This is a genomic window from Ornithinibacillus gellani, assembly GCF_003730295.1.
In the GTDB taxonomy this organism is placed as follows: domain Bacteria; phylum Bacillota; class Bacilli; order Bacillales; family Amphibacillaceae; genus Ornithinibacillus_A; species Ornithinibacillus_A gellani.
On sequence record NZ_QTSZ01000009.1, the window covers coordinates 1 to 57671 of the forward strand.

Consider the following 57671-nt stretch of genomic DNA (forward strand, 5'->3'; position numbering starts at 1 on the left):
ATCAAACTCTCCAAAAAAGTAAAGTTTCATACTTAGCAATCAGAAACAAATTCTGACTAATTTTTTTAAAGAAAAACAGGGTTCTGTTTCTCTTGACATACTGGTTGTTTTGTTCAGTTTTCAAAGATCAATTGTGTTTGCCGCAATGAAGCGACGAGATATAATTTATCATGGTTGCGAACAAAAGTCAACACGTTTTTTCATTTTCATTTATCTTGTATAAAAATGTCGGTTGTTTTGCTGACAACAAAAAATAATATACCATATATTTTTGTGTAGTGCAATAAAAAATTGAATAAAAAATGCATATGATCCAAATTCACCATAAATGCGATCATGTTGCAACGCGGATCGCTCATTTGGTGTTTTTTACATAAAAAAAGAAGACAGGCTACCGCACGCACATACGGCTTAGGTGTCTTCGTTCATTTTATTAATTAATTATTTTATATATACATTACCGTATCGCCTATTTATTCGTTTTCCGAACGCTTCGGCATATACTTCATACATTCTCCCTCACATGCCACACGGCGCAGCAATTGAAATAAAGAGCGGTATCGTTCTCTCATTGCACGTTTTACCATATGATCAATTCGATGGTCTTCCAAATCCATCGATAGTTCATCCAATTCACGTTTCACTAGATATTCGATTTCTTTTTGCTCCATTTCATTAATAAGCAACCCTAACATTGCATTCACCTCATACCTTCTATGCTAATCCCTTATTAAATACCCCAAAATACCACAATAAAACGCTAATTTCCTCTTCATTGGTTCTATACTATATAGATTCGAGAAATTTGTTATATTTTGTCGGTTGATAGGAAGATTGTCTAGACAAGTTTTCTTATCAACCGCAATTAATTACGTTCCATTTTGAATGCAACCATTCGGCTCATATTTTCAAAAATTGTTCATATGCTTAAACAAGTGCTTGTCTATACGGAGGGGGAGCGGATACGATGCAACACTTTTATGTTTGGAAATTTAACCGTACTCGACGATTGTTCGTTGTTGTTAGTTTAGCCTTTATCGCTGCTTTATATGTATGGGTTCAAAGTGATGGTGTGATGTCTGTTTTTTCAAAAAAGGGGCCGGCTGCTTTGGCGAGAGGAAATCCAGATGCAAAAGATATCGGTTTAACCTTTAATATTAGCTGGGGCGAAGAAAAGGTTCATGATATTTTAAAACAACTAAAAGATAGTGATGCAACAGCAACATTTTTTGTTAGTGGAGAATGGGCAGAACGTCATCCAGATATTTTAGAAGCAATTATTGCGGACAAACATGAGTTGGGGATGCTTGGCTATCGATATAAAAGTTATCTAGATCAAGAGCTGAGTCAGGTAAGGAAAGACTTAATCTATGCAAAAGAAGTTTTTCGTAAGCTGGGATATAAGGATATACAGCTATTGCGAACACCGAGCGGGCATTTTAGTGAGGAAATTATCGAATTGGCAGAAAGCTTAGATTTCCAGGTCATACACTGGAATGTGAATCCAAATGATTGGAAAAATCCAGGTACACAAGAAATTACCGATTTTGTTTTAAAAGAAACGGATAACGGTGACATTATTCTGCTTCACGCATCTGATGCAGCTAAACAAACGGCTGGTGCATTAAAAACGATATTACCTGGATTAAAAAATAAGGGCTATCAATTCGCTACGATATCTGAAATCATTCATCAAGCGGAAGCAAAAGAGAAAATTGTCGAATAAGAAAAGCTATTGTCGAAAAACGAAGGCTTGGTCACCATCACCGTTTCGCGTTTCACACACAAAAACCTGCAGTCCCGATTTGAACTGCAGGTTTTTTTATGTTTATCGTTTATTGCTTTTCTTTTTCTTACCAGCTGGGCGTGTTGGCTGTGGCGAAGCAGTCACCGGTGCCTTTGCAGTTGGATTTTGTGCTGGCAGACGATGCAATGCCATTAACTGATATATATTACATGCAAGCAATGCAGGTATCATCAGCAGTGCATATTCCGTACCTTCTGCCTGTAGCCCAGGCATCCATTCAATTGTCGTCATCACAACCATTAGAAATAGAGCAGGTGTAAATGCTGATGGATTGGTTGCTTTTGCTTTAATCGATGCAACAAACCAACCAATTCCGACAATCGCTGCCGACATGGCGATAAACCAAAAGACGGAAACCTCTCCATCATAGGCTTTATAAGGGAAATAAATGAGGTCAAACGCCACAAACGCAACCAATAGCATTTGTACAGTTGGCCAGAATGATCGAAATAAACTACGTCCAAAACGGTTAATATATAAATATGCAAAAAAACCAGTTTGACTAATTACACTTGATAATAAACCAAATCCCAAATAAAAGAATACCAAACCAACCAGTTCCATAAATCGGAATGGACTCATATTTTCTGCATACACTCCAGGATTTACAAAAAAACTGGTTACCAAACCAATTAAACCACCAATTGCAAGTGTTCTAACAAATAATTGCACAACGTTACGCGTTTTCAATCTAATATCCTCCTGCCACACATCGCATACATATGATGCAAAGAAGCTATCTTTTTTAATTTTTTCTTGTATCCATACGTATTTTAACACGAACCCTTTGTTTTTTCCTTCATGAAGTGCATATTTTTATATTTACCAACCATATTAAGAATAAGCAAAAGGAGGAGCCGAGCATGGCAAAGATGATAAAGCTTGCTACCGCAGTCTTGCTGTGCGTGACATTGGCAGCATGTAATGGGGAAGCGGCAGAAAAAGAATTGGATTATGATCAAACGAAAAAAATGGTCGTCGACATCTTGCAAACAGAAGATGGTAAAAAAGCACTTCGTGAGCTGCTTGCAGATGAAAAAATGAAGCAAAAACTCGTGATGGAATCTGATGTTGTGAAACAGTCCATACAGGAAGCATTATCTTCTGATAAAGGACAAGAAATGTGGAAAAAACTTTTTGAGGATCCGGAATTCGTAAAAGACTATGCAAAATCCTTGGAAGATGAACAAAAAAATCTCATGAAAAAATTAATGAATGATCCAAACTTCCAAAAACAAATGCTGGATTTATTACAAGATCCGGAAATGACCAGCCATTTACAACAATTAATGAAAAGCCAGGAATTCCGTACTCATTTAAATGAAATGATCCATGAATCATTGGATAGCCCGCTCTTTCAAGAAAAAATTCAAAAAACATTACTCAAGGCCGCTGAAAAACAAGGAAAAGAAAAGCAAAGTGATAAAGGTGGAGAACAAGAAGGTGGACAAAGCCAAGAAAATGAGGGCGGCGGTGAGTCTGGTGGAGGCGGAGATAAAGGCCAAGAATAGCCAATATAAAAAGCCGGACGCATCCATTTACGTCCGGCTTTTTCCATTATTCTTCTACTTTTGCAACAATTTTCGCTGCAATCTTATGATATTCTTTTCCCAACGGATGATCCTCTTGGTAAATAGAAGGTGCAAAAACATCCTCTTCCTCATATGGCTGTTGCAACGGCAGCTGGCCGAGCACCTTTGTATGAAGAACCTCAGCAAGCTTCTGACCACCACCACGGCCAAATACGTATTCTTTCTCACCCGTTTTTTCACTTTCAAAATAGGCCATATTTTCCACAACACCAAGAATTTCATGTTTTGTTTTTAAAGCCATTTGTCCAGCGCGTGCTGCTACAAATGCTGCGGTTGGATGTGGTGTTGTTACAATGACCTCTTTACAGGTTGGCAGTAATTCATGGACGTCCATGGCAATGTCACCCGTACCTGGAGGTAAATCCAGTAATAGATAATCTAAGTCGCCCCACTCTACTTCTTTAAAGAAGCTGGAAAGCATTTTCCCAAGCATTGGACCACGCCAAATAATTGGCGAATTATCTTCTACAAAGAATCCCATGGAAATAACCTTCACACCGAAACGTTCGACAGGGATGATTTTTTCACCGCGAACGGCAGGTCGATGCTCAACCCCCATCATATCCGGCACACTGAATCCGTAAATATCCGCGTCAATGACACCGACCTTTTTACCCAAACGCATCAATGCCATTGCTAAGTTAACCGTGACAGTAGACTTACCTACACCACCCTTACCACTTGCAACTGCAATAAAGTGTGGTTGCTTGCTTCCGCCCATCAATGCCTTTTCCTGTTCGGTTTCTGCTGCCGGCTGATACTTGCGAATCACTTCTTCCGGAAGCTGCTCAAAACGCAATCCTACTGTTGTAGCACCATTCTTTTTTAAGATTTGCACGAGCTGCTGCTGTAGCTGCATCTGTTCCCCAGTATTCGTTTTACTGATGGCAACCTTCACGCTAACATGCTTTTTTTCCTCGCGAATGGTAACTTCAACGATACCGCCTGTTTCCTCAAGCGTTCTATGTAAAAATGGATCTTTGACTGGCTGAAGCAATTTAATTACTTCTTCTTTTGTCAACATGCACAATCACCTTCCCTTTTCATACTTGCAATTGGAACGCACTGCTTTCCACGTTTGTCCAACGCTAGTATAACATAGATTCGATAAAATCTAAGTGATTTGAATCATGAAAGGTGCCTGGTTTGCGCTTCACTCAGGGTTATACTGCTCCTCCGCTTCCTCTGTTACAAAGCGTAAAATACCTTCATAAATACTGCCTGCCATTTTCCGCTGATAATCTTCTTGTTTTAACAGCTCACGTTCTTCCACATTGGATAAAAAACCAATTTCCACCAAAGCACCTGGAACTTCTGCTTTTTTCAGCAAATACATTTGATTGATTGCCAGAGCTTCCCGATTCGTATTTTCCATATTACGAATGATTTCCGCTTGAATCATTTTTGCCAAATGCCGGCTATCATCATTTTGCGGATAATAAAATGTTTGTGCACCGCTCCAGCGTTCCGATGGTATAGCATTTAAATGAATGCTCACGAAGAAATCGGCCTGCTTTTCATGAATGAATTGCAGCCGATTACGAATATCCTCCGATTTCCGCCTCGACAGCCCCTTTGTATCCTCAGCAGCTAAATCCTTATCAGATGAACGGGTTAAATAAACGAGCGCACCTGCCTGCTGCAAATAGTCCTGCAGCCGTTTGGAGACCTCCATGGCAATACCTTTTTCAGAGGTCTTGTCCTTTCCCATCGCTCCCCCATCTGGTCCTCCATGTCCCGGATCAATAACAATGGTTTGTCCAGCTAATGGTAAAGACCAGGCACCCCATGCTGGATCTGCTTTTGGTATTGGATACTGTAATAGTGATAGCAGTACGACTGCCCCAGTAACCCAAGCAATTATTTTAATTATTCTTTTCATATTCATATGGCTCGCTCCTTTTTAACTGCTTGCCCTATCGTATGAAACGAGCCATTTAATTATGTTAAAAAATGCCCCCAAACTATCAAAATAAAGTGAAACCTCCATCTGCGGGCGTTTTTGCACTTCCCCCACTGATTGTTAGTTGAAAGAATCCGGCCTTTATTAGGCTGTTGATCTGTGATAAATATAAAAAACCTCCATATGGTGCTGCTCTCAAAAGCTAGACAAAAGCTAGCATTTTAGAACTACTACCTATTTGGAGGTTTTGTGATACGTATTATTTATTTATCCGCTGATCCACAGTCGTTTTTATTGCCTCTATATCATTGGCGCGCTTTTGGCCATCGAGAAACAACTTTCTTTCCTTTTCCTTCAGTTTCTCCACAATACCAAGCTGACTAAGACGATTCATTCGCCACTTTCCATCTTTACGAAGTTTGCGTTTTTTCATGATCGAAAATCCTTTCATCATAATGAATGATCAAAGCTGTTCCTTATTTTTTCTTGCCGCGCTGTTTTAACCAGTAATATCCTAGTGCAACGGCACCGTAGACACCGCCAAGGTCATTTTTATCCGCAATGTCCTTGCCTTCTTCCGTCTTCTTCTTAACCGAATCTGTCACATCAACCAAAGAGGATGTAAATTTACGAGTGGCATTTCCAACATCACCAACAATATAAAACAATGGGCTTAACTGCTTTAGTTTATCATTAACATCCTGCAATGTATGGTTACTTTCTTCAATCAAGTTTCCTGTTTGTTTGAAAATATCGTCCAGCTGCTCTGGTAATTTTTCAACCGTTTTTTCAATTCCGCCCAAGACACCCGCTAAATTATTTAGCGCATATGCAATGAAAATGGCTCCTAGCAGGCAGGCGATTCCAATTAATAAAATACCAATTTGTGTTAACATGTATAATTCCTCTCCTTACTTTTTAATAGGTGCAATAGCTCTATTGGAATCTTGAATAGCCAATTCCTGCTTCGCATCCTTCTTTTTCCATCGTCTGAATAAAAAGCGGGCTGCTTCCATCCACACAACTTGATCCAAAAATGGCTTGGATTTACGAATCGCATCTGTTGGGGAAATTCCTCCCAGTTTATTCGCGACTGCACCATCAGCATTTTTTACTGCTTGTCCAACATCCTCAAGCGCATCAAACATACTATCCGTCGCACTTACCTTATCGCGAATATCATCGACTGTACTCCCCACTTCTTTTACAGTCTGCCTAATTTGCGGGGTCATGTACTCTAGCTTTCTTTCCACCTCGTGAAGTGTTTTTCCTGTCGTTTTAAAGGAGTCTGCTATCCGCTTCAGTAGAAGGGAAATATAGACAATAACAATTGCAAAAGCGATCGCACATAGTAATATGGTATAGTAGATTATTCCTTGCATCGTACAACCCCCTTCCTTATGAGCATTATACCACTTCTTACATGAAATAAAACGTGCAAGTGCTGGTCCAATGACCTGAATTTTTCGTACCTTGCACTATCAACTAAAGATATGTCCTGTTTATATTCTAAAAGGTTGTCGACCAGATAGCAAATCTAGTTTCCACGATTGGAGTCAACCTAGATGGGGTATAGGAAGACAAGGAATATGATTTGGAGGGACATCAATGTCGAATGTGAAAGATTTTGCCAAGCAATTTATGAATAAATTTAAAGAGGACAATGTCCCGTTACTTGCAGCCGCACAAGCATATTATTATTTACTATCGATTGTGCCGCTTCTGATTGTGTGCTTCGCCATCGTTCCTTATATGAATATCGATCCCGAAGACGCAGTCGCTTTTATGGGAAATATACTACCAAGTGAAATTGCCTCTATTTTTGAAGACACGATAGTGAGTATTGTGCAAACCCCGAAAGGCGGACTATTAACTGTTGGTATTATTGGGTCACTCTGGTCAGCGTCTAATGCCATTAACGCTTTTATTAAATCTGTAAATCAGGCATATGATGCAGAAGAAACAAGACCATTTATTGTCGTTCGTCTCATTGCATTAGGGCTAACGTTAGGTATGATTCTGGCGCTTGTCATTGCCATCTTACTACCGATTTTCGGTAATTTAATTGTGAATATGCTACATTCCATTCTTGGGATGGATCAGGCTATGACGGTATTATTACATGTCATGCGCTGGGGAATTAGTATCGTCGTCTTAACACTGCTTATCATGCTTTTGTATCGATTTGCACCAAGTAAGAAGCTGCCATTTCGTTCCATCATGCCTGGTGCTATTATTGCCAGTGTGCTTTGGCAACTCATTTCCTTTGGCTTTTCTTTTTACGTTGGTAATTTCGGTAATTACTCCGCCACATACGGAAGTCTTGGGGGATTAATTATTCTTATGATTTGGTTCTTCCTTACGGGAATGATTATGCTAATTGGTGCCATTTTCAATGCCATTTTGCATAAACGAAAACAGGAAAGAGCAGCTGCCGAAGAACCGATTTCATCTGTAAATTAAACAAAAGCCGGTGTACAGGTCCACGTTAGGATACCCTGTTGCACCGGCTTTTTATGCACCTATCTGGAAAGTAATCCAATCACAAAGCCTTTTTTCCAATTACCCAGCTTATTATCTACAGTCTGTTTCCAAGAGAAATGCTCCCACTTCAGTGGCGTGATAAATACAGCCCCATCACGGAACTGCTCACTTTCCTTCGTTGCCAAACGCTCCCCTAAAGAAACACCCTTCGTAATTTCGGTCATTTTTTCTTTTTGAATTCCTGTTTCAACACCTGTTAGCATCAGCTTTCCTTGTGCATTCATTTTCCAAATTTCATTCCCGAATAAAGCCGAGCGATCAATGGTCGTTGCCTTTAAAGATTCCCGAAGCACAATGGATAAATCAGCATGTAAGCCTGGTAAAAGCTGATCTAGTTCTTCTCCCTCTTCCTCTTCGTCAAAACTGATTTCCATTGGATACATGCTGCTCACAGATGATTCGCGTGAAGGCATCTCCGCCAGATGTGTCACAGTCCCGTTCAGCTCTTGTTTATTGGCATCTAATACAACCTTTACCGCAAGGCCTTCATCTGTTTCAATTTGTTCAAGTTCTAACCGTTTCTTTTCATCTAGTTCACTTTCGACGTGCAGTTCGGTACCTTGAATTGTTAGTACTGGATCTGCCAATGATTTCGACACTTCCGTAATTAAACCTTCATAAGCACTTTCCACCGTAATTGTATCACCACTACCATTCAATTCGGATAGTTGGGACTCCAAGCTGTTAAGCTCTGCCTGTTTTTGACCGAGTTCCTTCTGTTTTTCGGTAATAAACTGTTCCTTGATAAGCTCCGCTTCGGCCACATTTTGCGGTACCTCTAAGCGTTCCTCCTCCAGCTCGAGTACGATATCACCCGGTTGCTGTATCATATAAGCACTCATCGTTTGGATGGCAGACTCGATTGCCGAAATTTCTTCTTGTACCCGGCCCTTTTCACTATCTAATCTTGCTAAGGTTTCATAGTAATTGGTCGCTTTATAGGAGTATAAAGGATCCCCAGCCTGAACAACATCTCCAGCCTCCACCAAAAATTCATGAAAGCTTCCTACGTTCTTATCAAAGTAAATATTTTCTTCATTACTAAATGTAATGACACCTCTTGTATCCAAATATTCATATAAATCCTGTTCATACACCGCTGTCCAGTCTTTAACATGGGATAGACGTGATATTTTATCATCCTGATCTATGACGATGAGTAAAATATTCAAACCAATAAATAAGATAATTGCAGCAATGATGATACGTCCCCATCTCATCCGAACCACCCGCCAATCATATAGGTATCAAAAAAGCTCAGTGCCGCCGCAATCGCCCAATAAATAATATGTAAACCAAGCACAACGATTACCGTCTGGTTTTTCTTTAAATGTGACAGACTAGCTGTATAGGATGTCTGGAACCATATCACCCAGATTTGGAAAATGGATATCGCACCAAAAAAAGCAATTACCCAATGAAGCTGTGTGATGTAAGAAATGATAATACCAAAGGAAAAAGGTGATACAAACCAATCCAAACCGCCATAAACCGCAATTGGAATCCAAAGTACCCGCTCCACCAATAATACCAACAGCACAACCTGTTGCATGGCTACTAGTTTTTGATACGGTATGTCTGTAAAAAGCAAGAAGACTAGCGGAGGAATAAACAGTACCGCACAAGCAAAAATGATAGAAAACAAGATTCTACCGACGATAAACCAGAATTTCTCGAATTCAAATTGTGATGCCTGTAATACCGCTGCATCACTGGATACGATATTTGTCCCAATTCCTAGATATGCCATCCACCCATAAATGACCATACTGGCAAATACAAGTGCGACACACGTCCCCCATAGGTTGGTAATGCGCTCTGCCTTGCGAATACGAAACATATTATCATACATCGAAAACAATAGTTTAAAAACATTGATATGATAGGTCATTGACAACATCCTTCTGTGCGTAATATCTGTTAATGATTACCTCTCCATGTTACCCCATTTTCCGATTATTTCCCATCTTTTTCTGCATATTTTGTATAATAGGAAATTTTTCCTATTCCTTCATACGGCTCATTCATATTCTCATAGAAACATCCGTTAAGGCGGCAACAATGGATAAGGGGCTTTGTTTTAAATAAAAATGCAGACAAATCCATTGTACGGATGTAGCCTGCATTTCTACGTTATATTCATCTTTTGTATATTCAAAGCTGAACCAATTTTAGCATCAAAATCCTATCATTCTACGACTTGGAATTATGACGTTAGCTTTTGGCCACAGTTGGAGCAGAAATTGGCTCCACCGGTTTTTTCACCGCAATTTGGACAGAAGTTTGGTACCTTGCCATCACCTGATGATGCGCCTTGTGAAGGTGATGCTTGCCCTTGATTATTATTCTGTCCCTGATTACCTTGGTTTCCTTGGGATTGTTGCTGGTTCATATTTTTCATCATTTCGTTTGCAACGTTCATTCCCATCATCATACCAGCCATATCAGATGCTGCACCGCCGCCTTTTACCTTTCCGGAAGCAATGCCATCTGTCATCGATACCTGCTGATATCTGCCAACATCACCAATCATGCCATGGGATGCAGTTTTGGTTATCATATCCTGAATTTCTTTCGGATAATTAAAGCTCATGATTTGGAAGCTGGTGATGGTCATTCCGCTATCGATGATCTGCATATCCAGGTCTTCCTGGATCCCTTGCGCAATTTCAAATGCATTTGCCTGCAGATTAAACATATCCTTCCCTTCTTTGCTGATCCACTTCATTAAAAGCTGATCCAGAATAGAAGTAATCCGGATTTTGACATCTTCTACAAGATAACTATTTTTCACACCAGCAATCTTATCAATAAGAGATACATAGTCATTCACTTTAAAGGTAAACGTTCCATTTGCTCGAATCGGCATACCGCCCGGAAGCTGTTGTGTTGGAATGTTAATCGCATTTTTCGTACCCCATTTGACAACAAATTCCTTCGTATTAACGAATAAAACTTCAACACGCATGCCACTATTAAAACCAAATTTAAAACCTTTTAACGTGGATAAGAATGGAATGATTTGGGAATCAATGCTGTATTCCCCTTCATCCTCAAAAATTCCTTCAATTTTACCATGGTTTAAAAAGATTGCATCCTGTCCCGGACGAATGATAAGCTTACTTCCTTTTTTAATTTCACGATTGCTCCACTTCCAAAAAATCATATCATCGCGAAATTCTTCCCATTCCACAACGTTGGCAAATTGCCCTCTAAATAAAGACATATTCCATCCATCCTCTCCGTACATCATCTATTCTCTGTATCAAAACTTTCCTCTACTACCACTATAGGAGCTACCGCCGCGGGTCACCCCACCGCCGCCTCCACGGCTACCGCCACTACTATTATTTTTAGGCTTTCTCCGCTTGGTTACAGATGTTCGTACATATACATCACGGCGTTGAACGACCCTGGATTTATTTGCGTCACTATAGGTCCGCCCGCTTACTGTAACCTTTCCGCCTGAATTATAAAGCATTTTTCCGACAACAACAACCCCAAGTCCAACAGAGATCGCCAATTGGAACAATGTACTGAAGAATATGTTGTCAGGGTCTACCCCTTCACGATAACCCATATACTTGTAGCTTGATTTAATATATTGCGAAAAAGCATCAAAATAATCGCCACGTGATAGCGCAGGGGTAATCTTTTCCCGCACCAAATCTGCCCGATTATCATCAAGCAGTCGTTCGCCTTCTCCAAAACCTGTCACCATTACATCACGTTCTGACATATCCATCGTCAGCATAACAGCGTTGCCCTTTGGCTTGTCATAGCCAAATTCTTTTTCATCATACGTGTCTCCCATAAAATCTTCTATATCTTTACCATCTGCATCTTTAGAAGTAAGAATGATGAAATCCGTTTCACGCTTTTCACTATATTTTGCAGATAATGCCTCCAGCTCTGTAACTTCTTCCTTCGTTAATAAACCGGCATCATCAAATACACGTTGTTTGGCTTCTGGTGCAGCGTGGGTGGGGGTAGATAAAGCTGTTATTGAAAATAAAAGGATGGTTAAGCAGAAGACAATGCTTTTCCATAATGACGATTGCCTCACCATAGCCCACCTCCCATGATAAGCTGGATAATGCGCATCGCAATAAACGTGGAACCTGCGATACCGCCCACCCAGCCAGCAACCTTACCATAGCTAATCGGCGGCCTTCCGACAACTTTTCCAGTCAGCCCATTCATTGCAAAGGTGTGCTCCTGTTTGTCATAATCATAATAAACCATCCAAACCGGCAATAAGACATACTGGGCCTTCTTTTGTTTCGTATCAATCTGTTTATTCGTATAGCGAACAGATGAATATCCAGTTACCGTTGAGCTAATATAAGTATCCACATATTTCTTTACCCGTGATTTAACCCGAGGAAATAATTCCTTATCATCATAATTGTATTTTTCGGCAATATAGCCTGCTAAGTACGGGGTTTTAAATTCCTTTAATTTACCATAATCATACGGCTCCAGTTTATCCATTAGTTCATCATTCATCTTTTCTGAAGCATCCACAGGTACCTTCACATAATGTAGATCGATATCCCGATACACGTCGTAATATTTGGTCTCGGTATAGATATAGTCGCCTCTTGTATAGGTGCGGACTCGCGTTCCCACGGCCTGAACATCTGCGCGACTATTTAAATCATACAACCAAAATGGGACATATAATCCGGTAATGCCTTTAATGCGATTTGCGGTCATAAAGCCCCTTGGTGTTAATCTTCCTTTATTACACCACTTTACAAACGCTGCTTTTGCCTCATCCTTGCTGATCGTGAAAGGAATAACCTTGGCTGGTGCCAATGCTCCTGACAGCCGATCGCCAAGGACGACGCCTGCCCCACAAAAGCTGCATGTTGTTGCGGTCGTATCTGCTTCCGTTATGATGACCGCACCACAGTTTTTACAATGGTATTCTTTTGCCTCTTCCTCAGTAAAGGTTGATTGAATATAATCATCTGAAAACTCCTCAATGTTGTCCTGTCTGCCACAGCTTTCACAGGATAGCATTCCAGATTCACTATCAAAAGCCATATCGGAACCACAGTTTGGACATTTGTACTGAAGTAGCATATCGCTTCCCCCCTCCATCATCTCTAGTGGAATAAAAAGCTGTAGCCTAAGCTACAGCTTTTTTCATGCAACAACTTATTCGTCAGATAGGTTTAACTGCTTTTTTAACTCTGCCAGTTCATCATCTACGTCACTCGTTGTATCATATTTCGCTGTCAGGTCTTTTATGTCATCCTTTGGTCCGCTGTTCAGCTCAGCCATTGCATTTGCTTCATCCAATGACTTGTTCACTTTTTCTTCCATTCGTGTAAACGCATTAATGGAAGCATTCGAGCCTGCAACAGATTCTCCAACCTTATTCATGCGCTGACGTGTTTTTGCAACGGCAGCCTTTCCTTTAATTACCGCACGGCGTGACTCCAATTCACCAATATCTGCAACTAATTTATCATGCATTTGGCGCATTTGCTGTGCATTTGCAGTTGCCAGCTCGTAGGATTGCTGCAGCTCAGCCTCTTTTGCTGTTAGTGCTGATTTCTTCTCCAAAAACTTTCTTGCATCATCTTCATTACCAGCTTCTAAAGCCTTAACCGCATATTTTTGCATTTTGGCTACTTCAGCCACGGCATCATCCAATGCTCTTCTCGCACGTTGCTCCTCTGCCATGATGGAAGCAGTTTCGGCCTTTACCTTACCAAGGTCATTATTCAAGTTTCTTAAGTATTGATCCACCATTTTTCCTGGATCCTCTGCTTTATCCAGCAGTGCGTTAATATTGCTTGCCATAATATCTTTAAAACGTGTTAAAATACTCATCCTACATCTCTCCTTTAATATATTGATAGCAGTGCAAACTGCTTCGATATCACATTACTTTTTTGCTCGAGCGGTGCAGAACCAGTTTAACTGGCTGCAGTTAATTATACGATTCAAATATATAAAAGGTTTCACAAAATTTTACTTTTTCCACAGATTAACTGGCTGTAAGGCCCCCACTCTTCAAAAATTTTTGTTCATAACAAGAATTGTAAGGGGGGCAACAGCCAGTAAAGGCCTGATTGGTTCAACTAACAATCAGTGGGAAAGTGCGAAAACCCCCACTGATTGAGTTTCACTTTATTTTATTCTATCGAATTGCCAGCTTGCTTTCAATCTATTTTAGAAATAGTCTGACGTATATGTTTGCTGGGCTGGAATCCACGTTTCTAAATGCTGAACAGCTAGTGGATCTCCCTTCATCTTTTCTAAAGATAGTAATTCCAAAGGTCGTGTAAAACCAAGCATAATCGTCGTCAATTGCTGAATCGACACTTCTATCACCGATGCAGGCTTTTCTTGCGTGTCAAGGCGCTGGACATCTACGCCATTTTGTCCTGGTTTCAATTGGTATAATCCACTATTTTCATCTACAAAATCATCTATTACCGATAAAAAGATTGCTTCTGTTCCTGCTGTAAAAGGATATTGCTTTAGGAACGCTAAAACATCGACGATTCGTGCCATAAAATAAGGTCTTATTTCTTGCTGGAAACGCGGATTATCCACAAGCAGTGGGAGTGGATCATTTTCGGGAACAACCATGCTCACCTCTTTCGCCATCGAGTCATGATTAGCAATAAACTGCAGTAATTGCTTTTGACCATCCAAAGAGCAAAATGCCAGCTCGGACACCGTCACTTTATTATCCTTCACCTGATATAAAACATAACCATTCGCTGTTCCATCTGCCGTATAAGCAACGGCAATATAATATTCTTTTCGTAGCACGCGCTGTTTCCACCACTGAACATCACGTGCCATCGCACCAGCAAACCGTTTCGCATAGGAGGTGTACACGTCATCCAACACGGGATCATAATCTTTGATTCGCCTTACATAGCCCGTGGTGTCCCAATTCTTCCGCAGCACCTCGATAGGAATCGTGTAATGCTTTAAATTAAAGGCATGTTCCCAGCCATACTGTCGATAAAACGCATAAGAAAACGGCGCCAAAAATGAAACGACTTGACCGTGGTCCCGCATATAATGAATGGCATGCTTCATGAGATGCTTTGCCATTCCTTGTCGGCGATATTCCGGCCATGTTGCGACAGAAGCAACCCCACCCATGCTAAATTTCCGGCCTTGTATGTACACTGATAACGGCAGCAAATGCAGTTTGGCAGCGATCTTTTCTCCATCCATCCAACCCCATATGGTATGACGTTTTGCATCCTCTATTTTCGCTGCAACCTCTGATTCGGCGAGCTCATATTGAAAAGCGAATTCAGATAGCTGAAATATTGCTTGATAGTCTGTTTCAATGTTTAAACGTTTAATTGCCTCCATATATATCCTCCCAACAATGACTTATTTCTTTTCATCCTATATACTATTCGAAAAATTCGCCAGTCAAAAGAAAAAAACATCCGGCTCCTATAAGCCGAATGTTTCTTCTTTCCAATATTAATCTTCCCAAATTTCTTTTGCAACCTCTACAATATATGCGAGTTTTTTCCACTGTTCTTCTTCTGTTAGCTTGTTGCCATGATGCGTCGAAGCAAAACCGCATTGTGGACTGATACACAACTGATCCAAAGGTACATATTTCGCGGCTTCCGCTACACGCGCTTTGATCGCATCTTTATCCTCCAGCTCCCCAGTTTTTGATGTGAATACACCTAATACAACACGTGGTCCGCCTTTTGGAATATGAGCTAGCGGCTGAAAGTCTCCAGAACGTTCGTCATCATACTCCAGGAAGAATCCATTTACTTTTTCCTTCGCTAAAAGCGTAGGCGCAATCCATTCATAGCTGCCTTCAAACGCCCAAGTAGACTGATAGTTTCCGCGACATAAATGCGTAGTAACAACTAAATCTTCTGGTTTCCCTTCCAATACGCCGTTTATCACTTCTAACGCAAGATCAATCGCTGCCTGACGATCTTCATCACTATCGAATTTAATGGTAGTAGAAGACAATCCCGCAATATACACATCGTCCAACTGTAAATAACGTACCCCCGCATCATAAAATGCTTGAAGTGCATCCCGATAGGCTTGGATAATATCCGCTGCAAATTCCTCTACTGTTGGATATATTTCCACATTACGAATTTCCGGATGAAATAATTGATTTGGACTTGGAATGGTTTGTTTTGCTACGGCACGCCCGCCAACAATTTCGTGAAATTCCTTATAATCCTGAATAAATGGATGGTCCTTGGAGAATGAAATCTTTCCCGAGTTACGGACATTATATCGCTCTGTTTCTACACCACCATGGAAGGAATAACCTGCCTCAGGTACATAGCCTTCAAAACCATTTAAATGCTCCAGGAAATCCAAATGCCACCATGATCTTCTAAATTCACCATCTGTAACAAGCTCCAGCCCAGCCTCAATTTGTTTATCCACAATACGTTTAATTTCTTCTGTTTCTATTGTACGTAATTCCGTTGCAGAAATGCTTCCCGTTTTTAAATTTTTTCTCGCTTCATGCAGACGCTCCGGTCGTAATAAGCTTCCTACGTGATCTGCGCGAAATGGCGCTTTAGTTGCTGTAATTGTGTTTGTCATGTTCGTTTCCTTCTTTCTATTTTTTTATATTTTTTATGGCAATATTGCAAATGACCGTACTGGAAAACCGGATGCTTTCTCGGGCTTCGGTACGATGTTAAAAATAACTGCACCTTTTGCCGGAAGCTGATCCAGATTCTTCAGTAACTCCACCTGATATGTATCCTGCTCCAGCACATAATACTCACCAAGCAACGCCTCGTTTTTCAAAAAATCAATTGCTGAATCGGTATCATACGTTTCATGGCCAACTGCACGAACCCCACGTTCCTCAAATAGAAACTTCAATGCATCCAATCCCCAGCCAGGAATACGATTATTTCCATCGGCATCTTTATTATTGAACGCATCTTTATCCGGCCAGCGCTTACTCCAATCTGTCCGTAACGCTACAAAGGTTCCTGCTTCAATCTCTCCATGCTCCGCTTCAAATTTCTTAATTTCATCCACTGTTAAGGTGAAATCCGCATCTTCTGCTGCTTCTTTTGAACGGTCAATAACGACAAGTGGTAACACAAGCTCCTTCAAACCCAGTTCCTCCAAATATCTTGTATCCCGTACAAAATGAATTGGTGCATCAATGTGGGTCCCATATTGCCCCGGGAATGAAAAACGTTGTGCAAAAAAACCATCATCATGGTCAAACAGCGTATCAATCGATGCAGGCTCAAACGCTGCAAAATGTGGTGATTCAGGTCCAAACGTATGGGTAAGATCCACCCACTCCTTTTGCTTCAATATTTCAATCGCCTCAAATAATTCATTGGTAACCTTTTGTTTTTGTACCGACATTCCGTACCCCTCCCCATTATAATTCGTACTTCACGGACAAAATAAAAAGCCCCTCCTTACTATAAAAATAATAAGAAGAGGCTTTGGCACCATCGCTAAAATTCTCTTCTTATCTTCAAGCATTACGCTACTGGAATTGGCACAGTACTTATAAAAAAGTCTGCTGCCGAGGTATCTAAGGGCCAGTCCCTCCACCTCTCTGGATAAGAAAAATTTGAATTATTTAATTGATTAGATAATAGATTACAATCATTTGTTAGGAAAGTCAAGAACTTTTAAAATTATTTTTAAAACATTGATTCATTTACCGATAATGTTCTTTTTTATCGAAGTGATTTAGCACCTCATTTTTCTTCCTAAACAACCTTTATTTGTAAAAAATTCACTTTCATGTGACGAACTTATGTCTGCCTAATTGAGAATGAAAGACACACTTTTCCAAGGATAAATTTTGTGATGTCCACGAAAAACATTGTCAAAACAGCATTTATATTATTTGTTTTCGCCATCAATTGTCGAAACATTTTCTAAATAGGTTGTTGACAATTGAGAATGATAACGGTTATCATTACGTTGATAGTGAAAATCATTCTCAATTATTCCTATCTACATTTACAATACATATTATTGGGGGAAATCAAATGAAGAAGTATTGGTTTAGAATATTTATGGTGCTGGCCATGGTATTCATGGCAGCATGTTCTTCAGATACAGATGATGCATCTGGAAAGGGTGCAAGTGCAGATAAAGATACTTCAGCTGCAGTGGAATCAGCGGATGAAGCGAATGATGATAGCACAGAACCAACAGATGGGGTAGATGAAAAAAAGCTGGAGGAATTGCTTGCCCAGTTTCCGGAGCAAAAGCCAGAGCGTATCATTACAACCTCTGTCCCTATTGCTGAAATGCTGGATATCCTAGGTGTTGATCCTGTCGGGGTACCAACCTCCACAAATCCACTACCAAAAAACTTTGAAGCAATCGACCAAATTGGCTCACCCATGCAGCCTGACCTGGAAGTCGTTACAAGCTTAGATCCAGATCTCATTCTGGGTGCAGAATCACTCAAAAGCACATTAGATGAAAACTTGGATGGCATCGACCTAGACCCTACCTATTTACCAACGGATTCATTTAATGATCTGAAACTCAGCTTTCAAGCACTTGGAACTTATTTTGAAAAAGAAGAGGAAATGAATGCGAAGCTCAAAAGCATTGCTGAGAAAGAACAAGAACTAGCCGAACGAGGTAAAGACAAAGAATTGCCAAGTGTTATGCTCGTCATTGGTACAGCTGATTCCTTTATGGTCATGAGTGAGAAATCGTATCTTGGCAGTTTAATTGACACACTTGGCGCAGAAAATATTGCAGCTTCAGCCTTGAATGCAACAGAAACGTATTCTCCAATTAACATGGAAGATGTTGTTGTTGCTGACCCTGATATTATTCTCGTACTTGCTTCTGGTGACCACGGCGCATCCGAAGACATGTTTAAAAAAGAGGTAGAGAATAACGATACTTGGACAAAGCTTTCTGCCTATAAGAATGACCAAATTCACATTCTAGATTATGAAGTATTCGGTGTTACATCGATTCAGCATGTAGAAAAAGCATTAACTGGCATTGCAGATTACTTTTTTGAATAAGAGAGAGGTTTACCAGAAATGATTAAATCACGCGGCGGGGTCATAGCCGTCTTAACCTTTGTACTGGCACTTACAGCAGGGCTGATTGCAATAGGACTCGGAAGTGTATCGATCCCTATCCCTGAGATTTTACATACGCTGTTTAACCCAGACGCTGACACAATTAACCATACAATTATCTTAAATATCAGACTTCCACGTGTCCTGCTTGCCTTAATTATCGGCGCCAATATCGCTATTTCCGGGGCAATTTTACAAGCAGTCATGGGGAATCCACTGGCAGATCCTGGCCTCACCGGCGTTACGAGTGGGGCAGCAGTATTTGTCCTGATTATCATGCTCGTCATGCCAGAGTACACACAATTTGTACCACTTGCAGCCTTTGTTGGTGGCATACTAGCGGCAGCGATTGTATACATGTTAGCCTGGCGACGTAATGGCATTTCACCAATCACCATTATTTTAGCGGGGGTTGCTGTAAATGCCATGTGCGGAGGTGGTGTTGGATACTTATCCATCATGTTTAGTGATCGTTTACCCTCCGCCCTGCAATGGTTAAATGGTAGTTTAGCAGCAAAAGGAAACCAAGCGCTGCTCATGGTACTTCCTTATTCCATTATTGGCTGGATTGCTTCCATCTTTGCTATTCGCAAAACGAATGTGATCCGCATGGGGGACCAAGTAGCGATGAACCTGGGTGAGAATGTCAATAGAATCAGAATCCTGCTGTCTATTTTAGCTGTATTTCTGGCAGCTGTATCTGTAGCAGCTGTTGGTATGATTGGATTCGTCGGTCTCATCGTACCGCATATGGCTCGGTTTTTAGTTGGCTCCAATTACAAATATTTAATGCCGATGAGTATGGCATTAGGTGCTTTGGTGTTATTAATAGCCGACACAGGAGGCCGAACCCTATTTTCACCAATGGAAATCCCCGCCGGTATATTAATGGCAGTCATCGGTGGCCCTTACTTTTTATATTTAATGAGAAGGAGTGCATTCTAATGTTTGCAGTCGACTCTATTTCCATTCGTTATGATCAAAAGACAATTATCCATGATTTTTCATTCCAAGTGAAAGAAGGCGAAGTGGTTTCCATCATTGGACCAAATGGCTCCGGAAAATCGACGCTATTAAAGGCCGTATCCAGACAGCTATCCTATTTTAAAGGAAAAGTCGAATTAGATGGTATCAACTTAAAATCAATTACCGCAAAACAAGCGGCTCGAAAAATGTGCATGCTCAGTCAAAAAAACCTAGCACCGGCCGATATGACTGTTTATGAGCTCGTTTCATTTGGTAGATACCCACATAAAAAGTGGTTTGAGAAATTAAATCATGATGATCATGACATTATTCAATGGGCCATTGACAAGACGCATTTATCAGCATATCAAGAGCGCAGGGTTACCTCCCTATCCGGTGGGGAATCCCAACGAGCATGGATTGCAATGGCATTAGCACAACGACCTAAAATATTGCTTTTAGATGAACCGACCACCTACCTTGATATATCACATCAGCATGAAGTGCTTGAATTGGTACGTGAATTAAACAAAGAGATGGGCATGACAGTCATGATGGTGCTGCATGATTTAAACCAAGCAGCACGATATAGCGACCAAATCATTGTTGTAAAGGATGGAAAAAAAGCAATGGAAGGTACACCCGATCAAGTCATGACCACTAAGATGGTTCGACAGGTGTATCGAATGGATTGCGAAATCAATTGCGGCTTACGCGACCGTATTCCGCGCATTCACTTATTACAAACTGCAAGATCCTAAATACTGAAGGAGGAATGTACGATGGCAAAACAAATTGATCTAGAAAAATACAAAGAAAAGTATATTCAATTTGCAGCAAGTCGAAATAACTTAATTTTAAATATGCTGGATGAAGAAGGTAACCCCTTCACCAGCTGCGCACCATTTGTAAGAAAGGATGGTAAGCTATATATCTATATTAGTCAGGTTGCAGACCATTACCGATATATCGAAAACAGTGATAAAATCGATGCTTTTCTAGTAGCAGATGAAGCAACAACCAAAAATCCGTTTGCAACAGAGCGTGTTCGCTGGAGATGTACACCTAAAAACATTGGCAATGATGGCCATGATGATATTTTTCAGCTATTCAATGACAATTTCAAAGCAAGTCTGATGGATGTTTTGCGAGGCTTGGATTTTTCCTTATTTGAGCTAACTCCAGAGCTGGGACGATATGTTGTCGGTTTTGGATTAGCCTTTGATGTAGACATCCATGCAGACGTATTCAAGCATGTCGTTGTAGATAAAAACAATAAAGTAAAATCATCATAAATAGGAGTGTGGAAATAATTGTATGAAACAGCAGTAGCACCTATTTGGAATGCACTTCGTGAGCGATTTACGAAGATGGCAACTGGTTTAAATGAGCAATCGTTAACGTGGAAGCTAGGCGCAATGAGTATTGGAGATTTGCTCAAGCATACAGCAGAGGTGGAGTATATGTTTGCGGAATGGTTTTTCGACAAACAGAAGCCTGCCAATCTGCCAACCACTGAAACATTACCTGAAATATTGGAACTGTTAGCCGCTTCCAATCAACATTTGATAGACGCGATGAAAGCAATGCCCGAAGATCAGTGGAATACCCCAATTGAATCGCCTATGGGCACCTCCACCCCATCTGGGGCAATTGGCAGGCTTATGTATCATGCTGGTATCCACGCAGGTCAAATTGCTTTAATCAAAAAAGAATTTACCGAAGAAGCTAGTAAAGAATAAGCCAAACGTTTTGACATCTAGCATACAATAAATCCTGTGTCGTATATAAAACACAGGATTTTTTCTGTATCAATTTCGATTGATTGTCAAGGATGGCTGGGCATGATTCCAATGCACCTGCACTGGCACTTCATATGCTGCTTGGAGCAGTTCATTTGTTAATACATCATGCTTCTCACCGGCGGCCAGCACCTTTCCTTGCTTTAGCAACAATACATGTGTCATCTGATCCAGCAACTCTTCCATATGATGTGTTACATAAATCACATGACAGCCTGCCTCCATAATTTTCTCTGTTAATGCAAGCACCTCCTCACGAGCACGAATATCCAATCCTGTACAAGGCTCATCTAAAATTAATACCTCCGGAGCACTCATCCATGCCCTGGCTATCAATACCCTGCGCTGTTCCCCTTGCGACAAGGTAGCATAACGCTGACCACGAAGATAGGATAATCGCAGCTGTTCCAACACCTGGTCTGCCCGCTCCCAATCGGCAGCCGATACATCCTTATACAGACCAAAGGAAGCGTACTTACCACTTACTACAACCCGCTCTACTGTCTCCTTATTTAAGGTTTGCGAAAATCTGTCTACAGAGCTGCTAACAAGACCAATTCGAGTACGCAATTGTGGCAAATTCACCCGGCCAAACGTGTTACCAAGCACCTCTACCTGACCTGTTGTAGGATAATGATAACCCATCACCGTATTTAATAATGCCGTTTTTCCTGAACCATTCAACCCAAGAATGACCCATTGTTCTCCTGCGTTGAATTGCCAGTCAATCTGATCCAGTATCCATTTTCCTTCCTTTTTCAAACCCACCTGTTGCATCGAAATAATTTGCTTCAAAACGCTGCCTCCCCACCAAATAAAGTATATTTGACTATCTTCTAACATAAAATGAAAACAATCAAGTGAAACTTCAATCAGTGGAGGTTTTACAGCCAGTTAATCCGTGAAAAAAGCAAAATCCGTTGAATCGGAATTCAACGGATTTCATGCTATACATGTTAATGATGATGGTGATGTCCATCACCGGGCCCCGGTTTCAGCTGGCAAAGAATAGAGTCATCATGCTGATGAGCAGGGCTTTCCAATTGAATCGTCACATGATGAATATGCTGATGTGCCAATGCATGCTCTATCTCCTGAAGCAGCCCTTCACTTTCTAAAATGGTCATCGATCCGTCGACAACTGCATGACAGGAAAATGCATTTAGCCCGCTTGTAATGGACCAAACATGTAGATCATGCACACCAATGATTTCTTTCTTTTTTGTCATGATATCTATCACTGCTTGCATATCTACATTTGCTGGTGTCCCTTCCATCAGTACATGCAAGCCAGACTTCGCCACAAAATATCCGCTTCGTAACACGAGCACGGCAACAATGACACTTGCCATTGGGTCTGCCCATCCCCAGCCAAAGAACATCATTAATAACGCCGCTACGATGGCTCCGATAGATCCAGGCATATCACTCATGACATGCAAATAAGCGCCTTTCATATTTAAGTTTTCTTCTACATCTCCACCACGCATCATGATCCAAGCGACTACTATATTTACAATCAAACCGATGGTGCTCACAATAAGCATCCCCGTTGTAGCAACTTCAGGAGGGTGCATCAATCTTTTCATAGCTTCATAAAAAATGTATAAGGCAATGACAACCAGGGTAACACCGTTTAAGACAGCAGCTAAAATCTCAAATCGTTTATAACCAAATGTTTTCGTTTCGCTAGCAGCTTTCTCTGCCAGTTTGAATGCAATCAATGCAATCCCTAGGGAAATCGAGTCACTTAGCATATGACCCGCATCTGCTAATAAAGCCAAACTATTGGTTAAAAAACCACCAATTGCCTCCACAATCATATAAGCGGTGATGATGATAAATGAAATCAACAATACTTTTTTGTTCGCACCATGCGTGTGATTATGTCCATGCTCCTGTCCCATTGCCAAACCTCCCTAAATGTCTATGCTCGCAGTTTGATAAATTTAATATATGACTATATGTTCATATATTAAACAGAATGAACCTCTTTGTCAATGACCAGGATTGACCCATTAATGAAAATAAATTCACTTCCTGTATACTAGGGATATAATATAATCGCTGCAAAGGAGAGGTAAAAGTGGAGGCACAAACGTATCGAAAAAGCAGGAAGTCTTTATTTATCAAACATGGAATTGCTGCGGCGATTGCAATTAGTATTTACTTTTTTTTCGATTATGGATTGATGAAGCTTGTACTACCTATCCAACTGTTGATAATCATTAAAGATTTACGCATGAAAATAATCATCACAGATCAAGTGCTCATCTATCACACGCTATTTAGCATACATAAAATCCCAGTTAACGCCATTTCACGTATATATTTAGCAGAAAAAAGAACCTATGGCGCTTATGTGCCATCAACGTATTATGAATTTCACCTTTATATAAAAGAAGATGGTGAAAACAAACTGTACGCCAAGATACCTACTACTGTTATTCCCAAAAAGGAGCGGCTTCAATTTGCTGAAACCTTCCGTAAAATAGATCGATCTATTTATGTGGAATTGGTAACTCCACAATTCACAGTGGGATAAAGTGAAACTTCAATCAGTGGGGGTTTGCGCACTTCCCCCACTTACAATTCTTGTTATCAACTAAAGTTCTGGAAGTCGGGGTCTTACAGCCAGTTAATCTGTGATAAATACGAAGAAAAAAGGAGCGTTCTAATTACTGATTCGCTCCTACAAAACTATGGATAGAAGTAATTTTTCTGCTTTTCCAGCCCGATATATATTGAATTCAGCTTCCAAATCGACTATAAATCTTAGATTTTCCAAGGATAGATGTCCGTACAAAGGTTCGTTTTCCACAAAGAATAGGTTAAATTCCCATGTGATTGGGTGCGGATACATTTGCTGAAGCTGCAGCAATTTTTCGTTTGTAATACCATGATGATCAAACAAATTCCTGACACGATTCCATAAGCACTCAAAATAATCATATGGCTCCATGATTTGATTTCCTTCCACTTCATCGCTGGAAAGGCGAAAGGCCTTTAACCATTTAGAGTACATCGATAGGATAGCTGTTTGATTAGGATGAAGATAGCTCATGAACGCATTACTTTCTCCTTTTGCAAACCCAACATCACACGTCACCCCTAAGTATTCGCTAATCTCCTTTGGTTTAAAAAATCCTTCCTGTTCCGTTTTTGGCGTATAGACCTTCATTTCCTTGTGCTTTTGTTCATAATCATGCGTCTGATTAATAGAAAATGTTAATAAAGAACGGTCAAATAGATAACCTCCTGCCATGTATACACCCCTGCTCCTCTCATTTTATCCGCATTATAACATGATTATAGATAAGTTGCGCTTTGATTGGAAAAATTCAATTTTCAGGAGGGTAAATACCATACATGCTTCAGAAATAAAAGAAATCCTGCTGCATCGTTTAAACATTTTAGTATGAACGACATTTGTTTCACTGCAATATGTACGACCTCACTTTTTGTACTGGTCAGCTTCGTATATTTCGCAAAAAAATATGAACACATTTCTATTCCATTGGCAATTTCAATATCATTTACAAAACCTGGATGATTTTATCCATATGAAAAAAATCAACTACCCGAGAATAAGGTAGTTGATTATAAGTATAGTCTTTTTACATAGCGACAGCAGACATTCCGCCATCAACAATGATTTGTGTTCCAGTCATATAACTTGATGCATCAGAAGCGAGGAAAATACACGCACCAACAAGATCATTCGGATTCCCCAATCGATTGAGTGGCGTATTATCCATTACTTTTTGTAAACGTTGATCGCGACTTTTCGATGGTTTCAATAGACCAGTATCAATAAATCCCGGACAAATGGCATTGATATTTAGCTTGTATTGGCTAAGGTCAGCTGCCATTGTTTTTGTTAACTGTAATACGCCACCTTTGCTAGCATTGTATGGTGCAGTATCACTTAAGGCCATGAAACCACCTACTGATGCCATGTTGATTATCTTTCCATAATTATGTTTAACCATTTCCTTTGCTACAGCATGGGACATTAGAAATTGACTATTTAAATTGACACCCACTATTTTTTTCCAGTCATCCTCAGTAACTTCGAGGAAGGGTTTAGGTGCATTAATTCCAGCATTATTAACCAAAATATCAATTTTATGATACTCCGCTATAATTTCCTTAACCATGCTATTGATTTTTGCACTATCTGTCACGTCAATTCCATACGTTTTTGAATCACGACCTGTTTCATCTTTAATTAACTGTGCAGTTTCCTTAAGATTATCTTCCAAAATATCAACTAAAACCAACGTCGCTCCAGCCTTGGCAAGTCCAACCGCATAAGATTGACCAATGCCCCTTGCACTGCCAGTAACAATCGCTAATTTACCTTCTAATGAAAACATATCCAACATAAGTGATTCATCCTTCCCTCAATAACTTTCAATTTATTAAAGCAACCCAATCAGATACCAATATGGAATTGCTATAATTGCAATAAACGCAACGTTTAATACCATTTGAATTGAAAAGTATTTCAAAAACTGCTTATACGACATTGCCATATAACTAAATAAAAGCAATGGTAGTGTAGATTCATATGGTAATAACAATTGGTACAAACCATGTACAAAGGAATAGGCCAATGGCAATGGACTAATTCCCAAAGTATTGGACAGTTCCGCCAATGGTATGGCCATCGTTGCCGAGGCAGCAAATGGTGTTAACACAAAGTTTATCCCTACTGATAGTACCCAGGTAGCAATAACAGTGTAGAATGTACCTCCCATGGACATTAGCGGAAACAATGATTGTGCAATGAATTTACCTGCGCCAACTACAGTTGATACTTGACCAATCGCCATTGTAGCGGTAATAAAGAAAATCATACCAAAATTCGTTTTAGACATTGTTGTATTATCCGCTAAATTAATGCCGGGCAAGAAGCAGACAAATGTAACGCCAATAAAAATCCACCCTAATGCTATCCCATGTATGGAACTTGTTGCCAACAGGGATACTAAAATGAAGAGAATAACAGATACTTTTTTCTCCTGTATTGTTAGCTTTCCTAGATTTTTATATTGCTCTTTAAAATAATCCTTACTTTCGATTTCTTCTTCAACCTTGAACATTTTGGTAATGGCAAAGGCCATAGCGTAAGTCCAAATAATAGTTATTGGTACATTGTGAAGTACGTATTGTAACCAAGATGCCCCATCAATACCGATGCTTTCCAATTGACTATTGAAAACCAACATCGGCTCAACGCCTGTTAAGCTGACAAATGAAGCTGTAACAGCGGCATTATATGCACCAAACAAAAGCCCAACAGAGCCCTTGGAAAATTTCTTTAAGCCCAAAGCTTTAATAATACCAAACGTCATTCCGGCATATAACGCAATTCTTGCCAGTGAACCTGGAACCAAAAAAGCAATGATAAACCCTGAGGTGGATAACGCGTAAATAATACCCTTGTACGTACCGCCACCACGTAAAATAAACCAATATGCAAGCCGTTTCATTAAGCCTGATTCTTCAAAGACCGCTGATAGAATCAATGCACCTAAAACTAAATAAGGTAAATCCTGGCTCCATGGTGCATATACATCACTTGGTGTAGCAATACCACTTAATATAAAAGCCACAGGAAGAACCAATGCCACAATAATGAGATTAATAAGTTCAAGCGCCCACAATAATATGGCAACCAATGTAATAACAAAAAATATCTTCATATCATGCGTATATGATTCTGAAGTTGGAATCAGAAAAACAATCGCCGGTGGAACAAGAACAATTAAATATTTTAAGAATAAATGTTGATTGGTATTTTTAACGGCATTCGATGCTTCGCCCATGCTATTCTCCCCACCCTTTGATAAAATTAAATAAGTCAACTGTACAGTTGCTTTTGACGTGCAACAAAAATTATTATGTCACAAATTGTACAATATTAGTAATACTAATTTCGCTATGATATTGATAACTAGTTGGTTATAATCCATTAATTATTGGGAAAAGAAAGGGTTATTTTTGAATATCAATTCCTAAAAGGAGGGGGAGCCTATTGAAAGACTTGAGCAGAGAATATGTACAAGCAATCATTGATTACGGTAATATTTCACATGCAGCAAAGGCACTATATATATCACAGCCATATTTAAGTAAATTCATTAAAAACCTGGAACAAGAGCTTGGTGTTGAAATCATTAATCGAAAAACCACACCTGTCACATTGACATACGCTGGTGAAAGATATCTTTATTACATGAATAAAGTGGAGAATACTGTTCAAAAGATGCAACATGAAATGCAAGGTATTTCCAATTTAAAAAGGGGACGTCTAAAAATAGGTGTTAGTCCTATCTTAGCGACTTATACGCTATATCAACTTCTACCACACTTTATGCAGCTATATCCCGGCGTTGAAATTGAACTGGTTGAAGAGGCAACCGAAACATTGGAGAACCTATTAATTCAAAACCACATTGACGTTTGTCTGAACTCACTACCGATTACAAATCCAGACATCATGTATGACTATCTATACGAGGAATACAATTTTATTGTCATACCATCTAATCATCCCATGTATAAAAAGGATCAAACAAATCAGGATTTATTTGACCCTTCTCAATTGGATGGTGAGAAATTTATTCTAGCAAAGCCTGGTTTGGGACTACGTCGTTTTACCAACCAAGTTTTTTCAGAATACAATATACACCCAAAAATCGTATTGGAAACAACCAATGCAGAGAATTCACTGCGTCTCGCTAACAACGGGGTGGCCATAACAATCGTGCCTCAATGTGTGATTGAAAGTATGGCTTTATCTATTGAAGCAAACTTATATCCATTAAAAGATCCAAAGTTTAAAAGTCATATTGTTATTAGTTATTGCAAAAATGATACGCTATTACCTGTAGCGGAAGCATTTATTTCAATAGCTAAAAAACAGTTTCAAAGCATTACGTGATCCTTAATGAATAGAATTCATCATATAATATTGCTGCACCCGCGGTATAGGCATGTGTTTTACGTGAAACTGAAACGTATAAGGAAAAAATAATGTCATCTAATCCCTTCTTCATTTGTTTCCTCCTTCGTTTATAAAACGCAAAGCCTCACTAATTACCTCAGGAACGATAGACATATGATTTACTCCCTTTGGCGATTGAATAGCGGCTGAATGTGAGTGATTTGTTCGCATTCTTTCATATAGATCATATGCATGTTGATACTTGGACATCTTCTCCACCTTTTCTACGGTGATAAACAATTTGCTATCATTTCGCAAACAATCCTTTCGTTCATTATGTAGAACCTGGCAATGATTCCACCAAATAGACGGCGTGCAGCTAATGAATTGTGTGAATAAAATACCTGCTGAAATAATGTATATAGAACAAATAATCCTCCTAAGGCATGTCCAAACAATATTTGATTTTGCCCATTTACTGGGGCCTACTGACAAACTTATGGATATGTATAGACTAGATTGAAAGAAAAAAGCTTTCCACACACATCAGTATGTGAAAAGCTTTGGGTCACTTCTTCATTTATTCAGGTTTTTCTTTTCTTCCAAAGGCAAATCGTGTAGCAAACCCTACTACCAATAAACCAATTCCCAATGCAAGCAGATTAAATATATCTGTTGCGGTTTTTGGTAACTTATTCCCGCTATCCAGCGTACCGGGAACTTCCTTACCAGGGTCCTTTTGGCCATCGTTGTGATCAGGTGTCTTTTCGCCTGAAGTCTCCTCATCAACTGGGATAAGGGATTCCAATGTGTTTGTAATGTCATAACCATCCACAGTTGAAATATATCCAGCTACCGGCTGCTCTTTGACGGTGTACATATATGCCTTGCCATTTTCATCAAATTCCGGTAGATCCGTAAATCGATACTTCCAATCATCTGCTGCCGTTACTTCCACTTCATGCAGCTTCTCCCCGTTTTGAAGCAGTTCAACAACAATGCTACCCGGACGTTCATTGGAATTATCATCTACCCATGTCTTCGTCCCTTCTACGGAAATGGTGCCAACACGAAGGTTTGTAATATCATGGCCATCGATTATGGTTTCATAGCCTTCGACTGCCTCTTCCTCCACTGTGTAAACATAGGCAACACCATTATCATCATAAGCCTCTAAATCCGTAAATTCGTATGTCCAATTATTTTCTGCGGTTACTTCAACCGTGTCAATAACTTTACCATTTTGTAGCAAATGGACAGTAATGGCATCAGGACGATCCTTTGCTTCATCATCCTTCCAGCCCTTCGTCACAACAACTGAAGTTTGATCAGACAAAGTATTGGTAATGTTAAAGCCATTCACCTCTGATTTATAGCCGGGAACCGCATGTTCTTTCACTGCATAATCGTACGCAACACCTGACTCATCATATTTCTCTAAGTCGGTAAAGCTATACTTCCAATCGGTTTCTGCAGTCACTTCTTTTGTGGCGATTACTACGCCATTTTGCAATAGGTTGATTTTAATCATGTCTGGTCTGTCTGCAGCATTGTCATCCTTCCAGGTTTTCGTTCCTTCTACCGCAGTCGTTCCAACACGTACATTCGTGATATCATAGCCGTCAATAGTTGTTTCATAGCCTTCAACTGCTTCTTCCTCAATTGTATAAACATAAGCAGCACCATTTTTATCATACTGTTCCAAGTCAGTAAAGCTGTATTTCCAATCGGTTTCTGCGGTTACTTTCATGCTATCTATCACTTCACCATTTTGCAGCAAGTTGACAACAATAGATGCTGGACGATCCTTAGCATTGTCATCGAGCCAGGTTTTCGTTCCTTCAATTGCAATGCTTCCAGCCCGCGCATTTACAATATCAAAACCATTTATCATCGTTTCATATCCTGCTACAGCTTCTTCTGAAACGGTGTAAACAATTGCTTTACCAGCTTGGTATTTAGGTAGGTTGGTAAAGCTATACTCCCAATGGTCCGCTGCTGTTACTTCAACGGAATCAACAACTTCATCATTCGCTAATAGGTTTACAACGATGGAAGCCGGTCGATCGCCGTCCACATTTTCAGCATCGATCCATGTCTTTGTACCGGATACTTCCGTTTTTTCGGGCGTATAGGCATTGGTAATGATAATATTTCCACGGTCTTCATCGTTTATTGACGTTTCATATTCTGGTACCTCAGTTAATTCAACTACAGAATATACAATGGTTTTACCAGCTACTTTTTCATCTAAGCCTGCCCAAGTGTGGGTCCAATTGTTTTCTGAGTTCAACACAACCGGGTCACCAACAGCCTCTCCATCGGCAGTTAGTTGGACTTCGATAACCTCTACGCGCTTACCATCTTGATTCTGTGCATCCTGCCAATTCTTTGTTACCGTTACACTTGTTTGACCTGGTGTGTGATGGTTCGTAATGTTCGTGCCTTCTATTTCAGTTGTATAATCAGGCACCGCATTCTCTGTTACGGTATAGACGATTTCTTCGCCTGCTTCATACTTCGGCAGGTTTTTAAAGCGATATGTCCAATCATCTTCCGCTGTAACATCCACAGAATCAACTACTTCACCATTTACCAGCAGGTTAACCGTAACGGATGCTGGACGAACACCGTCTTGATTGTCTGCGTCATCCCAAGTTTTCACGCCGGATACTTCTGTCTCTTCTGGCGTATAACTATTCGTGATGTTAAAGCCATCGATTGTAGTGTCGTATTTTTCTACTGCTTCTTCTACGATTGTATAAACAATTTCTTTTCCTGCTTCATATTTTGGTAGATTTCCAAAGTGATAGCTCCAATCGTTCGTTGCTGTCACTTCTTTAGTAGCCTCTATTTCACCGTCTGCCAAAAGATGAACCGTAATCGATGTTGGACGAATCCCATCTTGGTCATCCCCATCATCCCAGATTTTCTTACCAGATACTTCTGTTTCCTTAGGCGTATAGGCATTGGTAATGATGATGTTGCCATGGTCCTTGTCGTCCACGGATACCTCATATCCAGGTAATTCGGTAAGCTCCGCTACAGAATAGGTAATAGGTGTTCCTTTTTCATTCAAAGGTAGACCATCCCAGGTATATGTCCAGTCTGTTTCCGCTGATAATCGAACCGGTTCACCGAGTGCTTCACCATTTGCAGTTAGTTGTACTTCTATTTCAGTTGGACGAATCCCGTCTTGGTTATTGGCATCCTCCCAACCCTTGGTAACCGTGACAGCTGTTTCCTCCGGTGTATAACGATTGGTGATATCAAAGCCATCTATATGTTGGGAGTAATGTTCTACCGTGTTTTCGGTAACGGTATAAATAATTTCTTCCCCAGCCTCATATTTAGGCAATGCCTCAAACGTATACTCCCAATCATCTTCCGCTGTAACATCCACAGAATCAACTACTTCACCATTTGCCAGCAGGTTGACCATAATGGATGCTGGTCGTACACCGTCCTGATTATCTGCATCATCCCAAGTTTTTACACCTGAAACATCAATAACCTCTGGTGTATAGCTATTGATAATGTGAAATCCATCAATGACCGATGTGTAGCCGTCCACATCCAATTCTGCCTCTTCAACCGTGTATTCAATCTCTTTTTCGTCCTCATACTTTGGTAAATTGGTAAAACTATATTTCCACCCATTTGCGGCTGTTACCTCTGTAGAATCAACAATCTCACCATTCGCCAACAGATTTACAATAATAGATTCTGGACGAATACCATCCTGATTATCCCCGTCTTCCCATTCCTTCAAGCCATGAACACTTGTTAATTCGCGTTGGTTTTCTACCGTAATGGTCACAGGTTCTTTTTCCTTCGCTCCTACTTCTACAACATACCGGCCCTCTCCAGGTTGATAACCGATTGGTGCATCCGTTTCAATCACATAATAGGTTCCTGCTTTTGGTAAATTTTCAAAGGATAGTTTTCCGTTTTCATCTGTTGTTTGAGTAGCTACCAATTCGTCATCCGAAGAATATAACTCGAACGTAACCCCTGGAATGAGGGCACCGAGATCATCCACTTTTTCCAATTCAATCTCAAAAACAGGCTGATAGTTTTCAACGGTATAAGCATATGTTTGCTTATCTGCTTCTGGATCATATATTTCATTGATTGTGATTACTTGGCTTTCTTCCGGTGTCACATATCCTTCTGGAACAACACGTTCCTCTAATACATATTCTCCGAAGAGTAAACGACCGAAATCAATATGACCATTTTCATCTGTCGTCCCGGTTTTCAAGACGTTACCGGTATCCTTATCGATTAAGTCAAACACAGCACCAGCTAATTTTGTTTCTTCTTGGCCAAATGTCACATCGACTTTATCAATCACAAGATAGCCCGCTTCACCTGAACCGTCACCTGAAGTGAGTTGTTCGATTATTACCGAACCACCGCCATCCGTTTTGGCATCATCCACCATGTTATCGCCTGTTACTTTGTAGTTGTTCGTTACCTCACCATTATGCTTTTCAAAGAATAACGTGGAATATTCAACAATAAACGCCCGCTCCACTTCCTCTTTCCATTCAATGGTAAACGTGTGGTCCCCAGATGTATGTGTTAACTCGTAATCATCAGTAGCAACTTCTTCTCCTTTTGTTGCATGTCCATTCACGTCCACATTGGCATGGTACACCTTAATCGTATCTGCCAAATACTCCTGATTTTCGGAAATGGTATCCTCCAACTTTAAGTTGGTTATTTTTTGTTGCCCTAAATTCACATTTACGGACCAATGAACCTGCTTACCATCCTGGTATCCTGATTTTTCTCCATAGATATCTGATTTTGCAATCCCTACTTTTGCATGTAAATCAGATAGCTTTTCACTACCATCCCAAACGGATGCTTCGTTCACATATTCTTTTTGGATATCACTTAAACCTGATATCGATGTTCGATACGTTATTTTATATGCTTTATTCGTAGGACCAATATCCACTTCCAATGTATTATCTTCATTGACGGTGGCCCCATTTGGATCCAATGGTTCGCCTTCAGTAATTGCCCCATTTTCCTCAATCGCTAGTTCCTTTACCACAACCGAATCAGCAACAATGGTTTGATTTCCTTGTGGTGCATCTTTCAAAATCAAATGATCAAAGTCATTTTCACGGTAATTCACATAAATGGTCCATGTTATTTCTTTTGTTGCTGGATGATAGGATCCATTCTTCCAGTGATTATTTTTTGAATCTGTATTTAAATCGGTTCCAGCTTCTACTTCTTTTGTAATAGACTCATTCCCACCCTCTGGTGTCCAGGTGATTGCCGCATGGTTTACTGGTCTATTCGGTTCATTGTCTAGTACTTCATCTGCATCAAAAAATGTTTGATAGGTAATGATAATTACTTCATTGGTTGTAAAATCCTCCGAAAAAGAAATGGTGAATGGATTCTTCCCTGTAAGTTCATATTCTTTATACGTAGCATCACCAACCGTTATTTGAAGGGAATCCTCCTTCAAAGTTAATCCCGGACTTAATGTGTCTGTGATGCTAATCTTTTCCATTGGAAATTCATCTTGATTAATAATAATGGTCCAGTCAATCGTTTTATTTTGGTAATCGATTGTTCCAGCAGATTTAGAACCGTAATACGTACCGATTCCAGTTTTTTCACCATCTGACTCTGTACCAAATCCAGCTGTATTGACAACTTCAAATGGATCCAAAACACGCTCCTTTACCTTTGTTTGATACGTTACTTTATATGCCCGATCCGTCGTAATACCGGTTACCTCAAATCCATCTGTTCCAGGTTCAACTGTCGCACCTTCAGGCAAGCCGGTCTTACCTGTTTCATGGGCATTTCCATGCTCATCAATGTCCATTTCTGTAAACACAAGACTTCCTTCAACAAAATCAATCTTTCCTGCAGGCGTCCAGGCATCTGATAATGTTACATTCTCCAAGCTTTTCTCATTGTAATTAAATTCAATTTCCCATTCGATAATGCCTGTTTTTGGATCATAGCTTTTCGCTGCTTTTTTCTTAATGGCTTCCCCGCGATTGATCGTAACCGATGCCTCCGCGGATACATGTTCCAATTCATCATCTGATAATGTCGCATGGTTAGAAAAATGCTTTTCGTCATCATCGGTTACAGTCGTTACATATTCAATGCGATATGCATCCTGAATGTCACCGAGCGGAATGGTGATATTACCCTCCTCATCCACTACTACTTCGATTCCTTCTACTTCTTCCAAATCCCCTAAAATATTTCCGTATAAATCAACCTTTAATTTGGTAATCTTAAGACTACCTTCCTTGTATTCAGTCCCTTCAGGAAGGACATCGGTAACATATGCATGGTTTAGCGATGTTTTATTTTTATTGATAATCACTTCCCAATTGATTTCATCAGCATTATACCCTTTATTTGGGGTACCTTTCTTCTCGATTGTTTTCTCTTTGCTGCCTTCCTCAATTGGAATTCTTAGCTCCCCTTCTTCACCAATGGGATCAAGAATCGCCTCTCCATCCTCGATTTCAACCTTCTGTTCATCCAAGGTTGAAATGATTTCAATCCAGCCCTTAACATTACTATGGGTCTCCACAAAATCCGTAAAGGTAAGTTCTACTTTTTTATCTGTGGTAATGATATATGTCGCAACGAGTTGACCAGATGCATCCAATAATTCACCTGTCATCTCTTGGATAATTTTAATCCCCTTTGGTAATTCAAATATTTCGGTGTCGCCTGCTTTATAGTTATGACCATTCTCCAGCGTCCAATCCAGCTTTAACCAAAATTCTTCTCTGGGATCCAGCAGATTTTCCTCCGTAAATGGATTTCCATCTAAATCTGTCACTTGACCTAAAGTCAATTGAAAGCCCTGTTTTTCACCATCTGCCACTGCTTGTGCGTGATCTTTTTCCGAATCCGAACGCTTGTTATCTGTTTTCTCTTTCTTTGTATCTGCTGGCGCTTCTTCCGCCTCATCCCCTGATTCCATTTCTTCTTCGGCCACAGCTTCCTGTTCATCCGAAACGGAATCCGCTTCGTTCACCACTGAATCCTCTTCCTTATTTACTTCCTCACTTGCCTTCTCTTCTTCATCACCAGGTGCTTCTTCCTGATCGACGTCAGCCTCAGGTTCGGATGCTTCATCCGTTGGGCTGCCGGCAACAACTGCATCCAGTGAAAATGACCCCTGCGCATCTTGATGTGCCCCAATCGCCTCATGGAATGTGACCGTGATAACACCATCAACATTGGCAGCAAACGATCCAACCTCCACATCATTAAAATTCAGAACACCAGATTGGTCTTGTTCAAAAGTAATTTCAGAAGGAATAACAATGGATTCCGTACTCCCTTCTGCCACATCCATATCAACTACAGACCAGTCTACCCCCACCTGAACTGCTGACGCTGCAGGTGTGTCTGCATCGACGAGATTTCCTGATTCATCGGTTACAGTTATACCAGTAATTACCTGCTTGTTTGTTCCTTCTGCATGAATTTGCGAAGGTAACACAAGGCTGCTTGTAATTGTCTGAAACAGTAACATGAGTGTAAATAATATACTAAATCTTTTACTCATTCTTCCTTGCCCCCATTATTTTTTGCTTTTTTACATAAATAACTCCGCTTAGCATTATAGACAAAGGAACTATACATTTTCTGTACAGATTTATGAGAAATGACCTATACTGAATCTCGAAATAAGATATTGTACCTAAATCTATCGTGCTAATAGGATAATTTCCATCTTATGTCGGGATACTGCGGATATTCCTATTTGGAAAGAACAATTTTTTCGCTACAATGAACGTATAGAAATGGGAAGCTGTTAGATGAAGAGAAAGGAAGAAATCCAATGCATAAAGTTCCTAGTCAATTAGCAAGCATCATTACCGATTATGCTTGGCATCCAATCACGATTGGTCACTCCGAAGCAAACACCTATTTATTAAAGAAGGGATATCATTCTTTATATTTAAAAATCCAGACCCTAGGATCCATGGAACCCTTGCAATGTGAAAAGGATAAAATGGAGTGGCTGCGGGGAAAATTAGCCGTACCGGAAGTCATTCATTATGAACAGGACGAGGAAAGGGAATATCTGTTAATGACGGAAATAGCAGGAGTAAACGCTGCCGACACAAGTATTCAAGCCAATCCAAAGCAATGCATCAAGCTGCTGGCAAATGGCCTGCGGGAAATCCATCGAATTCCAATCACTGCCTGTCCTTTTCGGCGAACTTTGGATGTCGTCATCAAAGAAGCAAAGGAAAGAGTAAGCCAGCAGCAGGTAGACTTGGATAATTTAGACGAAGAACGTCGTGGAAGAACAGCAGAATCATTGTACAAGGAACTGCTTGCCAAACGACCTGGTGAAGAGGATCTAGTATTCACACATGGGGATTACTGCCTGCCAAATGTTATCCTGCACGGCAATAAGGTGAGTGGATTTATTGATTGGGGGAGAGCCGGTGTAGCCGATAGATATCAAGATATTGCACTTGCTATTCGCAGCCTGGCTTATAATCATTACCGTTCATACTTTCCTTACTTTTTGCGGGAGTATGGATTAGATGATGTGGATTGGGATAAAATCCATTATTATCAGCTATTGGATGAATTTTTTTAGCCCAGAAGGATAGGTGTCAATCCTTCTGGGCTATGGTAACAATCACCCCATCGACATTATTGCCGGAAATTTGGTAGTCATGGTTTACAGGGACTTTCATTTCCATTGGCTCTGTGACAGGATAATATTGAATGGTGTATTGTATGCCATACAAACGGACAGACACGCGCCCCTCTGCACGTAAATAATCGATATATTCTTCTAATACAAAGCCTTGATCATGCATAATGGCACTATGTGGCATCCCCACATAACGAATGTGCCAAGGCTCATACTGGATATTTGTAATGGCTGTTTTATCTTCTGGGTAACGTAAAATAAATCCATATTTCCATGCATTTTCCCGAAGCCACTTCCCCTCCGATGCGGTTTCCATTTTCCCTTGTGTAGATCCCACATCAAGTGAAACACCAATATTATGTTCACTATAGCCAGCTGGTAAAGCATAAGAAGAGCCCTTACGTGCATATAACGCTTGCTGCTCCTCAAAATCACGGTATCCGCTATTAATCATAAAATGGTGAATCCCATCCGTCTCAGCGGCTTGTACAACATCCGAAAAATTTTCAGCTATTTCCTGGGAAAGTAGTATATTGGTATCCAATAACCCATAGCCCTGTACGATTTCCGGGTGTTCAATTAATGAAATAACATCCTTCTTCACACTTTCCGGCTGAATGGGATAATCTCGGTTAACTAATAATAAATCCCCTTGATATATAGCGTCCTTCGTAATGTCAATTGACTTCACGTTTTCAAGCTTGGCATGATCGTCTTTCATATACGCTATTTTTTCGGAAAACACCCCAGAATGATAAGCCATAAATCCAATCAACATAACGATGATGACCAATAAACCCCGCCTCTTCTTCATCTACTCGTTCCTCCTTATTCCTTTATCCATAGATTAAAAGAAATAGTTTAAATAAAAGCAGGGTAAATTCTAAAGTTTTTCTTAAATTGATGCAGGCGGGTGGGATGGGCGATGAAACGGCAATCGCACCTCAAAACAAGTACGAATAACGTTACTTTCAACCGTGATAAGGCCATCATGCCTTTCTACAATGTTTTTGGCAATAAATAGACCGAGTCCTGTGCCATTTTCTTGGGAAGTTCTTGCTTGGTCCCTCGTATAAAACACATCAAAAATATGCGGCAGTTCTGCCTCCGGAATGTAATCCCCATAATTAATGACCTGCACCACTACATCATCCTCGTCAACAAAGGCATTCATTTCAATGACTTGTCCATCCTTCCCATAACGAATCGCATTATTGATGAGATTTTCAAATACACGGGCCAGCTGTTCACCGTCAGCATGAATAGATAGATTTTGCGTCAGATTTACCTTGGATATTAGCCCATGTTGTTTAAAGGCTGGATACATCTCCTCATTTAATTGCATGAGCAAAGCGCTTATATTAATTTCTACCTTATCAATCGGTAGCATGCCATAGTTCATTTTTGTCATATCAAATAATTCATCAATCATTTTTTCCAGTCGCTTGGATTTCGTGTAGGCAATGGTTGCATAATGTCTAATCTGTTCCGATGTTAAAGAATCTTCCTTTAACATCCAGTCTAAATAACCTAAAACAGATGTGAGCGGCGTACGCAAGTCATGGGCAAGGTTCACAATCAATTGATCCTTGCTGCTTTCCGCAAAATCTCCCCTTTTCACTGCTTCTGCCAGTTTCGCATTCGCCAAATTAATATCCTGGGCAATTTGACCAAGTTCATCATTGGAAGCAATATGCAGCTGATTGGTAAAGTTCCCATTCGCAAGCCGGTGAATCGCCTTGGAAATGTCCTTGAAATAATGGGCATATTTTCTTGTAAAAACAAAGAAAAAGATAACCGTAAGTGGAATAAAAATGATTAAAAACGCATTAAAATCCCCAACATAATTGACGAAGCTGCGCAATCGAGCTAAAGGATCCTCCAATCGTACATTCGAACGGTAATACCATTGAAGGATTTTATAAATGATATACGTAATCACACCCGACAGCACCATGCTGATCGCCAGGAACTGAATCATTTTGAACCGGAAACTTCGCATGATTTTACCCATAAAATGTATAACCTACTCCCCAAACGGTTTTGATAAGCGTGTGATCCTGGTCTCCAAGTTTTTTTCGCAACGTACGAATATGGACCATCACCGTATTTTGCCCCTCAAAATAAGCCTCGCCCCACACCCGTTGGAAAATATTTTCTGCCCGAAAAACTTTTTTCGGATGACTGGCAAGTAAAAATAAAATATCAAACTCTTTCGGTGTTAGGGCAACTGTTTCTCCATAAAGCATGACCTGTCGCTGTTCAGGATCGATTGATAATCCCCCGGCCTCCAGCGGCGACGAATGCTTGGATGATACTTGATTAAATTGCATCGTGCGCCGAAGCTGGGCTTGGACCCGGGCAACCAATTCCATCGGATTGAACGGCTTCGTCATATAATCATCTGACCCAATAACCAATCCTGTAATTTTATCAAAATCAGACGCCTTCGCACTTAAAAAAATAATCGGTAATGTATGCTGCTGCTCACGAATTTGACGCGTTACTTCATACCCATCCATTTTCGGCATCATAATATCCAATATCGCTAAATCTGGTGTATGCTTTTGAATAGCATGAACCGCCGCTTCGCCATCATGAACTTTAATGATTTTATGTCCTTCTTTTTCCATATGTAAAGCAACCAAATCCGCAATTTCCACCTCATCATCCGCTATTAAGATGGTTGCATGTTTCATCTCATTCACTCCTAAACATGATACTATCGATACTTACATTATAGCCCTTATTCCAAATATCTGTTATGCATGCTTTGCAAGGGCAACAAAGCTGTTGGAAAAGAAAAATTTATATTAATTTGCCGTCCGCATACTTGTATTTTCCGCCCCAGAAGTGGATACTTATAATATCGGATTTTTAATTTTTGAAGGATAAGGGGAAGCAGGAACTATGGATGCCATAACAGATTTTTTTCAAAAAAAGAGCGTCAAACGCTTTATTATTTTTGCTTTGATTGTCCTCATTCTTTTTAGCGTGAGAAGCATGATCAATTTAATACTGCTGACATTTATCTTTTCATTTTTAATGAATGGACTAGTCGAATTTACCACTGCAAGGGTTCGATTGAATCGAACCTTAGTCGTGTTATTCATGTACATCGCTATTGTCGGCATGCTAACCATTGGCGTAATTAAATATTTACCAATCATATCCATGGAAATTAGCCAATTAATCAAACAGGTTTCAAATTTTTCTATCCAGCCGCATGATAATATGGTGCTTCATTTTATTGAATCTGTCATTTCCAGTGACCAAATCACGGCCTACATCGAAAATGGCTTTTCATTCTTATTGGTATTGTTTTCAGATATTAGTAAAACAAGTGTCCAAGTATTAATTGCGCTATTATTAAGCTTGTTCTTCTTATTGGAAAAACCACGCTTAATAGAATTTACCAATAAATTTAAACATAGTAAAATAGCACCCTTTTATAATGAAATTCAGTTTTTCGGCAGAAAGTTTTCCCAAACCTTTGGAAAGGTGATTGAGGCGCAGTTTATTATCGCCCTCATCAACACCTGTTTAACCGTTATCGTCTTAATGGTACTTGGCTTTCCGCAAATCATTGGACTAGCAATCATGGTTTTCTTTCTCGGTCTCATTCCCGTTGCAGGTGTGATCATTTCACTTGTACCGCTAACCATCATTGCTTTTACAATTGGCGGATTTCTTAAGGTCCTATATTTATTTATCGCAATCATGATCATCCATGCCATTGAAGCTTATATTTTAAATCCAAAGCTGATGTCTTCCAAAACCGATTTACCTGTATTTTATACATTTATCGTACTGATTTTCTCACAAAACTTCTTCGGTGTATGGGGACTCATCGTCGGAATCCCAGTCTTTGTTTTCTTGTTAGACGTATTAGGTGTTACAAATAAAGCAGAAAATATAGAAACAGGACGCTGACCCTTTTTGGGGAAGGTCCTATGGTTTTTCGGTTGTTTGCAAGTATTCCTTCTAAAGCTTTTGGAAGTAACGAAAAAAGAGAGTTAATGATGAAACAGGATACTGTTCCATTTTTGGATGGGTCCTGTTTTTCGGTTGTTTGCACGTATTCCCTTTCTTAGGCAATTGTCGATTTTGGGAGTAGAATTAATAAAACAGGATACAATCCTTTTTTGGATGGGTCCTGTTTTTTATGTTCTTTTGGTGCGTGAATTTCTGGCCAGGGGCGTAAATCGGATCGAAAAATGCTTTATGATATCCACTTTTACTGTTAAATTCGTTTTTTGTACATTTGTGCTTGGTTCCCAATATCGTTATAATTTTGCTAACATACTTCGTAAAACTTTGCATGTGTATTTTCAGGATAATAATGGAGGAGGACTATGTTTACAAAACCGATGAAATCAGACGTACAAAAACAGTTAGAAACTTTGAGTAAGCGCACATCCTTGACAATCGAGCAACAGCAAATGCTCGATCGCTTGGTAAATGGACACCTTGGCGAACTCCAGCTGTTTGATAAGCTAAGTAACGGACTATCTTGTAATCCCATTTCCTTGTACAATTTGCTGTTAAAAGTGAATCATAGCGAATACCAAATGGATGGTCTGCTCATTTTTCAACACGAAATCATCCTTTTGGAGGTAAAAAACTTTCAAGGAGATTATTTGATTGAAAACAACAACTGGTATACATTATCGAAAGAAGAAATTAAAAATCCGTTGCATCAACTGCACCGTGCCAAGCTTCTCTTACAACAATTGCTACAGAAAAATCAAACACCGATGAACATTAGACCCTACCTTGTTTTCGTTCATCCAAACTTCCATCTATACCAAGCACCAGTGAATATCCCAGTCATTTTTCCCGGGCAACTGGAACGATTTATCAAAAAGCTACAACATCTCCCCTGCGAAATCCACAAACGCCATCATGAATTGGCCACATTTTTAGAGTCACAACACCTGCCCGCTTCCGCCTTTGAAATAAACCTCACCTATGACTACCATCAACTGAAAAAAGGAATCTTTTGCGATCGTTGCGATGGACCCATGATACTGGGCATCCCCAGCAAATATCAGTGTACGCGCTGCAACCATACCAAATCATTTGATGCAGCGATATTGAAAAGTGTTTTTGAATTCCACACGCTATTTCCTGATAAAAAAATCACCACCCGCGCTATCGCCGAATGGACCAACAACCAAGCCTCACTTTACAAAATTAGAAAAGTATTGTCCGCGAACTTTAGCACAGAAGGAAGCGGGAGAATACCACATTATCAAGTTAAAAGAAGACACCATTAATTGATTTTTTTACTCAGCTACCGTGTGAGGCTAATTTTCTTCCGATTTCTGATGATTTTTTTATTCGGCTGACTTGCGAGGCTAATTTTCTCCCGATTTCTGATGATTTTTTTACTCGGCTGACTTGCGAGGCTAATTTTTTCCCGATTTCTGATGATTTTTTTACTCGGCTGACTTGCGAGGCTAATTTCTTCCCGATTTCTGATGATTTTTTTACTCAGCTGACTTGCGAGGCTAATTTTCTTCCGATTTCTGATGATTTTTTTACTCAGCTGACTTGCGAGGCTAATTTTCTTCCGATTTCTGATGATTTTTTTACTCGGCTGACTTGCGAGGCTAATTTTCTTCCGATTTCTGATGATTTTTTTACTCGGCTGACTTGTGAGGCTAGTTTTCTCCCGATTTCTGATGATTTTTTTACTCAGCTACCGTGCGAGGCTAATTTCTTCCCAATTTCTGATGATTTTTTTACTCGGGAACCATGCGAGGATATTTTCAAACCAAACTGCCCCGCCATCACAAAAAAAACAGCCCGGGCCACATTTTTGTAGCCGGGCTGTTTGATGATAATTATTGTGCGGAAAATCCGCCGTCGATTACTAGTTCAGAACCAGTAATGTAGGATGATGCGTCAGATGCAAAGAACAATGCAGCTTCTGCAATATCTTCTGGCTTACCAAGTCTTTGTAGTGGTGTTGCTTGGATCAATTGGTTCAGTAGGTCGCGATACTCTGTAAGCGCCTGTGTCATTGGTGTTTCAATAATTCCAGGGAAGAGTGTATTTACCCGTACACCGCTTTTTCCGAATTGTACTGCTGCTGCTTTAGACATTGCGCGAACGGAACCTTTTGAAGCTGAATAATGGTTGAAGCCCTGACCGATTTGTGCAGTGTAGGATGAGATATTTACAATTGATCCTTTTCCTTGCTCGGCCATGTATGGCGCGATATGCTTGATTCCAGCGAATGGACCAAATCCGTTAATTTTTTGCATAAGCTGCCAGTCATCTATATTGATATCCTTGAATCCTTTTTCGGAAGATATTCCAGCGTTGTTTACTAAAATATCAATTTTTCCAAAACGTTCTTTGATGTCTTTTGCAAGCTGTGCCCACTGTTCATCGGAAGATACGTCCAATTTCATACCAACAACATTTTCTTTTTGATTTGCTCTTTCTAATGCCTCTTCATTAATGTCTGCTGCAATAACAGTTGCACCTTCTTGGCTAAATAGATCAACCATTTTTTCTCCAATTCCTGATGCGCCACCTGTTACAATTGCAACCTTACCTGCTAAGCTACCCATTTTGCATTCCTCCTAGTATAGTTTAATTGTTCCGCCATCAACCATAATGGTTTGGCCTGTAATATAATCTGAATCTTCACTTGCAAGAAATACTGCTGTACGGCCAATATCTTCTTCTGGTTCGCCAAGACGACGTAGCGGAATATTATTAATCATTTTTTCATAAAGCTCTGGTGCCTGTTTACTCCATGCTTCCACGCCAGCTGTACGAGCAATAGGCGCGATGAGGTTTACGTTGATGCCATCTACTCCCCACTCATTTGCTGCTACTCGTGTGATACCGCGGATTGCTTCTTTTGCGGCAGCATAGGAAGCCTGTGTAGGTTGTCCAGAAATACCGGCACCTGATGCGAAATTAATGACTTTACCTTTTGATTTCTTTAGTTCTGGATAAGCTGCTTGCATAAAATGGAATGTCGGATAAAATCCAGTACCAAATGATAAATCAAATAATTCCATTGTTGTTTCGACAAAAGGTGCCTGTTTGGAAGCATGCGCATTATTTACCAAAATATCTAGCTTACCAAACTTCTGAATTACCTCGTTTACAATGTAGTCCACATTTTCTTTTTTGGAAATATCCTTGATAAACAATAATCCTTCAGTATACTGATTAATCTCTTCTAGTGCTTCCTGACCTTTTTCTTCGTTAATATCCACTATTGCAATGTGTGCACCTTCTTTAGCCATCGCCAAAGCAATACCACGGCCTATTCCAGATGCACTGCCCGTTACAATACCTACTTTATCTTTTAAACGCATGTTCATCACCTTTCTTTTTCTTTTGTATTCCTATACCCGAGAAAACAACAATTTAATTCCAATGACCTTCTTGAACCAACTTATCTTTGTCTCGGAAAGATAAAATGATGAAAAAGATGTTAGCTGCGAACATAACAATAATTGCTATAAGTGCATACAGATAGCTACCCGTAAAATCAAAAAGATAACCATATGCAGGGAGCGCGATAATTGATGCAACAGCTAGTCCCATGGAAGCAGTTGAATAAATTCGGCTATAATCCTTACTTCCAAATAAAGCGGAAGTCATCGCAGGTGCAATTGTTCCAATAGCAGATGTTACAAATCCAAAAAAGATTAACGCAATAACAAGTGCTACAACATTGTCTATGAATAAAAGTAATAAGGCGATTGAAATAATCCCAATAATCATTGCCAACAAGGATGTCTTTTTGGCACCAATCTTGTCTGATAAATATCCAAATAGCAATGCCCCAATAAACACACCAGCCATCATAGATCCCATTAGATTCCCTACAAAGGCAACCTGGTATCCATGGTCAGCCAAATAGGTCGGAATATGAACGGCAAAACTGGAAATGGCTGTAATGATGAAGAAGATATTGCTAAACATAAAAACGCTTTGGATTTTTTTGCAATGTCGAAATCAATACCCTGAGGTTTATTCTCTTTTTCCTTATCCTCATCAACCATGTCGACCCCATATGGCTGAAGACCTTTATCTTTCGGACTTTGTCTCAGCAATAACAATATTGTTGGAACGACAATAATAATCACTGCAATTCCTATCGAATAATAAGCATTTCTCCAACCCATATTGGAAATTAGGCTTCCTACAATGGGCTGCGTAAATGCACCTAATAAACCACCAACTGCAGTCATAATACCAAGTGCAATCCCGCTTTTTTTCTAAACCAACGCTCAACAAGCACTGGTCCAGCGATTACAGTAATAAATACACCACCAACAGCTAGTGGAATCGAAAAGATATACCAGCCCCAGACAGAATTCATCAATCCGAATGCTGCATAGGAACCGGCCTGCAAAATGATTGCGACAGTTAATACAATCCTCGCATCATATTTGGCCATGATTTTCCCACCAATTGGTAGAAAAAACATCGTAACTACTGCAGAAATACTTAAGTATAAAGTTAAATTTCCAACCCCTATACCCAGGTCTTCGGAAATTGGCGTTATAAATAATCCCGCTGTATTATTTAAAGCTGCTTTACCTAAACCAACTGTGATACATAATCCAATCAATACAAACCACGCGAAATGAATCTTATTTTTTGTTTGCCCCATTTTTTTCTCCACTTTCAAGTAAATTTTTTGTGTGCCATTTGATCATAAATGCTATATTTAGTTAGTTTCTATTCATACCCATAATGCTATACATAGCACTAACTATTGCTTATCCCTTTTTTACTGTTAAAGCTTTTATTATATATTGGAAAGAGCCACAGCAAAAATCAGTACATAACAAAAAAATATAGCCTAGTCGGTATTACCTTTCCTTTGATTCAGACTCGATATTCAATATATGGTTTAAAAGTTTTCTTTGAATAGCTAATAACTGCATTATTTCTTCCTCCGATAATACCGAATACAGATTTTCCCTTACCGCTTGTCCTTGCTTTTGTGCTTCCTGTAGCAATTCCAACCCTTTGTCGGTTACCTTTAATAAAATAATCCTTCTATCATTTTCATCATATTTCCGTTCCGCATATCCCAATTCAATCAACTTATTAGATATCCCCGTCATAGCTCCCGGAGTATAACCCAACGTATTAGCAAGCTGTGATTGCTTTTGCGGACCTTTTTCACGTAACTGCGAAAGAACTAGAATTTGTGAGATGCCGACATTTTCAGTAAAGCTATTTAAAAAATGAATAATTGTCTTATCATTTAGTAGCTCTGCGGTGCGAATCAACTCAAAAATAGAAGCTTTTCTCATTCACATCACCCATTTTTATTCATATATTTGTCACAAATGTATTATAGCACAAAATAGTATAGCGCTAAACGATTTGCTCTTAAAATATTTAGTTGAAAATATTATGAATCTAATGAATCAAATATAAAAACATGTATATAAAATTTCCACTTAACCATTGGTATGAAGTATATATTTAATCATTTTTTTCAATAAAACATGCTTGCATAATATCCTTCTTTCACCATTAATTCATGGTGAGAACCAGATTCAATTAATTTCCCGTTTTGCAACACCAAAATGAAGTCGGCTTTTTTTGCTTCTTCTAAACGATGCGTACTAATAATTCTGGTAACCCGCGACCATAGCGATTCAATTACATCCCATACCATTTTTGCATTTTCGTCATCCAAACCTGCCGTCGGTTCATCTAATATCAAACAGCCTGGTCTAGATAGCAAAGCCCTGGTTAGTGCAAGACGTCGACGCTCTCCTCCTGAAAAGTTACTTCCATTCCTCTGTACATGTGATAAAAGCTGCTCCTTCAAATTAGCAATAATAGTATCTGCGTTTACACTTGAAGCAACCTTTTTTATTTCGTCCATCGGAATAGCCTTACCAAAGGTCAAATTATCATATAGTAAATCATTAAATAAAAAAGGATCCTGCCATACATAGGCTGTTGATACACGATCATCTCCTAAATACTCCACCTCTCCGCCTGTATTCGAATACAGTCCAGCCATGAGCTGAAGCAATGTAGATTTTCCAGACCCGCTTTTCCCAACAACTGCAACCAATTTTCCTTTTTCAATAGAGCAGGTAATATCCGTTAATACTTGCTTGTTAGATCCCAAATATTTAAAATTAACGGATTTTAATTTGATTCCATTAAATTGTGGGAGTTGCCTTCTCATTTTTTCACGATCTAAAAATTCCCAAATACGTTTGGCCGCAGCATATGATTGGAGTACGGTTCCAAATAAATCATTTGCATAACGAACTGGAAAGAAAATCAGTTCAATAGTTCCCAAAAAACTTACCAGGTCTCCAATACCCAACTCATTTATCACCACTAGCCTTCCACCAACAATCAGTACAAGAAGATAGGAAATAACCTCCATGGAGGCACCTATTATTTGAAACAGTCCTTGCGTTACATCCCGTTTTACCTCGGTACGATAGGAGATGCTGCATACCGATTGATATCGCTCTAATGCCCAGTTCTCGGCTCGAAAGCTAATCAAATCTCGAAAACCGTGGATTGTATCGGTTGATTTTTCCAACACATGTGAAAGAGCGTACTGTACATGACGATTTAAAGTTACAAAATACTGTGAGGTAGTGAATGGTATGAAAAACCCTAACAATAAAAATGGAGCAATCCATAATGTTAATCGAGAATCTAAATGTGATAAAGCAATCATTGCTCCTATAAATTGTGCTAGTGAATGAACCGACTCCGCTAGTAAGGGCCCATACAGTCTAGCCCAAACTGGCAGGTCTGATGTAATATAAGCCTCCACACGTCCTGCGCTGATTCGTTCACTTTCTACAGGTGCTAATCGCAGAAAATGATGCAATACCTGCATACGTAGACTTTTTAATATGTTTTGGTTTGTTTTTGTACCGACATAATTTGCTATAATGGATACTGCCCATGTCAGTACCCAGCTACATACAAAAAAAGACACAAGCCATATAAAGCGCGTGTCATCCGGTTTGCCATCTGCCAATTCTCCGATTATTGCTCCAATGAGTATTGGACGTGATAGGTTCAATACTGCTGCCAGAATTCCGGCAATAATCGAGCCAAATACAAGCATTTTTTCTTTTCGCAGAGGTGATAATATCCGCCCTACATTACTTACCTTCATACATACCCTCCTTGTTTTCCAATGATTGCTAAAAAACATCACAAAAATCCCCCAACCGCATTTGGTTGAGGGACTTAAATGATGGATTTAGTTTTAAATTGTTATGGTATAGCAGATTGAATAACCCACTCGAGCCATACAACTCTTACCAAGTTACCAAAATCATTTAGACTATTTACAATTGACACATTTATTACAGTTTCTATTATACATGCTAGGATAAATGTTTCAAGCAGGATCAAAAACACAAGTGCTTGTTATACATTCACCTTTAGCTATCTATGAATCCACAAAACAAACAATCCTTAAACGTGGAATTTCTTGTTTTTCTTAACAATGCCCTGTTCTAATGCCAGTAGTCTTGCTACTTTTGGTGCGTACCATAGGACAAGAAGCAATAGAATGGATACAGGTACGGCTGCGATAACAACAAATGATTGCAAGGCGCCAATTCCACCGCCGCCAATTTCAATGAGGATAGCGGCAATGGCTGCCATGATAACTGCCCAAAATAATCGAATCACTTTTGGCGGATTTCCCTCTCCTGTTACGGCCATGGAAATGGAATACGACATGGAATCAACTGTCGTGACGACAAATAACGTGGTCAAAATTAAGAACACGGAGGGCATCATGAATCCTAATGGCATCTGCTCTGCAATTGCGATGATTGCACTTGGCAATCCACCATCATTTAGCGGCCCACTAACAGAACCACGATTATTTATTTCATAAAAAATACCTGTGCCACCAAGTACGGTAAACCAAAAATTGGTTACAACAGGGGCAATGACTGCAACCACTAAAAATATTTCGCGTATTTTTCTTCCATTGGATATTCTTGCAACAAATAAGGACACCAAAGGGCCGAATCCAATAAACCATCCGAAGAAGAATAGCATCCAGCTTCCAAGCCACGCATCGTCCCCACGGAATGCACTAATCTTAATAAAATCAGTGAAATAGGTTCCATAGGAAGTGAAAAATTTACTGAGAATGAACTGTCCTGGACCAAACACAACTAAAAAGACAGCAATCACCACGACAACATTCACGTTTAGCTTACTTAAAAACTGAATTCCTTTTTCAATTCCTGTGAGTGCAGACACGAGTACAACTGCTAGTAGAACCGTAATGACTACAAGCTGTGTTTCAAATGTATCTGGTATACCAAAAATAGAATGGATTCCATAGCTGACTTGCAAACCAAGAAAACCAATGGGACCAATCGTACCAGCGGCTGCACCAATAATACAAACGATATCGGCAACCGCTCCCCATTTACTCGTTAAAATCCGTTCTTTTAAAATCGGATACAATAGTGTGCGCGGCTTCAACGGCATTCCCTTATGTTTATGCGCATAAATCAAAATAATAGCGCTCACTGCGCCATACACAGACCATGCGGTGAATCCCCATGACATGTAACTCTGTGCCAATGCAGGACCAATTGCCTCATTCGTTGCGTCTGTTATTCCTTTTTGCATCGGGGGCACATCTAAAAAATAGTACATCGGCTCTGCGGCAGCCCAAAATACACCACCCGCTCCAAGACCTGTCGTCAAGATGACAGCCGTCCATTTAAAATAAGACATATCCGGCTTTACTGCATCACCTAGGCGAACTTTTCCATACTTTGAAAATGCCAATACGGCACCCACTATAAAGGTCGCCACCATTAAAAATTGCCAATACGCCCCGAAGTAGCGAATGGATAAATCAAATCCCTTATTCACAAAGTTGCTAACTTGATCGATTTTTATAATTGAAAATAGCACGAATGCTACTAATAGGCCTCCACTCCATAAAAATACAGGCCAATCAATACTTCGACGAATGATCTTCCAATAGTCTTTCGTCATGTTTCCCCTCCAATATTCATTTTGTATACAGTGTGATCATAACCTTCTGGGACCATCACATTCCCATGTTTTCTTTTTTCTTTATGATTTGCACATTGTCTACAAATCCAGTAAGAGGGAGTACTTGGCGCAATGCCACCCAATCACATATAAAGACGTATATGGCGGCACTAGCTGATTCTCATAATGTAGGAGAGACAGCTGATTAGTCCCCATACGACTAATCTCATTACACGTACCTATAAATATACGTTGGTGTTTTTTTGCTTTTTTGATCACGAAATAATTTCTACACACTTCATCTATTCTTTTTCCGAATAGGATTGGCTTCTTTCCTTCCAACTATAGGTACATCCATGTACATACTCGTATAGGAAAAGCTCATTAGCGTTTGGCAAAAAAACAACCATTATAAATTTCCGTATATCAAAAGAATAGGAAAATTTATAATGGCATTATTGAGAGTAACATACTATCCCTAAAAAATAAACATCTAATAGAAAGTGTGCCGTGACTATTGTGGGTGAATATACTGATTTTAAAGCACCTATCACCACTTTTATCCTCATAGAAATAGTGAATTATCCCTATGGCAAAGCATTTTAAAAGACCCTATAATTATCATAATAGTTCCTTTAATCTGAAAACATTACTTACCATAGGAGTGATTGACTTGGAAGGGGAAATTATTAAGTTTTATCGGGAAAGACAAAACTTAACGCAAGCTCAATTAGGGGAAGGAATTTGTACAACGACACATGTAAGTACAATAGAGCGTGGGAAAACGGCTTATTCCAGCGAGATTATATCTTTGTTTTCAGAACGGCTATCGATTGACATAGAAAAAGAAATCGACAAGCTTGGTAAAGTAGAAAAACTACTAGACCAATGGCATCAAGCCATTATCATGAGAAGAATCGATGAAATGGAACAATTAAAGCAACAATTAGAGAAAATAACATTGGTAGAATCACCTTACTATGCAGCACATTATCAATTACTGAAAGCAAGATACCTCATCATTTGCGGGAAAGGTGCTGCAGCTTTCGAAATCATAGAAAAGGTGAAAAAAACGCAATCAAATCTTACACCATATGAAAATAATCTATTATGGCATATTTATGGAATCTATTACATTAGTGATCGGACGAATCTAAAGAGTAATACCATACCTATTCAGTATTTAAAAAAGATAAGTATAGAGGCATATGGAAACAAGGAGTATTATTATCACCTGGCTATCGGATATCATTTAATCGGCTCATATATTATGGCTTATTTTTTCGCGGAAAAGGCATTACGTTATTTTAAAGAAACAAATAATTATGCGCAAGCAATTAATGCTGAGAATGTCATGCTTCTGCAAATGAGCAGAGACATGTCTGTAGACTTTAATGACCTGGTGGAACGGTACGAGAGCTTAATTCATAACAGTGAAATACTCGGACTGATCGATAAAAAAGTACTTCTATTAAATAACCTAGGCTTTGAATACTTTAATAAAGGCGATTATGAATCATCGAAGCAATGCTATGAACAAGCATTACATTTAGGAGATCCTGGTTCTTCTTCCTATTTGCTTCATCTATGCAATTATATCGATGCATGCTTAGAAAGTAGGAAATATGATAAAAAGCAGATTGTTAAACGAATTAAAGATGGCCTTTCCCTCGCAAAAAAATTAAATAGTAAGCACTTTTCAATTCTTTTTCAATTAATGAAACTAAAGGCTGAAAACAATGATATGAAATACTTTCAATTTCTCGAGGAAAAGGCACTTCCTTATTTCTCTTCTATTGAGCACATCGTTTACTACAACCGATATGGAAAATTACTATTTAATCGATATGTAGAAACCAATCAATACATGAAAGCGACAAAGCTTTTTGAACATCAATTATCTTGAATTGAACTGCAACTCCGAGAATATATGGGTGATTCTCGGGGTTTTTAATTATCTTCCCCACCTTCATCAAGTGTCCCATCAGTTTGTTCCGCGATGAACTTCCACTTCAGCTGCAATGCATCTCCTTGGAATTGGTTTTGATCCTCTCCATTATCAACAAACTCAAATAAAACAATTATTTTATCTGTGTCTCCTGGCTCCAGTCCGTGCGGTCCCTTTACCCCACCGACAAATTCATCAATTGCCGTAATGTCTGGCTTAATGTCCTGTAATTCCTTTAAAGTTGTTTCCATTACTTCAACTGTCGCATTTGCTTGATTATAAAGGATGGTTACCTTGATATGATCGCCAAAATCATCTGTATTATTACCCTGGTTGTCATCTACGACATAGCTTGTTTCCAATAACACCTTCCCAATATCCAAAGTCCCATCATTGGTCAGGGTAAATTCACGGGAAATCTCATCACCCGGCTTCAGGTTGTCCAAATTAACAATCGTTTCCGGGTTAACGGATAGATCAAGTGTACCAGCAGCAAATGTATTATTGGTTTCAACCTGATCACTGAAATAGGCGTATGTTCCACCTCCCATTAATGAAAAGCCCAATGCAGCGGTTAACAATCCTTTACTTACCTTCTTTGTAAAGCTCATTTCTATTCCTCCCCTTGTATGATTTATTTTTCCTGTTTTACATAAGCAAACAGGTCATTACTGTTATTAAGCTTGCTTTGCTTCCATTTCTTTCGTAGCAACGATAATCGAACGGGCAGTCGATAGGACCATGAGTAAGCCCGGAATAAATAGTAGTAGTGCAAAGCCCATCTCGGAGGTAACATAATTAGCGATATAACCTAGCTTAGGAATCGTAAATCCTGTGTACTTCCCAGTTATGTCTCCTTTTGAAACATAATGGGCATCGGGGGCATTGTTATTATCACCCTTCGTTTGGAAGATGGATTCACCTTTAACCTCCTTTACATCAACAATGCGGTGGGTTACCAATTTATCCTCTGAATGAAAAGTAATAATATCTCCTTTCTTGTAAGTGGTATCTGGTTCAATTAGCTTATTTAAGATAATAGATCCTGTTTGAATCTCCGGCTCCATTGATCCAGACACGACAACCTTGATTTGATGCTGAAACAAAGTTGGTTCTCCACCCGAGGCCTTCGTAGATAGAAATAAAACTGCCAGTAAACAAATGAATACAAGAAACACACCTTTGATTGTCCCACTTACCACTTTTTTCATGCTTGAGCCTCCTTTGCTCTTCCTGCGTAACTATCTTTTATGCTAGCACCCTATTAGAAAAGTGTAAATTGGGTTATTTTTCTATCAATTTGACTAAAAATCGGCATGTTTTTGGCCGTGGAATCGATGAAACGTGATAGGAACAAGGTTTGTTATAACCCAATTGACGGTAGCCTGATAGCCCCCAATAATAGAATATGAATTCAATAACATTAAGGAGAGGTGATTTTTTTGAAGAAGCATGCATTAAAAAAGAAAGCGCTGCCAGTGATTTTGACAGCATCGTTAGCTTTCTCCGGGTTATCGCTCTCAGGAACAACCGTATTTGCAGATGAGCAAAAGATAAGGTATAACGAGGAATTAAATACGCCCGCATACATGGTTGGTACATGGAACACGGCAGATGGAATCAGCAAAGAAGAAGCAGCCCTATTATTCCTGCAGAATGAAGTATTACACGGAAAGCAAAAAACGATGTCAAGCAATGTGAAAATGCAGGTACAAGAGGCAAAAAGTCAATTTAAGATCATTGACCAATTAAACGACTCCGAAACAGACATAGCACATTTCCGTACAGTTGAAGTCTATCAGGGTGTACCTGTTTATGGATCCGAACAGACAGTAGCGGTAGGGAAAGACAATCAAGTGACAACCTATTTTGGGAAGGTAACACCAGATCTAGCCGAAGCTAACATCTCCACAGACCCAGCGTTAACAGAAGCAGCAGCAGTTGATGTTGTCAAAAATAATATTGAAGCAGACATTGGAGAAGTAAAATCATATGATGGTATCGAATCCGAGCTGATTTTATATCCAGAGAACGGCAATCATACGTTGGCTTACTTTGTAAAAGCATCCACTTCAAAACCAGTTCCAGGATACTTCCATTATTTCATTGATGCGACAACAGGTGACGTTATCAAAGATTTCGATGCGTTTCATGAAATGACGCCAGCTGTAGAAGATTCGCGCGAGGACAGCTTTCCAAAGGCTGATTCAGAGGAGGATAGTCCGGAAGTTCCAGAATTAGAAGAACCAAACTCGTCTGAACCAGCTGCTTCTAGAGGGATAGACATCTTCGGAAACATGCTGACTTTAAATACTGTTTTGGATTTGGAAACGAATGAGCATCATTTATTTGACGAAACCAGAGCAGATGGAATCCACACCTTCCAAGCAAACCGGATGCCGGAGATGGCATTTATAATACTTTCAGGTCTGCTAGGTTTTACAGGATTTGAAGTGACAACTGCATCGAATTTCTTTTATGATCCAGCAGCAGTATCTGCCCATGTGAATGCTGGAAAAGTGTATGATTACTATGAAAAAGTGTTTGAAAGAGATTCCCTTGATGACGAAGGAATGAAACTCATCTCAACCGTACATGTAGGAGCACAATGGAATAACGCCGGATGGAACGGTAAACAAATGATATACGGTGATGGTGACGGTTCATTGATGATTTCTACTTCCGGGGGATTAGATGTCATTGGACATGAAATGACCCATGGTGTTATTACACATACTGCCGACCTCATCTATGAAGATGAATCAGGCGCATTAAATGAATCATTAGCAGATATTATGGGTGCTTTCATTGAAAATAAAACGGGTGAGGACCTATGGCTTTTAGGAGAAGACATATACATGCCACATGATCCAGGTGTTGGACTACGTGACATGAAAGATCCAGCATCAATCCCGATGTATTTAACAGAAACAGGCTTTTACCCAGACCATTATGACGACCGTTATCTTGGTGAAGAAGATAATGGAGGCGTTCATATTAACAGTAGTATTAACAACAAAGCAGCCCACCTCATTACAGAAGGCGGCACACATTACGGTGTAACAGTAGAAGGAATTGGTAAATCAAAAGCAGAAAAACTTTTTTATCGCACCCTAACCCATTACCTAACAGCTTCTTCCAGCTTTAGTGATATGCGTCAAGCAGCTATCCAAGCAGCAGAAGACCTTTTTGGAGAAGCATCTGCTGAAGTAGATACAGTCAACGCAGCATACGACGCAGTTGGCGTACAGTAAAATTCAATGTAAAAAATCCCCTGCCACAATTGGTTGGGGGATTTTTTGAATGTATGGATATGCTACGTTTCATCGTTATTGCAACTGTTTATCATACAATCTACAAAGAGAACAGATGTATTGAATGATTACTTTTTTGTCCCGAAAATACATAATTCTCCCTACCGAATCCTCAAACCAAACACTGAAAGCTTTGTATAGTTCCATTAGTGGTGTTATAATCACTTTATAATTCAATAGGTTTCCTTCGGGGTCGGGTGAAATTCCCAACCGACGGTGATGAGGCATGCCTCTTAGTCCGTGACCCGGGTTCATAGGTGATATGAAAACGGTGGATTTGGTGAAACTCCAAAGCCGACAGTTAAAGTCTGGATGGGAGAAGGAAAAACAAATGGTTCAAAAATGCTATTTGCTATTTTTTGACGTTTATTTGTTATGCTTTTCTCCCTTTCCAATATTGGTAAGGGAGATTTTGTTTGTATGGAGAATATGATGAGAGGAGATTGTATTTTTTGAAATGAACGATCATGAATATATGAACTTGGCCATATCATTAGCAAAGGCTGTACTTGGTCAAACCAGTCCTAATCCTAGTGTCGGTGCTGTATTGGTGCAGAATGGCCAATTGGTTGGGACGGGTGTACATGTAAAGGCTGGAACTCCCCACGCAGAGGTTCATGCCATCAAAGAAGCCGGCAGCTCCGCTAAAGGCGCAACCATGTACGTAACACTTGAGCCGTGCAGCCATCATGGAAAAACACCACCATGTGCTGACCTTATCATCAAAACCGGCATCCAAAGAGTTTTTGTAGCAACACTTGATCCGAATCCGCTCGTTGCAGGGAAAGGTGTTGAGAAGCTTCAAAGTGCAGGTATTGAAGTCGAGGTCGGTTTAGGTCATCCAGAAGCAAAGCAGCTCTATGAAAAGTTTTTTCATTTTATCCAAACAAACACTCCATACGTAACCATTAAAGCAGGCATTTCATTAGACGGTAAAATAGCGACTAAATCTGGAGATAGTAAATGGATTACTTCTCCTGAATCAAGACAAGATGTACACCATCTTCGTCACGAACATGATGGAATATTAGTAGGAATCCATACCATCATTCAGGATAACCCCCTTTTAACCACCAGAAGACCCCGTGGTGGAATAAATCCCATTCGAATTGTATTGGACACGAATTTAAACATTCCAATGTCCGCAAATGTAATACAAGATTGCGCAGCAAAAACAATTATTTTCACAGGAAACTCGTTTGATCAGGAAAAGAAAATAGCAATCGAAAGATATGGCATCACAATCATATCTCAAGAGAGAAGCACCCTCTCCCTTCCAGAAGTCTTGAAGAAGCTGGGTGAGCTACAGGTCACGTCTATTCTTGTGGAAGGTGGCGCAAAGGTTCATGCCTCCTTTATAGAGGCAAATGCTTTTCAACAAGTTATTACGTATATTGCTCCAAAAATTATTGGCGGCAGGGATGCTATTTCCTTTGTTGGAGGAATAGGTTCTAACCTTGTGAAGTCCGGAAAGCCGCTCCAATTTACAGAAATCAAACGGTTAGGTCCTGATATTAAAATCACAGCAAAACCGGGAAGGATGTGAAGCATGTTTACCGGAATCATTGAAGAAATAGGGAAGATTCAAAGCATACATTCCCAGGGGAACACATTACAACTCCATATTGAAGCGAAAAAAGTGTTAGAGGATATCAAGCTCGGAGATAGTATGTCGGTGAATGGCGTGTGCCTAACTGTAAACGCATTTACCCAGGCAACATTTTGTTTAGATGTTATGCCTGAAACCTTCCGCAGCACTTCCCTAGCCAACTTGAAGCATGGGTCAATCGTTAATCTGGAAAGAGCTATACCTGCAAATGGAAGATTTGGCGGGCATTTTGTAACAGGGCATGTGGATACGGTAGGACAAATTGTAAAAAAAGAACCAAGAGAAAATGCCATCTATATGGATATTCAATACCCGGAAGCCTTTCATCATCTATCATTATATAAAGGCTCTGTGGCACTTGATGGCATTTCTTTAACCATATTTGGGACGTCTGCCCGTCAATTGACTGTATCCCTCATTCCTCATACCGCA

General features: G+C 39.7%; 54 protein-coding genes and 2 riboswitches (1 of these 56 running past the window's edge). Of the genes, 17 read left to right on the plus strand and 37 right to left on the minus strand.

From position 1 onward, the window contains the following. Positions 1 to 473: 473 nt before the first annotated feature. On the minus strand, positions 474 to 695 hold the full coding sequence (locus tag DX933_RS02390) for a hypothetical protein (protein WP_123314888.1): 222 nt from the start codon (positions 693 to 695) through the stop codon (positions 474 to 476). 272 nt (positions 696 to 967) lie between these two features. Here DX933_RS02390 and pdaB point away from each other — a divergent pair, with 272 nt between their 5' ends. Then, positions 968 to 1726: a polysaccharide deacetylase family sporulation protein PdaB gene (gene pdaB, locus DX933_RS02395; RefSeq protein WP_123314889.1), complete on the plus strand. Its 759-nt coding sequence runs from the start codon at positions 968 to 970 to the stop codon at positions 1724 to 1726. 102 nt (positions 1727 to 1828) lie between these two features. Here the strand turns inward: pdaB and DX933_RS02400 are convergent, their stop codons facing one another. Further along, positions 1829 to 2497 (minus strand): KinB-signaling pathway activation protein, encoded by a 669-nt coding sequence (locus DX933_RS02400; protein ID WP_123314890.1) that lies wholly within the window; start codon positions 2495 to 2497, stop codon positions 1829 to 1831. 173 nt (positions 2498 to 2670) lie between these two features. Here DX933_RS02400 and gerD point away from each other — a divergent pair, with 173 nt between their 5' ends. Then, the gene (gerD, locus tag DX933_RS02405; RefSeq protein WP_223805849.1) at positions 2671 to 3318 is read left to right on the plus strand and encodes a spore germination lipoprotein GerD; all 648 of its coding nucleotides are present in this window, start codon (positions 2671 to 2673) and stop codon (positions 3316 to 3318) included. 46 nt (positions 3319 to 3364) lie between these two features. On the opposite strand, the gene DX933_RS02410 is transcribed toward gerD, so the two are convergent. The 5 genes from DX933_RS02410 to DX933_RS02425 all read right to left on the minus strand — a co-directional run bounded on the left by DX933_RS02410 (position 3365) and on the right by DX933_RS02425 (position 6684). Then, positions 3365 to 4423, minus strand: coding sequence for an Mrp/NBP35 family ATP-binding protein (locus tag DX933_RS02410; RefSeq protein ID WP_123314891.1), 1059 nt, complete (start codon positions 4421 to 4423; stop codon positions 3365 to 3367). A gap of 129 nt (positions 4424 to 4552) precedes the next feature. Next, positions 4553 to 5281: an N-acetylmuramoyl-L-alanine amidase CwlD gene (gene cwlD, locus DX933_RS02415; protein WP_123314944.1), complete on the minus strand. Its 729-nt coding sequence runs from the start codon at positions 5279 to 5281 to the stop codon at positions 4553 to 4555. Positions 5282 to 5561: 280 nt separating this feature from the next. Continuing rightward, positions 5562 to 5735 (minus strand): hypothetical protein, encoded by a 174-nt coding sequence (locus tag DX933_RS18335; RefSeq protein ID WP_190279381.1) that lies wholly within the window; start codon positions 5733 to 5735, stop codon positions 5562 to 5564. Between the two features lie 43 nt (positions 5736 to 5778). After that, positions 5779 to 6198 (minus strand): DUF948 domain-containing protein, encoded by a 420-nt coding sequence (locus tag DX933_RS02420; RefSeq protein WP_123314892.1) that lies wholly within the window; start codon positions 6196 to 6198, stop codon positions 5779 to 5781. A gap of 15 nt (positions 6199 to 6213) precedes the next feature. After that, complete coding sequence (locus DX933_RS02425; RefSeq protein ID WP_123314893.1) at positions 6214 to 6684, minus strand: DUF948 domain-containing protein; 471 nt, start codon at positions 6682 to 6684, stop codon at positions 6214 to 6216. 226 nt (positions 6685 to 6910) lie between these two features. Between DX933_RS02425 and DX933_RS02430 the strand changes: the two genes are divergently transcribed. Then, positions 6911 to 7765, plus strand: coding sequence for a YihY/virulence factor BrkB family protein (locus tag DX933_RS02430; RefSeq protein ID WP_123314894.1), 855 nt, complete (start codon positions 6911 to 6913; stop codon positions 7763 to 7765). Positions 7766 to 7824: 59 nt separating this feature from the next. On the opposite strand, the gene DX933_RS02435 is transcribed toward DX933_RS02430, so the two are convergent. From DX933_RS02435 to DX933_RS02480, 9 genes are all read right to left on the minus strand, one after another. After that, positions 7825 to 9066 (minus strand): efflux RND transporter periplasmic adaptor subunit, encoded by a 1242-nt coding sequence (locus DX933_RS02435; RefSeq protein ID WP_123314895.1) that lies wholly within the window; start codon positions 9064 to 9066, stop codon positions 7825 to 7827. Further along, positions 9063 to 9737: a hypothetical protein gene (locus tag DX933_RS02440; protein WP_123314896.1), complete on the minus strand. Its 675-nt coding sequence runs from the start codon at positions 9735 to 9737 to the stop codon at positions 9063 to 9065. Before DX933_RS02440 ends, DX933_RS02435 begins: the two co-directional genes overlap by 4 nt. 315 nt (positions 9738 to 10052) lie before the next feature. Beyond that, entirely contained in the window at positions 10053 to 11072 is a 1020-nt protein-coding gene (locus DX933_RS02445) for an SPFH domain-containing protein (RefSeq protein ID WP_123314897.1), read from the minus strand. A gap of 39 nt (positions 11073 to 11111) precedes the next feature. Continuing rightward, complete coding sequence (locus tag DX933_RS02450; RefSeq protein WP_123314898.1) at positions 11112 to 11915, minus strand: TPM domain-containing protein; 804 nt, start codon at positions 11913 to 11915, stop codon at positions 11112 to 11114. Next, positions 11909 to 12937, minus strand: coding sequence for a TFIIB-type zinc ribbon-containing protein (locus DX933_RS02455; RefSeq protein WP_123314899.1), 1029 nt, complete (start codon positions 12935 to 12937; stop codon positions 11909 to 11911). The genes DX933_RS02450 and DX933_RS02455 overlap by 7 nt, the downstream gene beginning before the upstream one ends. Before the next feature lie 75 nt (positions 12938 to 13012). After that, positions 13013 to 13693, minus strand: a complete 681-nt coding sequence (locus DX933_RS02460; RefSeq protein ID WP_123314900.1) for a PspA/IM30 family protein — start codon at positions 13691 to 13693, stop codon at positions 13013 to 13015. Between the two features lie 342 nt (positions 13694 to 14035). After that, a complete protein-coding gene (locus DX933_RS02470; protein ID WP_123314902.1) occupies positions 14036 to 15205 on the minus strand; it encodes a GNAT family N-acetyltransferase in 1170 nt (389 codons plus the stop codon). Between the two features lie 117 nt (positions 15206 to 15322). After that, a complete protein-coding gene (locus DX933_RS02475; protein ID WP_123314903.1) occupies positions 15323 to 16435 on the minus strand; it encodes a 5-methyltetrahydropteroyltriglutamate--homocysteine S-methyltransferase in 1113 nt (370 codons plus the stop codon). Between the two features lie 33 nt (positions 16436 to 16468). Beyond that, positions 16469 to 17227 (minus strand): cyclase family protein, encoded by a 759-nt coding sequence (locus DX933_RS02480; RefSeq protein WP_123314904.1) that lies wholly within the window; start codon positions 17225 to 17227, stop codon positions 16469 to 16471. A 106-nt stretch (positions 17228 to 17333) separates the two neighbouring features. Beyond that, positions 17334 to 17437: riboswitch (SAM riboswitch) on the minus strand. Between the two features lie 431 nt (positions 17438 to 17868). Between DX933_RS02480 and DX933_RS02485 the strand changes: the two genes are divergently transcribed. Genes DX933_RS02485 through DX933_RS02505 form a run of 5 tightly spaced genes read left to right on the plus strand, consistent with a single transcriptional unit; the run spans position 17869 to position 21641 of the window. Continuing rightward, a complete protein-coding gene (locus tag DX933_RS02485) occupies positions 17869 to 18873 on the plus strand; it encodes an ABC transporter substrate-binding protein (RefSeq protein ID WP_123314905.1) in 1005 nt (334 codons plus the stop codon). A gap of 18 nt (positions 18874 to 18891) precedes the next feature. Further along, complete coding sequence (locus DX933_RS02490) at positions 18892 to 19878, plus strand: FecCD family ABC transporter permease (RefSeq protein WP_123314906.1); 987 nt, start codon at positions 18892 to 18894, stop codon at positions 19876 to 19878. Next, entirely contained in the window at positions 19878 to 20660 is a 783-nt protein-coding gene (locus DX933_RS02495; RefSeq protein ID WP_123314907.1) for an ABC transporter ATP-binding protein, read from the plus strand. Before DX933_RS02490 ends, DX933_RS02495 begins: the two co-directional genes overlap by 1 nt. A gap of 21 nt (positions 20661 to 20681) precedes the next feature. After that, complete coding sequence (locus tag DX933_RS02500) at positions 20682 to 21194, plus strand: PNPOx family protein (RefSeq protein WP_123314908.1); 513 nt, start codon at positions 20682 to 20684, stop codon at positions 21192 to 21194. 18 nt (positions 21195 to 21212) lie between these two features. After that, positions 21213 to 21641 (plus strand): DinB family protein, encoded by a 429-nt coding sequence (locus DX933_RS02505; protein WP_123314909.1) that lies wholly within the window; start codon positions 21213 to 21215, stop codon positions 21639 to 21641. A gap of 69 nt (positions 21642 to 21710) precedes the next feature. Here the strand turns inward: DX933_RS02505 and DX933_RS02510 are convergent, their stop codons facing one another. Both DX933_RS02510 and DX933_RS02515 read right to left on the minus strand, forming a co-directional pair. Then, positions 21711 to 22496, minus strand: coding sequence for an ABC transporter ATP-binding protein (locus DX933_RS02510; protein ID WP_123314910.1), 786 nt, complete (start codon positions 22494 to 22496; stop codon positions 21711 to 21713). A 161-nt stretch (positions 22497 to 22657) separates the two neighbouring features. Continuing rightward, complete coding sequence (locus DX933_RS02515; protein WP_123314911.1) at positions 22658 to 23608, minus strand: cation diffusion facilitator family transporter; 951 nt, start codon at positions 23606 to 23608, stop codon at positions 22658 to 22660. Positions 23609 to 23787: 179 nt separating this feature from the next. On the opposite strand from DX933_RS02515, the gene DX933_RS02520 reads away from it, so the two are divergent. Then, positions 23788 to 24246: a hypothetical protein gene (locus tag DX933_RS02520; protein WP_123314912.1), complete on the plus strand. Its 459-nt coding sequence runs from the start codon at positions 23788 to 23790 to the stop codon at positions 24244 to 24246. Positions 24247 to 24393: 147 nt separating this feature from the next. Here DX933_RS02520 and DX933_RS02525 read toward each other — a convergent pair whose 3' ends face one another. The 3 genes from DX933_RS02525 to DX933_RS02535 all read right to left on the minus strand — a co-directional run bounded on the left by DX933_RS02525 (position 24394) and on the right by DX933_RS02535 (position 27535). After that, the gene (locus DX933_RS02525) at positions 24394 to 24966 is read right to left on the minus strand and encodes a hypothetical protein (protein WP_123314913.1); all 573 of its coding nucleotides are present in this window, start codon (positions 24964 to 24966) and stop codon (positions 24394 to 24396) included. A gap of 352 nt (positions 24967 to 25318) precedes the next feature. Further along, complete coding sequence (locus DX933_RS02530; protein ID WP_123314914.1) at positions 25319 to 26089, minus strand: SDR family NAD(P)-dependent oxidoreductase; 771 nt, start codon at positions 26087 to 26089, stop codon at positions 25319 to 25321. Between the two features lie 36 nt (positions 26090 to 26125). Further along, complete coding sequence (locus tag DX933_RS02535; RefSeq protein ID WP_123314915.1) at positions 26126 to 27535, minus strand: SLC13 family permease; 1410 nt, start codon at positions 27533 to 27535, stop codon at positions 26126 to 26128. A 209-nt stretch (positions 27536 to 27744) separates the two neighbouring features. On the opposite strand from DX933_RS02535, the gene DX933_RS02540 reads away from it, so the two are divergent. Further along, entirely contained in the window at positions 27745 to 28653 is a 909-nt protein-coding gene (locus DX933_RS02540; protein WP_223805850.1) for a LysR family transcriptional regulator, read from the plus strand. Here DX933_RS02540 and DX933_RS18690 read toward each other — a convergent pair. The 3 genes from DX933_RS18690 to DX933_RS02545 form a co-directional block, all read right to left on the minus strand. Further along, on the minus strand, positions 28646 to 28768 hold the full coding sequence (locus DX933_RS18690; protein WP_263363164.1) for a hypothetical protein: 123 nt from the start codon (positions 28766 to 28768) through the stop codon (positions 28646 to 28648). The genes DX933_RS02540 and DX933_RS18690 overlap by 8 nt on opposite strands. Further along, positions 28765 to 28926: a hypothetical protein gene (locus DX933_RS18340; RefSeq protein WP_190279382.1), complete on the minus strand. Its 162-nt coding sequence runs from the start codon at positions 28924 to 28926 to the stop codon at positions 28765 to 28767. The genes DX933_RS18690 and DX933_RS18340 overlap by 4 nt, the downstream gene beginning before the upstream one ends. A 310-nt stretch (positions 28927 to 29236) precedes the next feature. Continuing rightward, entirely contained in the window at positions 29237 to 36235 is a 6999-nt protein-coding gene (locus tag DX933_RS02545) for a Cna B-type domain-containing protein (RefSeq protein ID WP_123314917.1), read from the minus strand. 276 nt (positions 36236 to 36511) lie between these two features. Here DX933_RS02545 and DX933_RS02550 point away from each other — a divergent pair, with 276 nt between their 5' ends. Beyond that, positions 36512 to 37285, plus strand: a complete 774-nt coding sequence (locus DX933_RS02550; RefSeq protein ID WP_123314918.1) for an APH(3') family aminoglycoside O-phosphotransferase — start codon at positions 36512 to 36514, stop codon at positions 37283 to 37285. 16 nt (positions 37286 to 37301) lie between these two features. Here DX933_RS02550 and DX933_RS02555 read toward each other — a convergent pair whose 3' ends face one another. The 3 genes from DX933_RS02555 to DX933_RS02565 all read right to left on the minus strand — a co-directional run bounded on the left by DX933_RS02555 (position 37302) and on the right by DX933_RS02565 (position 40044). Continuing rightward, a complete protein-coding gene (locus DX933_RS02555; RefSeq protein ID WP_123314919.1) occupies positions 37302 to 38159 on the minus strand; it encodes a M15 family metallopeptidase in 858 nt (285 codons plus the stop codon). 81 nt (positions 38160 to 38240) lie between these two features. Continuing rightward, positions 38241 to 39359, minus strand: a complete 1119-nt coding sequence (locus DX933_RS02560; RefSeq protein WP_123314920.1) for a HAMP domain-containing sensor histidine kinase — start codon at positions 39357 to 39359, stop codon at positions 38241 to 38243. Further along, on the minus strand, positions 39352 to 40044 hold the full coding sequence (locus DX933_RS02565) for a response regulator transcription factor (protein ID WP_123314921.1): 693 nt from the start codon (positions 40042 to 40044) through the stop codon (positions 39352 to 39354). The genes DX933_RS02560 and DX933_RS02565 overlap by 8 nt, the downstream gene beginning before the upstream one ends. Positions 40045 to 40255: 211 nt before the next feature. On the opposite strand from DX933_RS02565, the gene DX933_RS02570 reads away from it, so the two are divergent. Then, positions 40256 to 41278 (plus strand): AI-2E family transporter, encoded by a 1023-nt coding sequence (locus tag DX933_RS02570; protein WP_123314922.1) that lies wholly within the window; start codon positions 40256 to 40258, stop codon positions 41276 to 41278. 422 nt (positions 41279 to 41700) lie between these two features. After that, positions 41701 to 42624, plus strand: a complete 924-nt coding sequence (locus DX933_RS02580; protein WP_123314924.1) for a nuclease-related domain-containing protein — start codon at positions 41701 to 41703, stop codon at positions 42622 to 42624. A 570-nt stretch (positions 42625 to 43194) separates the two neighbouring features. Here the strand turns inward: DX933_RS02580 and DX933_RS02585 are convergent. From DX933_RS02585 to DX933_RS02610, 8 genes are all read right to left on the minus strand, one after another. Next, complete coding sequence (locus tag DX933_RS02585) at positions 43195 to 43929, minus strand: SDR family NAD(P)-dependent oxidoreductase (RefSeq protein WP_123314925.1); 735 nt, start codon at positions 43927 to 43929, stop codon at positions 43195 to 43197. A gap of 12 nt (positions 43930 to 43941) precedes the next feature. Beyond that, a complete protein-coding gene (locus DX933_RS02590; protein WP_123314926.1) occupies positions 43942 to 44691 on the minus strand; it encodes an SDR family NAD(P)-dependent oxidoreductase in 750 nt (249 codons plus the stop codon). A 52-nt stretch (positions 44692 to 44743) separates the two neighbouring features. Beyond that, on the minus strand, positions 44744 to 45304 hold the full coding sequence (locus tag DX933_RS18785) for an MFS transporter (protein WP_317843069.1): 561 nt from the start codon (positions 45302 to 45304) through the stop codon (positions 44744 to 44746). Next, a complete protein-coding gene (locus DX933_RS18790; RefSeq protein WP_317843072.1) occupies positions 45205 to 45573 on the minus strand; it encodes a hypothetical protein in 369 nt (122 codons plus the stop codon). The genes DX933_RS18785 and DX933_RS18790 overlap by 100 nt, the downstream gene beginning before the upstream one ends. Further along, the gene (locus DX933_RS18795; RefSeq protein WP_317843070.1) at positions 45570 to 45998 is read right to left on the minus strand and encodes an MFS transporter; all 429 of its coding nucleotides are present in this window, start codon (positions 45996 to 45998) and stop codon (positions 45570 to 45572) included. Before DX933_RS18795 ends, DX933_RS18790 begins: the two co-directional genes overlap by 4 nt. Positions 45999 to 46200: 202 nt before the next feature. Beyond that, entirely contained in the window at positions 46201 to 46650 is a 450-nt protein-coding gene (locus tag DX933_RS02600) for a MarR family winged helix-turn-helix transcriptional regulator (RefSeq protein WP_123314927.1), read from the minus strand. A gap of 188 nt (positions 46651 to 46838) precedes the next feature. After that, positions 46839 to 48506, minus strand: coding sequence for an ABC transporter ATP-binding protein (locus DX933_RS02605; RefSeq protein ID WP_190279383.1), 1668 nt, complete (start codon positions 48504 to 48506; stop codon positions 46839 to 46841). Positions 48507 to 48811: 305 nt separating this feature from the next. Further along, the gene (locus tag DX933_RS02610; RefSeq protein ID WP_123314929.1) at positions 48812 to 50368 is read right to left on the minus strand and encodes a BCCT family transporter; all 1557 of its coding nucleotides are present in this window, start codon (positions 50366 to 50368) and stop codon (positions 48812 to 48814) included. A 664-nt stretch (positions 50369 to 51032) separates the two neighbouring features. Between DX933_RS02610 and DX933_RS02620 the strand changes: the two genes are divergently transcribed. Beyond that, positions 51033 to 52274, plus strand: coding sequence for a tetratricopeptide repeat protein (locus DX933_RS02620; protein ID WP_449579660.1), 1242 nt, complete (start codon positions 51033 to 51035; stop codon positions 52272 to 52274). Positions 52275 to 52318: 44 nt separating this feature from the next. On the opposite strand, the gene DX933_RS02625 is transcribed toward DX933_RS02620, so the two are convergent. Together DX933_RS02625 and sipW are read right to left on the minus strand one after the other, a co-directional pair. Next, positions 52319 to 52927: a TasA family protein gene (locus tag DX933_RS02625; protein ID WP_123314932.1), complete on the minus strand. Its 609-nt coding sequence runs from the start codon at positions 52925 to 52927 to the stop codon at positions 52319 to 52321. Between the two features lie 66 nt (positions 52928 to 52993). Next, the gene (sipW, locus tag DX933_RS02630) at positions 52994 to 53527 is read right to left on the minus strand and encodes a signal peptidase I SipW (RefSeq protein ID WP_123314933.1); all 534 of its coding nucleotides are present in this window, start codon (positions 53525 to 53527) and stop codon (positions 52994 to 52996) included. A gap of 222 nt (positions 53528 to 53749) precedes the next feature. Between sipW and DX933_RS18695 the strand changes: the two genes are divergently transcribed. From DX933_RS18695 to ribE, 3 genes are all read left to right on the plus strand, one after another. Continuing rightward, positions 53750 to 55570: a M4 family metallopeptidase gene (locus DX933_RS18695; RefSeq protein ID WP_397315729.1), complete on the plus strand. Its 1821-nt coding sequence runs from the start codon at positions 53750 to 53752 to the stop codon at positions 55568 to 55570. Between the two features lie 239 nt (positions 55571 to 55809). Then, a riboswitch (FMN riboswitch) is annotated at positions 55810 to 55958 on the plus strand. 129 nt (positions 55959 to 56087) lie between these two features. Beyond that, complete coding sequence (ribD, locus tag DX933_RS02640; protein ID WP_123314934.1) at positions 56088 to 57176, plus strand: bifunctional diaminohydroxyphosphoribosylaminopyrimidine deaminase/5-amino-6-(5-phosphoribosylamino)uracil reductase RibD; 1089 nt, start codon at positions 56088 to 56090, stop codon at positions 57174 to 57176. 3 nt (positions 57177 to 57179) lie between these two features. Next, positions 57180 to 57671 carry the 5' portion of a riboflavin synthase gene (gene ribE / locus DX933_RS02645; RefSeq protein ID WP_123314935.1) on the plus strand. Its footprint extends 147 nt past the window's final position, so only the first 492 of its 639 coding nucleotides appear in the window; it begins with the start codon at positions 57180 to 57182; its stop codon lies off the right edge, out of view.

Excerpts from the sequence above, each read along its gene's own strand:
- DX933_RS02390 (WP_123314888.1), bottom strand. The coding sequence starts at position 695 with ATGTTAGGGTTGCTTATTAATGAAATGGAGCAAAAAGAAATCGAATAT.
- pdaB (WP_123314889.1), top strand. The coding sequence starts at position 968 with ATGCAACACTTTTATGTTTGGAAATTTAACCGTACTCGACGATTGTTC.
- gerD (WP_223805849.1), top strand. The coding sequence starts at position 2,671 with ATGGCAAAGATGATAAAGCTTGCTACCGCAGTCTTGCTGTGCGTGACA.
- DX933_RS02410 (WP_123314891.1), bottom strand. The coding sequence starts at position 4,423 with ATGTTGACAAAAGAAGAAGTAATTAAATTGCTTCAGCCAGTCAAAGAT.
- cwlD (WP_123314944.1), bottom strand. The coding sequence starts at position 5,281 with ATGAAAAGAATAATTAAAATAATTGCTTGGGTTACTGGGGCAGTCGTA.
- DX933_RS18335 (WP_190279381.1), bottom strand. The coding sequence starts at position 5,735 with ATGAAAAAACGCAAACTTCGTAAAGATGGAAAGTGGCGAATGAATCGT.
- DX933_RS02420 (WP_123314892.1), bottom strand. The coding sequence starts at position 6,198 with ATGTTAACACAAATTGGTATTTTATTAATTGGAATCGCCTGCCTGCTA.
- DX933_RS02425 (WP_123314893.1), bottom strand. The coding sequence starts at position 6,684 with ATGCAAGGAATAATCTACTATACCATATTACTATGTGCGATCGCTTTT.
- DX933_RS02430 (WP_123314894.1), top strand. The coding sequence starts at position 6,911 with ATGTCGAATGTGAAAGATTTTGCCAAGCAATTTATGAATAAATTTAAA.
- DX933_RS02435 (WP_123314895.1), bottom strand. The coding sequence starts at position 9,066 with ATGAGATGGGGACGTATCATCATTGCTGCAATTATCTTATTTATTGGT.
- DX933_RS02440 (WP_123314896.1), bottom strand. The coding sequence starts at position 9,737 with ATGACCTATCATATCAATGTTTTTAAACTATTGTTTTCGATGTATGAT.
- DX933_RS02445 (WP_123314897.1), bottom strand. The coding sequence starts at position 11,072 with ATGTCTTTATTTAGAGGGCAATTTGCCAACGTTGTGGAATGGGAAGAA.
- DX933_RS02450 (WP_123314898.1), bottom strand. The coding sequence starts at position 11,915 with ATGGTGAGGCAATCGTCATTATGGAAAAGCATTGTCTTCTGCTTAACC.
- DX933_RS02455 (WP_123314899.1), bottom strand. The coding sequence starts at position 12,937 with ATGCTACTTCAGTACAAATGTCCAAACTGTGGTTCCGATATGGCTTTT.
- DX933_RS02460 (WP_123314900.1), bottom strand. The coding sequence starts at position 13,693 with ATGAGTATTTTAACACGTTTTAAAGATATTATGGCAAGCAATATTAAC.
- DX933_RS02470 (WP_123314902.1), bottom strand. The coding sequence starts at position 15,205 with ATGGAGGCAATTAAACGTTTAAACATTGAAACAGACTATCAAGCAATA.
- DX933_RS02475 (WP_123314903.1), bottom strand. The coding sequence starts at position 16,435 with ATGACAAACACAATTACAGCAACTAAAGCGCCATTTCGCGCAGATCAC.
- DX933_RS02480 (WP_123314904.1), bottom strand. The coding sequence starts at position 17,227 with ATGTCGGTACAAAAACAAAAGGTTACCAATGAATTATTTGAGGCGATT.
- DX933_RS02485 (WP_123314905.1), top strand. The coding sequence starts at position 17,869 with ATGAAGAAGTATTGGTTTAGAATATTTATGGTGCTGGCCATGGTATTC.
- DX933_RS02490 (WP_123314906.1), top strand. The coding sequence starts at position 18,892 with ATGATTAAATCACGCGGCGGGGTCATAGCCGTCTTAACCTTTGTACTG.
- DX933_RS02495 (WP_123314907.1), top strand. The coding sequence starts at position 19,878 with ATGTTTGCAGTCGACTCTATTTCCATTCGTTATGATCAAAAGACAATT.
- DX933_RS02500 (WP_123314908.1), top strand. The coding sequence starts at position 20,682 with ATGGCAAAACAAATTGATCTAGAAAAATACAAAGAAAAGTATATTCAA.
- DX933_RS02515 (WP_123314911.1), bottom strand. The coding sequence starts at position 23,608 with ATGGGACAGGAGCATGGACATAATCACACGCATGGTGCGAACAAAAAA.
- DX933_RS02525 (WP_123314913.1), bottom strand. The coding sequence starts at position 24,966 with ATGGCAGGAGGTTATCTATTTGACCGTTCTTTATTAACATTTTCTATT.
- DX933_RS02530 (WP_123314914.1), bottom strand. The coding sequence starts at position 26,089 with ATGTTGGATATGTTTTCATTAGAAGGTAAATTAGCGATTGTTACTGGC.
- DX933_RS02535 (WP_123314915.1), bottom strand. The coding sequence starts at position 27,535 with ATGGGCGAAGCATCGAATGCCGTTAAAAATACCAATCAACATTTATTC.
- DX933_RS18690 (WP_263363164.1), bottom strand. The coding sequence starts at position 28,768 with ATGAAGAAGGGATTAGATGACATTATTTTTTCCTTATACGTTTCAGTT.
- DX933_RS18340 (WP_190279382.1), bottom strand. The coding sequence starts at position 28,926 with ATGTCCAAGTATCAACATGCATATGATCTATATGAAAGAATGCGAACA.
- DX933_RS02545 (WP_123314917.1), bottom strand. The coding sequence starts at position 36,235 with ATGAGTAAAAGATTTAGTATATTATTTACACTCATGTTACTGTTTCAG.
- DX933_RS02550 (WP_123314918.1), top strand. The coding sequence starts at position 36,512 with ATGCATAAAGTTCCTAGTCAATTAGCAAGCATCATTACCGATTATGCT.
- DX933_RS02555 (WP_123314919.1), bottom strand. The coding sequence starts at position 38,159 with ATGAAGAAGAGGCGGGGTTTATTGGTCATCATCGTTATGTTGATTGGA.
- DX933_RS02560 (WP_123314920.1), bottom strand. The coding sequence starts at position 39,359 with ATGGGTAAAATCATGCGAAGTTTCCGGTTCAAAATGATTCAGTTCCTG.
- DX933_RS02565 (WP_123314921.1), bottom strand. The coding sequence starts at position 40,044 with ATGAAACATGCAACCATCTTAATAGCGGATGATGAGGTGGAAATTGCG.
- DX933_RS02570 (WP_123314922.1), top strand. The coding sequence starts at position 40,256 with ATGGATGCCATAACAGATTTTTTTCAAAAAAAGAGCGTCAAACGCTTT.
- DX933_RS02580 (WP_123314924.1), top strand. The coding sequence starts at position 41,701 with ATGTTTACAAAACCGATGAAATCAGACGTACAAAAACAGTTAGAAACT.
- DX933_RS02585 (WP_123314925.1), bottom strand. The coding sequence starts at position 43,929 with ATGGGTAGCTTAGCAGGTAAGGTTGCAATTGTAACAGGTGGCGCATCA.
- DX933_RS02590 (WP_123314926.1), bottom strand. The coding sequence starts at position 44,691 with ATGCGTTTAAAAGATAAAGTAGGTATTGTAACGGGCAGTGCATCTGGA.
- DX933_RS18785 (WP_317843069.1), bottom strand. The coding sequence starts at position 45,304 with ATGTTTAGCAATATCTTCTTCATCATTACAGCCATTTCCAGTTTTGCC.
- DX933_RS18790 (WP_317843072.1), bottom strand. The coding sequence starts at position 45,573 with ATGACTGCAGTTGGTGGTTTATTAGGTGCATTTACGCAGCCCATTGTA.
- DX933_RS18795 (WP_317843070.1), bottom strand. The coding sequence starts at position 45,998 with ATGGGGCAAACAAAAAATAAGATTCATTTCGCGTGGTTTGTATTGATT.
- DX933_RS02600 (WP_123314927.1), bottom strand. The coding sequence starts at position 46,650 with ATGAGAAAAGCTTCTATTTTTGAGTTGATTCGCACCGCAGAGCTACTA.
- DX933_RS02605 (WP_190279383.1), bottom strand. The coding sequence starts at position 48,506 with ATGAAGGTAAGTAATGTAGGGCGGATATTATCACCTCTGCGAAAAGAA.
- DX933_RS02610 (WP_123314929.1), bottom strand. The coding sequence starts at position 50,368 with ATGACGAAAGACTATTGGAAGATCATTCGTCGAAGTATTGATTGGCCT.
- DX933_RS02625 (WP_123314932.1), bottom strand. The coding sequence starts at position 52,927 with ATGAGCTTTACAAAGAAGGTAAGTAAAGGATTGTTAACCGCTGCATTG.
- sipW (WP_123314933.1), bottom strand. The coding sequence starts at position 53,527 with ATGAAAAAAGTGGTAAGTGGGACAATCAAAGGTGTGTTTCTTGTATTC.
- ribD (WP_123314934.1), top strand. The coding sequence starts at position 56,088 with ATGAACGATCATGAATATATGAACTTGGCCATATCATTAGCAAAGGCT.